The sequence below is a fragment of the Hyphomonas sp. genome (genome assembly GCF_046313735.1).
Taxonomy (GTDB): domain Bacteria; phylum Pseudomonadota; class Alphaproteobacteria; order Caulobacterales; family Hyphomonadaceae; genus Hyphomonas.
Genome location: NZ_JBKBXW010000013.1, coordinates 1 through 56596, shown reverse-complemented (window position 1 = coordinate 56596; position 56596 = coordinate 1). Strand labels below are relative to the sequence as shown.

Sequence of the window (56596 nt, the reverse complement as noted above, 5' to 3'; positions counted from 1 at the left end):
ATGGTGCGCAAAGCAGGGGATGCCGGCCCTGGCGGTGACCGACCGGAACTGCCTTTTCGGCGCGCTCGAACTCTCCCTCACCCTGTCTGATGCCGGCGTCCAGCCGATCATGGCGTGCTGTTTCGATGTGACGGACGGTGCGCCGCGCGCCCAGCCAACCCGCCTGGCGGTCTACGCACAGAACGAGGTCGGCTACCGGCGGCTGATGTACCTGTCCTCAAGGGCCTATCTCGACGCCGCGGACGGCGTGCCGAAGCTGCTGAAATCCCATCTGCTCGAGGAAACCGACGGGCTGATCCTGCTGACCGGCGGCGCCGAAGGTGAAGTCGCCCGGCATATCCTGAAAGGCCGGATCGCGGACGCGCGCACCGAACTCGCCACGCTCGCCGCCGCCTATCCGGGGCGCTGCTATGTCGAGATGACGCGCCATGGCACGCAGGACGAGATCAAGTCCGAGCCGGACCTCCTGAACCTTGCCTATGAGCTCGGCCTGCCGGTCGTCGCCACGCATGATGCGCGCTTCATGAAGCCGGAAGATGCAACTGCCCATGATGCGCTGATGTGCATCGCCAATGGCGAGTATCTGGGCCAGGAGGATCGCAAGCGCGTCCAGCCGGACCAGTACCTGAAGACCGCTGCCGAGATGGAAGCATTGTTCCACGACTTGCCGGAGGCCATCGAGACCACCGCCGAGATCGCCCGTCGCTGCGCCGTGAAATCGGAAACGCGAAAGCCGATCCTTCCGAACTTCAGCAAGGAAGGCCGTTCCGAGGCCGAAGAGCTTGCCCACCAGGCCCGGGAGGGGCTTGAGCTGCGCCTTCAGCAGGCGGACCGCCTCTATGCCGAACGTAGCACCTATTTCGAGCGCCTCGATTATGAACTCGGCATCATCGCCCGCATGGGCTTTCCGGGTTACTTCCTGATCGTTTCGGACTTCATCAAATGGGCCAAGGCGAACGGCATTCCGGTCGGGCCGGGCAGGGGCTCCGGTGCCGGCTCGCTGGTCGCCTGGGCGTTGCTGATTACCGATCTTGATCCCTTGCGGTTCGACCTGCTGTTCGAGCGGTTCCTGAACCCCGAGCGGGTCTCGATGCCGGACTTCGACGTCGACTTCTGCCAGGAACGGCGCGGCGAGGTCATCCGCTATGTGCGTGAGAAGTACGGCGCGGACAGCGTCGCGATGATCATCACCTTCGGCACGCTGCAGGCCAAGGCCGTCGTCCGCGATGTCGGGCGCGTGATGCAGATGCCCTATGGCCAGGTTGACCGGCTGGCCAAGCTCATCCCTTTCAACCCGGCCAAGCCACCGACGCTCGATGAGGCCATCGCCAGCGAGCCGAAATTTGATGAGGAAATCGCCGCAGACGCCCGTGTTGGCGAACTCATCGACATCGCGCGATCCCTCGAAGGCATGTACCGGAATGCCGGAACCCACGCCGCCGGCGTCGTGATCGCAGACCGCCCGCTCGTCGAGCTTGTGCCCCTCTATAATGATCCGAGGGCGGACCTTCCCGCGACACAGTTCAACATGAAGTATGCCGAGATGGCCGGGCTTGTGAAGTTCGACTTCCTCGGCCTCAAAACGCTCACCGTGATCGAGCGGGCTCTCGGCTTCATCCGCCGCAGCGGGCGCGATGTCGGCCCGGCATGGCAGAGCCTCGATGATCCGGACACGTTCGATCTGATGGCGAGCGGCGAGACGCTCGGCGTATTCCAGCTTGAAGGCGCGGGGATGCGTGACACGCTCCGGCGCGTCCGCCCGAACAATATCGAAGACCTGATCGCGATTATCTCGCTGTATCGTCCGGGCCCGATGGAAAACATCCCGGTCTATGTTCAGGGTAAGGAAGACCCGGCCTCCGTCCGCTACCAACATCCGGACCTGAAACCCGTCCTTGAGGCGACCTATGGCGTGCCTGTGTATCAGGAACAGGTGATGCGGATGGCGCAGGAAATTGCCGGCTATTCGCTCGGCGAAGCCGACCTGCTTCGCCGCGCCATGGGCAAGAAGAAGCTCGAGGAGATGATCGCGCAGCGCCGGCGGTTCGTCGAAGGCGCCGCCGCAACCAAGGGCATGGCAGAGCCGCTGGCGAACGAAATCTTCGACACGATGGAAAAGTTCGCCGGCTATGGCTTCAACAAATCCCACGCCGCTGCCTATGCGCTGATCGGCTATCAGACGGCTTTCCTGAAATGTCACTTCCCGCGCGAATTCCTCGCCGCCTCGATGAGCCTTGATGTTGGCAACACGGACAAGCTCGCCGCCTTCTTCCAGGAAGCCCGCCGGCTGCGCATCCCGGTCCGCGCGCCCGACATCAACCGCAGCGAAGCGGACTTCGATGTGGATGATGAAGCGATCCTCTACGCCCTCGGCGCCATCAAGGGCGTCGGGCTGGAGGCGATGCGCCATGTGGTGGCCGTGCGCGCAGCGCAGGGGCCGTTCAGGGATATCTATGACTTCGCCGAACGGGTTGATCCTCGCCAGGTCAACAAGAAGGCGCTGGAATCCCTCTCGCGCGCCGGAGCGTTTGATGGGCTGGAGCCGAACCGCGCAAGGCTCTTCGCCGCTGTGAACCTGCTCGCCCAATACTGTGCCAGCACCGCCGAGGACCGGATGGGCGGGCAGGGGGGGCTGTTCGGCGAAAGCGAACCGGCGCTCCGGCCAGACCTGCTGCAGCTGCGCCCGTGGACGAGCCAGCAGAAGCTGGACGAGGAGTTCCGCTCCATCGGGTTCTATTTCTCCGGCCACCCGCTGGATGATGTCCTGACGGCGATTGACCGGAGCCGGGTAACGCTCGTCATGGAGCTGCATGACCGGGCAACCGATGGCAAGCCGCTCGAAATGATCGGCATCGTGCGCGCGCGCACCGACAAGCAGGGCCGCAACGGCAGCAAATTCGCCTTCCTGACCATATCGGATCCGACCGGCGAAGCTGAGATGATGGTCTTCAGCGAAGGCCTCCAGCAGCATGGCGACCTCCTGCAGGCTGGCAAGGCGGTCGCGCTGACCGTGACCGCCCGTTTCAATGGCGAGGAACTCCGCCTGAACCTTGACCGGGCTGTCGAGCTGGAAGCGGCCCGCCTCGCCAAGCCCTCCGGCTCGCTGAAAGTGCGCCTTGCCGAGGGGGCCAGTCCAAGGGAGCTTGCGGCGGTGGTAGACCGGCTGGAAAAGCTCGCCTCGCCGGACCGGGGCAGCATCTTCCTTGAAGTTCCCCTTGAGAATGGCCGGCTGGTAACCCTGCAGCTGCCGAAAGTGTATACCATCGGCCTCCGGGCCCAGCGGGCGCTGAAGGAGCTTCCGGGCGTGGAACGGGTGGATCCGGGCCAGGCTGCGTGAGCCAACCGGCCTGAACCAGCCGCCTTTTGCCACTTGCCGTTCCGGCAGGATTGAGTATACGCCGCGCATCGAAACCCAAGTCGTGGGTGCATCCGGTGCGGCGGGATAGTCCCGCAGTTCCACCTGCGACGGCCAACCGGATGGAGAAATCGATGGCCCTACCCGAGTTTACCATGCGTCAGCTGCTGGAAGCTGGCGTCCACTTCGGTCACCAGACCCACCGCTGGAACCCGCGCATGAAGCCGTATATTTACGGCGAGCGTTCCGGCATCCACATCATGGACCTGTCGCACACCGTGCCCTCGCTGCACCAGGCGCTGGTTTTCGTGCGTGACACCGTCGCCAAGGGCGGCCGGATCCTGTTTGTCGGCACCAAGCGCCAGGCTCAGGAGCCGGTTGCAGAAGCCGCGCAGCGCTGCGCCCAGTATTACATGAACCACCGCTGGCTCGGCGGCACGCTGACGAACTGGACCACCGTGTCCAACTCGATCCGTCAGCTGCGTGAGCTGAACGCGATGTTCGAAAGCGGCGGCGGCAGCGGCCTCACCAAGAAAGAACTGCTCGACCTGGAGCGCCGCCGCGACAAGCTGCAGCGCGCCCTCGGCGGTATCGCGGACATGGGCGGCCTTCCGGCTGCGATCATCGTGATCGACACGAACAAGGAAGCCATCGCCGTCCAGGAGGCCCGCAAGCTGGGTATCCCGGTCGTTGCCGTGCTCGACACGAACTGCGACCCGGCCGACGCTGATTACGGCTTCCCGGGCAATGACGACGCGGCCCGCGCCATCTCGCTCTACTGCAACCTGTTTGCAGATGCCGTGCTGGATGGTCTGGCTGAGTCCACGGCGGGTCTCGGCATTGACCTGGGCGCGTCCTCGGATGTGGCCACGCTCGCAGACGCGGACGTGAAACTCGCAGATGAAGAAGCGGCTGGCGGCGTCTGAAACGCTGCCTCCGGCAACGCAAACTGAAGGATCGATCTCATGGCTGAGATTACGGCGGCGCTCGTCAAGGAACTTCGTGAGAAGACCGGCGCGGGCATGATGGATGCAAAGAAGGCCCTCGTCGAGAATAACGGCGATCAGGCCGCGGCCGTTGAATGGCTGCGCGCCAAGGGCCTGTCGAAGGCCGCGAAAAAATCGGGCCGGGCGGCGGCTGAGGGCCTTGTGGCCGTCAAGCTGTCGGCTGATGGCAAGACCGGCGCCATTGTCGAGCTGAACGCTGAGACAGACTTCGTTGCCCGCAACGAGATCTTCCAGAAATCGCTCGACGGTATCGCAACTGTCGCCCTCGGCGTTGACGGGGATGTTGAGGCGCTTGCCGCTGCTCCGTCGCCGGACGGCGATGGCACGGTCGATGACCTCATCAAGCGCATGATCGCCACCATCGGCGAGAACATGACGCTACGCCGTTTCAAGCGCCTGACCTCGACGGGCCGGGTTGCCGCTTACATTCACAACGCCGTCGTGCCCGGCATGGGCAATGTCGGCGTGCTTGTCTCGGTCGAAGGTTCGGGTGACCTGGAAGACGCTGGCCGCAAGGTTGCGATGCATGTCGCGGCCACTTCGCCGGCTGCTGCCACCACGGACGAGCTGGACCCCGTCCTCGTCGAGACCGAGAAGCGCGTGCTGACCGAACAGGCCCGCGAGAGCGGCAAGCCGGAAGCGGTGATCGAGAAGATGATCGTCGGCCGGATGCAGAAGTTCTACAAGGAAGTCGTGCTCGTCGAGCAGCCTTTCATCATGGATCCCGACAAGACCGTCGGCGAATTCCTGAAAGGCCAGGGCGCCGCGCTGAAGGGCTTTGTCCACTTCAAGCTGGGTGAGGGCGTCGAAAAGGCGGCCGACAACTTTGCTGATGAAGTGGCCGCACTCACAAAAGGTTCCTGATCGGGCTTGCCTTTGAGCCCGGCAGAGGCTTTGAACAGTCCCGGCCACTCGAAGCGGGTGGCCGGGATTTTTGTATCTTGCTTACCCGCCCGGGAAGCGTGAGGGTGTTAGACATGCCGTCCGGCGAAGCCGATCTCCCGAAGTTGAAATACCGCCGTGTCCTGCTGAAACTGTCAGGTGAGGCCCTTATGGGTCCCGGCCAGTTCGGCATTGACATCCCGACCTGCGAGAAATTCGCCAAGGCAATCGCGGATGCGCGGGCGGCCGGCGCTGAAATGTGCCTCGTCATTGGCGGGGGCAATATCTTCCGCGGTGTTGCTGGCGCAGCGAAAGGCATGGACCGCGCGCAGGCTGATTCGATGGGGATGCTCGCCACCGTCATGAACGCCCTGGCGATGCAGAGCGTGCTGGAAAGCAAGGGCGTGCCGACCCGCGTCCAGTCCGCCATCAGCATGGATGCGATCTGTGAGCCCTATATCCGCCGCCGCGCCCAGCGGCACATGGAGAAGGGCCGCGTCGTGATCTTCGCCGCCGGCATCGGCAATCCGTTCTTTACCACCGATACAGGCGCCGCCCTGCGGGCCATCGAAATGAACTGCGATGCCCTCCTCAAGGGCACCCAGGTCGACGGCGTCTACACGGCCGACCCGAAACTGGACGCCAGCGCGACCCGCTATGATGCCGTCGCCTATCAGGAACTGCTCGCCAAGGACCTGCGCGTGATGGATTCCTCCGCTGTCAGCCTGATGCGCGACAACAATATTCCGATCGTCGTATTCTCCCTGAAAGAAGAGGGATCCCTGCTGAACGTCCTCTACGGCCGCGGCACGTCCACGACGATCAGCAACAAAGGGAGCTGACCAGATATGAGCTACAGCAAACAGGATCTCGAACGCAGGATGGACGGCGCGCTGGCCTCGCTCGCCTCTGAATTCGCGGGCCTCAGGACAGGCCGTGCTTCCGTAAACCTGCTGGATTCCATTCAGGTTCCGGCCTATGGCGGCGTCGTGCCGCTCAGCCAGGTCGCCTCAGTCACGGTGACTGATACGCGGATGCTGTCTGTGAATGTCTGGGACAAGTCCGTTGTGGGCGCGACAGACCGGGCCATCCGGGATTCCGGCCTCGGCCTGAACCCGGTCATGGACGGCCAGACGCTGCGCATCCCGATCCCGGCGCTGAATGAGGAACGCCGCGTCGAGTTGACCCGCATTGCCGGAAAGTATGCCGAAGCCGCCCGGGTGGCTGTGCGCAATGTCCGCAGGGACGGGATGGATACGCTCAAGAAAATGGAAAAAGATGGCGAAATCAGCGAAGATCGCCATCGCGCGTTGACTGAAGAAGTGCAGAAGCTGACGGATGCCTTTGTTCAACGGGTCGATGAGGCCCTGAAAGCGAAGGAAGCGGAGATCATGCAGGTTTAATGTCCAGGGTGATTGCCCCGACAGATCTTGCGGCGGCTGGGCCCGGTCCTGCTGTCCCGCAGCACGTGGCGATCATCATGGATGGCAATGGCCGCTGGGCAACGGCCCGGCACCTGCCGCGCACCGCTGGCCATGAGCGCGGCGTTGAAGCCCTGCGCCGGACCGTTGAGGCGGCCGGAGACCTCGGCATCCGCTACCTGACCGTCTTCTCCTTCTCGACTGAAAACTGGCGCCGGCCCGCTGCCGAAGTCAGCACGCTGTTCAGCCTGCTCAAGACCTATGTGCAGCTCGACCTTGCCCGCCTCAAGCGGGAAGGGGTCCGCATCCGGGTCATCGGTGAGCGGGGCGGGCTTCCGCCGGACATCGCAAGCCTCGTCTCGATGGCAGAGGCCGAAACGCGTGATAATGCGCGGTTCAATCTGACCATTGCCTTCAATTATGGCTCGCGCGATGAAATCGCCCGCGCCGCCTCGGCGTTCGCCCGGGATGTGGCAGACGGAAAGTGCAGCGCAGACATCCGCGAGGCCGACTTTGCCCGCTACCTCGACACGAGCGGTCTTCCTGACCCTGACCTGATGGTCCGGACCAGCGGTGAGTACCGGATCAGCAATTTCCTGCTCTGGCAGGCTGCCTATGCGGAGCTGGTGTTTCTGGATGTGCTCTGGCCCGATTTTGGCCGCGCGCAGCTTGAAGAAGCCCTCCGGCGCTACGCCGAACGGGAGCGCAGGTACGGCGCGGTCTCGCCGGGAGCCGGCTGATGGGCGATTGGACACCGGCCGACCGGCGGTTTTCCGAATTACCTTTGCGCCTCGCTTCTGCCCTTGTCCTTATTCCGCTGGCTCTTGGCGCCGTCTGGATGGGCGGTATCTGGCTCGCTGCCGCGTGTGCGGCATTCGCCTATGTGATGATGCTGGAATGGTGCGGGATGAGCGCGGCGGCACAGCCGCGCATCCAGGCGGTGCTTGGCGCGGTTTTTGGGTTGTCGCTCGCGGCAAATGAACTGTGGCTGCCGGTGGCCGCCCTGATGGCGGGAGGCGTCTTTGCGGTGCTCACGGCCCATGGGGGCGCGAAGGCCCGTCTGACCGCAGGGTTTGGCGTCATCTACGTCTATGCGATGGTCGGGGCGCTCTATGGCCTGCGCGAGGGGCCATGGGACGGGCGCGCCGCCGCGCTGTATTTCATGTCCTTCGTCTGGGCTTCGGATGCAGCCGCTTACTTTGTTGGCCGGGCCCTGCGGGGGCCCCGGCTGCTGCCGAGCGAGAGCCCGAACAAGACCTGGAGCGGCGCGTTGGGCGCGATCATCGCCTGCAGCGTTTGCGGCTATTCGGCCGCCAGCCTACAACAGGCCGATCACGGGATCTGGATCATGACCGGCATTGCCATTTCAATCTTTGCACAGGCCGGCGACCTGTTCGAAAGCGGCCTGAAACGGCGCTTCAAGGTCAAGGATTCCGGCACGATCCTGCCCGGCCATGGCGGGCTGCTCGACCGTGTGGACGGCCTTGGTGCGGTCAGCATTGCGGGCTGCCTTGCATTGGCCGCAATCCCGGGCTTTTCAGGCGCTTTGGGGCTGTAGGACATGGCGGCGCGGCGCATTTCCATCGCGGGTTCGACAGGGTCGATCGGCTGTTCAGCCGTCGATGTGATCCAGCATGCCCGCGATACCGGCGCCGGTGACTTCGAAATCGTTGCCCTGGCCAGCGGCAGCAATGTGGAGAGGCTCGCTGAGCAGGCTTTGCTGCTCCGACCGGAACTCGCTGTCATCGCAGACGAAACTCGCCGGGAAGAACTCGACGCCCGGCTTTCGGGAAGCGGAATCAAGGTCGCTGCAGGCACCTCCGCCCTCAACGAGGCTGCCGCCATGCCGTGCGACCGGTTCCTGGCGGCCATCGTTGGGGCTGCCGGTCTCGAATCGACGCTTTCTGCCGTGCGCGCCGGCAATGATGTCGCTATCGCGAACAAGGAAAGCATCGTCTGTGGGGGGCAGGTGATCCTCAGCGAGGCACAGAAATACGGCGCAAAAGTCCTGCCGGTGGACTCAGAGCACAGCGCGATCTTCCAATGCCTCGGAGATGGCCGCTCCATCGAGCTGTTAACGATCACTGCCTCCGGCGGGCCGTTTCGCACGGCCAGCCTCGAAGAAATGGCCCGGGCGACGCCGGCTCAGGCCGCAGCCCACCCCAACTGGTCGATGGGGGTCAAGAATTCCATCGACAGCGCCACCCTGATGAACAAGGCGCTGGAGTTCATCGAGGCCTCTGTCCTGTTCGACATGCCGCCTGAGCGGATCGATGTCGTCGTGCACCCGCAATCCATCGTGCACGGCATGGCGCATTTCACCGACGGGTCGGTGATTGCGCAGCTCAGCACGCCCGACATGAAGGCCCCGATTTCCTATGCTCTCGGCTGGCCGGACCGGATCCCGACCACGGTGAACCGGCTGCACCTGTCCCAGCTCGCAAGGCTTGATTTCGAGGAAGTGGACGAGGCGCGATTCCCCGCAATCCGGCTCGCGCGCGAGGCGATCGCGCTCGGCCCCGGGGGACGGGTTGTATTAAATAGCGCTAATGAGGCAGCCTTCGAGGCGTTTACCAACGGATCCTGCGGATTTCTGGACATTACAAGGTCAGTGGAAGACGCACTCGAGCGCTTTTCTTCCGGCAGTTTTGCCTCTAGCAAATGCGAAACGCTTGAGGAAATTGCGGAAGTTGGCCGGTATGGGGCATTTCTTGCATCTGACTGGCTGGAACGCGCCCGAAAGCGGGCAGGAGGGTGATCACAGTGGATCAAGTTCTCAGCCAGGGCCCGCTTTTTATTGTGTGCCTTATCTTCATGATGGGCATCGTGGTCGTGGTTCACGAATTCGGGCACTATCTCGCAGCCCGTTACTATGGCGCGGCGGTTGAGTCGTTCTCGGTCGGTTTCGGCAAGACATTGTTCGAACGCCGTGATTCGAGGGGCACGCGCTGGCGGCTGAACATGGTCCCGCTGGGCGGCTTCGTCGCCTTTATCCCTGAACCCAAACAGGACGCACCCGCGCCGGCGCCTGACGAGCCTGTCATTCGGGGCGTGCCTTTTGATTCGCTGAAGCCTTTCCCCAAGATCGTTGTCAGCCTCGCCGGCCCGGTTGCCAATTTCATCCTCGCCATCCTGATGTTTGCGCTGATCATCTGGGCCAACGGGATCGGGCGCTACACGGTTGTCTTCGCGGATGTTCTGCCCGGGCAGCCGGCTGCCGAGGCCGGGGTCGAGCAGGGGGACCGCCTCCTTCAGATCAACGGGCGTGAGATCCGCAGCCGCGGGGACGCGCTCTCGATCATCCTCGTCAACCCGAATCAGGGCCTGACCTTCTCGCTGCAGCGCGGTGAGGAGATGCTGGACCTGATCGTCACACCGCAGGAAGTCGTCAGGCCCAACGAGTTCGGGCAGATCGTCCCGCAGAGCACGATCGGCGTGCGAATGGGCCAGGTAGAGTGGATGGAGCCGGTCCGGCACGGGCCGCTCGGATCGCTCGCCGCCGGCACGATGCAGACCGGCCGGACGATCGAGCAGACGGTGACGATGCTCAGCCGCATCATCACCGGCAACATGTCCATCCACACCATGTCCGGTCCCGTCGGGATTGGCGACATCTCCCGCAGGGTCGTGAACCGTGTCGTCGAGCATCCGACGCTGACGCCGTGGCAAAAGACCCAGCAGCTTTTCTGGATGCTGATGAGCCTGTGCGCGGCTGTCTCGGTCGGGGTCGGATTCTTCAACCTGCTGCCACTGCCAGTGCTGGATGGCGGTCGGGTTGTGTTTCATGCATACGAAGCTGTGACCGGGGCGAGGTTGCCCGGCCAGGTGGAGGCGATGGCATTGCGGACAGGCTTATTCCTGCTGCTTTTGCTGGTGGTTGTTATCACCTGGGGCGATATCCTCGAGACCGGACTGTTCGGGCGGGGGGGCGGCTGACCGACCGTTGGCCCTAGACAGAAAGTGTTTTCCAAGATGCGCAAGTTTCTCGCAGCCACTGTTCTTGCTTCGAGCACGCTCGGCCTAGGTATCAATAATTTCGGGATGCTGGCCGAGGCTCAGGAAGATGTGCGCTATGGCGGCACCATCCGGAGCATTCTGGTCGAAGGCAACCAGCGGATCGAGGCGCGCACGGTCCAGTCCTACCTGCTGCTGGAGCCGGGCGACCCGTTTGATCCGGAGCGGATTGACCTGTCGCTGAAGACGCTGTTCGCGACCAACCTGTTCGCCGACGTCTCGATTGACCGGCGCGGGGATGACCTTCTGATCCAGGTGGTCGAAAACCCGATCATCAACCGCGTCATCTTCGAGGGCAACCGGGCCCTGCGCGATGACAAGCTGCGCGAGGAAGTCCAGGCCGCGCCGCGCGGCGTGTTCACCGCTGCCCGCGTTCAGGCAGACGTGCAGCGCATTCTCGAACTTTACCGCCGGTCTGGCCGCTTCGCAGCCAAGGTGGAGCCGCAATACAAGCCACTTGCCCAGAACCGCGTCGACCTGATTTTCGAAATCACCGAAGGCCCGACGACCGGCGTGCGCGCCATCAACTTTATCGGCAACAAGGCCTATTCGGACTCCCGGCTGCGCAGCGAGATCGTCACGCGCCAGTCGCGGCTGTGGCGCTTCTTCAGCTCCAACGACAATTACGATGCCAACCGGCTGGAGTTCGACCGGGAAAAGCTCCGTGAGTTCTATCAGAACAACGGCTATTACGACTTCCGCGTCGTCTCGGCCGTGGCGGAAATGACGCCGGACCAGAGAGACTTCTACATCACCTATACGGTCGATGAGGGGCGCCAGTATGATTTCGGCACCATTCGTGTCGAGACGGCCCTGGAAAAGCTCGATGCGGATGTGCTGCGGTCGGTCGTCCCGATCCAGGAAGGGCAACTTTTCCGCGGGTCATTGATTGAAGCGACGATCGACTCCCTCACCTACGCCGCCGGTATCGCGGGCTACGCCTTTGTGGATGTCCGGCCCCAAGTCAGCGTGAATGAGCAGACCGGCCGCATCGACATCACCTTCGCAATCGATGAAGGCCCGCGCGTCTACATCGAGCGGATCAACATTGTGGGCAACACCCAGACGCTTGATCGCGTGATCCGCCGTGAGCTGAGAATTTCGGAGGGCGATGCCTTCAACCGAATCCTGCTCGACCGTTCGCGCAACCGGGTTCGCGCCCTCGGCTTCTTCAAGAATGTCGAGATCACCGAGACACCAAGCGAGCAGCCGGACCGGACAATCGTCGAACTGAAAGTCGAGGAGCAGTCGACCGGCGAACTTTCGTTTGCTGCCGGCTTCTCCTCGGTCGATGCCTATCTGTTCGATCTCAGCGCTTCGCAGCGCAACCTGCGGGGCCGTGGCCAATCGGTCGTTGCCCGCACCTCGCTTTCCAGCCGGCAGCAGGTTGTAGACCTTCGCTTCACAGAACCGCGCTTCCTCGACAGGAACCTCTCGGCCGGTGTTGAGATGTTTGCGACCCGGCAGGATTTTGAAGAGTTCACTGGCTTCAAGAGCGAGACAATCGGCGGCGGTCTGCGCATGGCCTTCCCGCTGTCGGACCGGATGCAGATGGGCCTCAGCTATCGTCTGCAGTCGGATGATGTGAACATCACCGACCGGAACATCATCATTGACGAAAACGGCAATCTCCTCCGCACGATCGTTCAGATTGCGGGCCAGGATACGCCCGATGATCCGTTCGATGACTTGTTCCGGGAGCCGCGCCCGGAAGATGTGGGTCCAGGTGAGTTTCTGGTCGATATCTGTGATCCGGCTTACCTGTTCCGCGACACGATCTGCCGATCGGAGCGCAACGATATCTCGAGCATCATCGGCTACAGTTTGTTCCTTGACCGGACGAATGACCCGATCTCGCCAACGCGCGGCTTTGACCTTCGCTTCAGCCAGGACATTGCCGGCATCGGCGGGGATGTGCGCTATATCCGCACCGAGGCAGGGCTGTCCTTCTATCGCGGCATCTGGCGCGATGTGGTGGCAAGCGCGCGCTTCGCCGGCGGTTACGTGCATACACTCGACGAGCAGCAAGGCGTGCGGATCAACAACCGGTTCTTCCGGGGTGGCAGCACGTTCCGCGGATTTGATGTCGCGGGCCTTGGGCCGCGTGAAATCCTGCGAATTTTTGATCCGAACACGGGCGAAATCGTTGATACGCGCCGCCTCAACTCGCTTGGCGGCAACGCCTACTATCAGGGTACGTTCGAATTGACCGTGCCCAACTTCATCCCGGAGGAATACGGGATCCGGAGTGCAGTCTTTGTGGATGTCGGCTCACTGGGGCTGTTGTCCGATGTCGACAAGGGCGATCCCATTTTCATCACGGATCCGGCGATTCTCGGTCTTGGCGATCTTAATGCCGTCAGACTGACAAAGGACTCGCTATCGCTTCGGGCGTCGGCTGGTCTCAGTGTTTTCTGGGACTCGCCATTCGGACCCATCCGGTTCGACTTCTCTCAGATCATTCGCAGGGAAGAGTATGACCGGACCGAAACCTTCCGCTTCTCGACCTCAACACGGTTCTGAGCCTCTCAGCCCCCATCAGGATAACCTGCCATGACCCTTTTCCGCTTTCTCCTCGCCGCACTGGCGATTTCGCTGGCGTCTATCATCCACGCAGTCCCGGCCGCACATGCTCAGGGTACGACCATTATCGTGATCGATGAACTTCGCATCTTCCAGGAAAGCCGCGCGGGCCGTGATATCGTGACCAAGCTGCAGAACATCCGTACCCAGCTTGATGGCGAAGTCGCTCCGCTTGCCCGGACGGTGGATACACTGGCCGAAGCGCTGCAGCCGAAACTTCAGGGCAAGACACCAGAGCAGATTTCGGCGGACGCAGCGATTGTCGCTGAGTTCAACACCTTCCAGCAACGCCGCCAGGAGCTTGCGCAGCGCCAGCAGGTCGTCTCCCAGGAGTTCACGCTCACCCGGCAAAAGGCGCTGGCTGATTTCAACACCGCGCTGGAACCGGTCGTCCTGGAAGTGATGCGTGAGCGCGGTGCCCAGATCGTGATCGAAAAGGACATGGCTTTGGTCGTTGCGGACAGTGTTGATGTCTCCGCCGATGTCATCTCCAAGCTCGATCAGCGTACACCGGCGATTGCTGTGACCCGCCAGCGCCTGCCGGCCCAGCAACAGTAACCGGTTGCCCGTATGGCCGTCGATCCCCGCTTTTTTGCTCCGGAAGCACCCTTGTCACTTGGACAGGCTGCGGAGCTGACAGGCGCGGATCTGGCCGGCGATGCGGATTTCCAGATCGCGGGTATCGCTTCATCAGCCCATGCCCGCCCCGGCGAACTCGCATTCCTTGACGGAGATGGGCGGGCGGCGCCGGATCTGAGCCCGGCTCTCCAAGCTGTTGTGACGACGCCTGCAATGCGCGGGCATGTGCCAGAAGGCGTGAGCGTCCTGGAAACCCGCTTCGCGCGGCACGCCCACAGCGTCATCGCAAAGGCGCTGTTCCGGCCTCGCCACCTGATGCCAACCGGCAGCGAGCGGCTGAATGAGAACGCCTCGATCCATCCCAAAGCGCTCATTGCTCCGGGCGCGGTGGTTGGGGCAGGGGCTGCAATAGGAGAGGGCACGGTCGTTCTTCCCAATGCAGTCATCGGCCCGGGGGTCCAGATCGGGCGCAACTGTGTCATTGGCGCCGGTGTGTCGATCATCTGCGCGCTGATCGGCGACCATGTCTCCATTCTCTCCGGTGCGCGGATCGGAGAGGCCGGGTTCGGCGTGTTGAGCGGTCCAGCCGGCGCAGAGGACGCGCCTCATTTCGGCCGTGTGATTATCCAGGACCATGTCACGATTGGTGCAAATACCTGTATCGACCGCGGCGTGTTCGAGGACACGATCATCGGTGAGCGCACCAAGATCGACAATCTCTGCCAGATTGCCCACAATGTTCAGCTCGGGCGCAGCGTGATCGTGGCCGCCTTCGGCGGCATCTCCGGCTCCGTCCGCGTCGGCGACGGGTCCATGCTCGGCGGCCGGGTCGGCATTGCGGATCATGTCACGGTGGGTGAGCGCGTCAGCCTCGCCGCTTCGGCAGGCCTTTTCCGGGATGTGGATGCCGGCGAAACCTGGGGCGGCACACCGGCGAAACCGATCCGGCAGTGGATGCGCGAGATTGCCTGGTTGCAGAAGCAGACAAACCCCAAGAAAACCAGCTGATATCCCGGTCAGCAGCCAAGCAGCAGGGCAGGCGCCGCATGAGCGTTCAAATCCATCCCACCGCCTTCGTCGAAGAAGGTGCGATCCTTCATCCCGGCGTGCGCATCGGGCCATTCTGCCATGTCGGTCCAAACGTTGAATTGGGCGCCGGCACAGAGCTCATGTCCCACGCGGTGGTGACAGGCCACACCACGCTGGGCGAGAACTGCACGCTCTATCCGCACGCTGTGCTGGGATCTGACCCGCAGGTGATCGGCGTGCGCGCGCCGCCAGACTCCCGGCTCGAAATCGGCGCGGGCAGCGTGTTCCGCGAATTTGCCACCGCCCATAGCGGCTCGCCGAAGTCCGGAGGCGTTACCCGCGTCGGTACGGGTTGCTACGTCATGGTCGGCGCACACATCGCGCATGATTGCCGCATCGGCAACAATGTGGTGATGGCGAACAATGTCTCCCTCGCTGGCCATATCGAGGTAGGCGACCATGTCTGGTTTGGGGGCTCTGCTGCGGTCCACCAGTTCACGCGGATTGGCCGCAACGCCTTTATTGGAGGTGGCGCCATTTTGGTAGAGGATGTGATTCCGTTCGGGTCGGTTGTCGGCAATCATGCGAAACTCGCGGGCCTGAATGTGGTCGGCCTCAGACGCCGGGGCTTCAGCAAATCTGACATGCATACCATTCGCGCCGCCTACCGCGCGATCTTTGAGGGAGAAGGTCTCTTCCAAGACAGACTGGCTGCCGCAGCCGAAACCTATGCTGCTCAGCCTCTGGCCATGGAGCTGATCGACTTCATTCGCGAGGGCGGCGACCGGCCCATCTGCAAGCCGGCCTGAGCCATGAGCGCGCCGCTGGGTCTCATCGCAGGGCTCGGCGACCTACCGGTCGCCATCGCCGAGAATGCTGAGGCCAGCGGGCAGGGCGTCTATGTCATCCGTCTGAAAGGCTTTGAAGAGCCCCGCCTCGCTTCCTTTCCGGGTAGCGTTGCCGGTCTCGGCGAAGTGGGCGCGGTGCTGGAACGGCTCAAATCTGCCGGGTGCCGGGATGTGGTGTTCGCCGGCAATGTCAGCCGTCCGGATTTCAGGAACCTGAAGCTCGATCTCAAGGGTCTCTCGATGCTGCCGAAAGTCCTGGCTGAGGCCCGGCGCGGCGATGATGCGCTGCTGCGGGTCCTCGTTTCGGAATTCGAGCGCAGCGGCTTCAACGTCATAGGCAGCGATGCAGCCCATCAAGCCCTCCTGGCGCCAGCCGGCTTGATCTGCGGTCCGATGCCGGCCCCTGAAATCATGGCGGACATCGAAACTGCCGCCCGCGTCGCCGCTGCAACCGGCGCCCTCGATATTGGGCAGGGCTGCGTCGTGTGTGACGGGCTGGTCCTGGCTGTCGAGGCGCAGGAGGGCACGGACGCCATGCTGCGCCGGTGCGCCAGCTTGCCCGAGGCGATCCGGGGCACACCGTCTGAGCCGCGAGGCGTCCTTGTGAAGCGTCCGAAGCCGCTTCAGGAACGCCGGATCGACCTGCCGACAACGGGCGTGTCCACTGTTGAACTGGCTGCGGCAGCCGGGCTGGCAGGCATCGCCATCGAGGCAGGGGGCGCCCTGATGCTCAATCGCGCCGGCATGATCGAGGCGGCAGAGGCGCATGGCCTGTTCCTGTTCGGCTTCGCGCCTGAGACCGGCCTGCCGTGAGCGGGCAGCACATCTACTTCGTTGCAGCGGAAGCCTCCGGCAGCCTGCTCGCGCTCGAAGTGATCTCGGAGATACGTGATCGGCGCCCCGATGTACAGATCAGTGCCATTGGCGGCCGCGAGCTTTCGGCAGCGGGCCTCGTATCACCGGTCGATGTGTCGCCGCTCTCGGTTCTCGGATTTCTGGAAGGTATCAAGGCTTATGGCGATGTCGTGCGGCTCGCCGATGCGGCCTGCGCCGAGATCATTCGGGCCGCACCCGATGTGGTTGTCCTCGTCGACTCCTGGGGCTTCATGCTGCGGGTTGCGCAGCGCCTGAGGCTTGCGGCGCCGCACATCCGTCTCGTCAAGCTGATCGGCCCGCAGGTCTGGGCGACACGGCCCGGCCGGGCGCGCACCTTGGCGTCTACCGTCGATCATTTGCTGTGCATGTACGATCTGGAGGGGCCGTTTTATGAGCCTTTTGGCCTCAAAACGACGGTCATCGGCAACCCCGCCCTGCATCGCGGTGGGCGCGGTGACCGGGAGGGCTTCCGCGCAGCGTACAAGCTCGCCCCGGAGGACAGGGCCATCCTGATCCTGCCCGGCAGCCGCACGAGCGAGGTCCGGCGTGTCGCGCCTGCGATGATGGACGCAGCTCGCCTGATCCGAAAAGCTGATCCTCAGGTGCGGTTGTTCGTTCAGCCGGCAGGTTCGATCAGCGAACAGTTCAAGGCGCGCTTCTCTGCAGACCTTGGCGTCTTTACGCTGCTTGAGGATGAAAAGGCCCGCTTTGACGCGATGGCCGGCGCGGATGTCGTGATCGCCTGTTCTGGCACGGTGACCAGTGAAGTCGCGATGCAGGGAACCCCGATGGCGGTCTGCTACAAGACCGGCTGGATGACCTGGGCGCTTGCGCGAGGCCTCCTCTACAAGCGCACGCACATCACCCTGCTCAATATTCTGAATGAAGACAGCCCGGTGGTCCCTGAATTCGTACAGACCCAGCTGAAGCCAGATCTGATCGCACGCACCGTCTCAGGCTGGCTGCAGGATCCGGAAGCCCTCAATGCGCAAAAACGGCGTCAGGCTGAAGCCTTGCCGCGCCTCATTCAAACAGAAACCCCGGCGGCACGGGTGGCCGCCGGGGCAATCCTGTCAGAGCTGGCTCAGGCCGGCCGGTTGGCGATCGAGACGTAGTCCCGCATCGGCGCGCCAGTGTAGATCTGGCGCGGACGGCCGATCTTCTGGGTCGGATCGTCCAGCATTTCGTTCAGCTGCGAGACCCAGCCAACGGTCCGGGCCACTGCGAACAGCACCGTGAACATCTTGGTCGGGAAGCCGATCGCCTCGAGGATGATACCCGAATAGAAATCGACGTTCGGGTAGAGCTTCTTCGCAACGAAATAGTCGTCCTGCAGCGCGATCCGCTCGAGCTCCATTGCCACCTGCAGCAGCGGGTGGTCACGCAGGTCCAGCGCATCGAGCACTTCATGCGCTGTCTTCGCCATCACCTTGGCGCGCGGGTCGTAGTTCTTGTAGACGCGGTGACCGAAGCCCATCAGGCGCACGCCGCTCGACTTGTCCTTCACCTTCTTCACGAAGTCCGGAACGTTATCGACCGTGCCGATCTCCCGCAGCTGGCGGAGGGCCGCTTCGTTCGCGCCGCCATGGCTTGGGCCCCAGAGGCTGGCAACACCTGCCGCGATGGCCGCAAACGGGTGAGCGCCCGACGAGGCAACAAGGCGCACGGTCGAGGTCGATGCGTTCTGCTCGTGATCGGCGTGCAGCATGAAGAACCGGTCCATCGCGCGCGCGACAACCGGGTTCACTTCATAGTCCTCGGCCGTCACCGAGAAGCACATGTTGAGGAAGTTTTCGGAATAGGACAGCCGGTTCAGAGGGTCGATGAACTTCTGGCCGATGTTGTATTTCATGCAGCGGGCGGCAATCGTCGGCATCTTGGCGATCAGTCTGATCGAGCTGATACGGCGTTCTTCCGGATCCTCATTGCCCATCGCGCCCGGATAGAAAGCCGCCATGCCGCCGACGGCGCCGGTCAGCATCGCCATCGGGTGGCTGTCACGCCGGAAGCCGTCGAAGAAGCGGTCCTGCTGAGTGTGAAGCAGGGTGTGCTGGCGGATTTCCTTCCAGAAATCATTGTATTGTTCGCGGCTGGGCAGCTCGCCATTCAGCAGCAGGTAGCAGAGCTCGATATAGTTCGAATGCTCCGCCAGCTGCTCGATCGGATAGCCGCGGTGCAGCAGGATGCCTTCATCCCCGTCGATGAACGTGATCTGGCTCTCGCAGCTGCCCGTGGAGGTGAAGCCCGGGTCCAGCGTGAAATGATCCGTCTCGGCATAGAGCTTCCGGATATCGATCACGTTCGGGCCATGCGATCCCGAATAGACCGGCAGGTCAACGGCCTTGCCGTTCACTTCGAGCTTTGCCGTTCCAGCGTTCTTGACCTTGTTTTCCATCAGCCTCTTACCCTGTCTGCTATAGTTGGGCCGGTCTGAGCCGATGCTCAGCCGGCAAGTTGATCCCCGATACGCGCGAGCGTTTCCTCCCGGCCGAGCCATTCCATCACCGGCGCGAGGTCCGGTGCAGGAAGGCCGCCGGTCAGAGCGGCTCTGAGTGCTGGTCCAATCTGCCCCATGGATTGGCCTGTTGCAGCGCAATATGCCGCGATTGCTGCGGAAATGCCAGCCGCCGACCAGTCCTGCAATGTGTCGAATTCCCGCCTGATTGCAGCCAATCTGGCTTTGCCTTCATCGGACAGGGCCTTGACCGCTCCTTTACCTAACGGCAAGGGGCGGCGGACCCTCAGGAATTCAAATGCTGCGGCCAGTTCGATCAGCGTGCTGCCGCGCTCTTTCAAAGTGGGCAGGGCATTGCGGATGCGCGTCGTGTCCTCAGGCGTCAGTGCGCCGCTGGCCTCAAGAAACGGGACCAGCAGGCCGAACAACCGGTCTTCATCTGCCGCCCGGATAAAGTGGGCGTTGACCGCGGCGAGCTTGTCGAGGTCCAGCCGGGCAGGGGCCTTGTTGATGCCGGAGATGTCAAACGCTGCAATCGCTTCGGCTTCAGTGAATATTTCCTGGTCTCCCTGGCTCCAACCGAGGCGCAGGAGATAAGCCTTCATGGCCTCGGGCAGGTAGCCCATGTCCCGGTAAGCCGTCGTCGAGAGCGCGCCATGGCGTTTCGACAGTTTGGCGCCGTCCTGCCCATGGATCATCGGGACGTGCGCAAACTGAGGCACATCCCAACCCATGGCCTCATAGATGGGCACCTGGCGGAAGGTGTTGCGCAAGTGATCGTCGCCGCGGATGACATGCGTCACGCCCATGTCATGGTCATCGACGACCACGGCGAGCATGTAGGTCGGCGTTCCATCGGCGCGCAGCATCACGAGGTCATCGATTTCCGAGGCATCAATCGTGATCGTTCCCTGCACGCCGTCTTCGAGGGTCCGGGATCCGGCCTCCGGTGCGCGCAAGCGGACTGTAAATGGGGCGTCCGGTGCTGGCGGTTCGCCGCCGCTCCGCCAGGGGGAACGGAAAGGGGCAAGCAGCGCATCAGCTTCGGCCCGCAGCGCCTCGCGCTCTGCGTCGCTGAGGCCTTCCTGCCGCGCGGCAGCGCGCTTCTGCTCGCCCAGATCCCGCCGCGCCTGCAGCTCCTCCGCCGTCACGTAACATCGGAACGCTGTGCCTCGCCGGATCATTTCGTGCGCGACGGCAGCATGGCGCTCAGCCTGCGCCGACTGCATCACTGGCGGCTCGTCCGCCGTCAGCCCTAGCCACTCCATCGCGTCAAGGATGGCAGCTGTTGCCTCGGGGGTTGAACGTTCCCGATCAGTGTCCTCGATCCGCAGCAGGAACTTTCCGCCATGGCGGCGCGCAAACAAATAGTTGAAAAGTGCAGTCCGGGCGCCTCCAATATGCAACATTCCCGTTGGGGAAGGGGCAAACCGGGTAACCACGCGCATTCGATCCAGACTCCGAGACACCGGCGCTGGGGCCGTCCTGCGGTGGACAAACACGAGGATGGGGGCAAGTGCAAGAGGGCGGCAGACTCTTGTCACGGGTGAAAACAGAAGCGCCGGCACTGACAGGTGCGCGGCTGCGCCCGCTGCTGCTCGCCTTTGCCGCCTGCGCAGGCGCGGCGATCTATCTGACCTTGCCGTTTGAGCCGCAGCCGGAGGCAACCCTTCTCCTGGCCGGCGCGGTAGCCGTATCACTCCTGATCGTCCGGCAGGTGCGCAGGTCCGACGGGATCTACACTTTGCTAGTTGTCCTTGCGGGCATGAGTGCCGGGTTCGTTGCAGGAATGCTGAAGGCCGCCGATGCCGCTGCCCCCGCCATCCTGTCGGAGACCCGCCCCCTTATGATCGAGGGCTGGGTCACCGCCATCGAGCCTGGTCAGAACGGCGCCCGGCTCAAGATACAGGTACACGCCATCGCCGGGCTCGCCGCCGAGCAAACCCCACGCCAGGTCCGCGTCACCCATATGAGCTCTCTGGAAGTCTTCCCTGGCCGGTTTGTCCGCTGCTGGTCTGTGCTCCGGCCAGCACCGGCACCCTCCCTTCCGGGCGACTATGATTTCCGGCGCCAGGCTTATTTCGATCAGCTGGGTGCGGTGGGATACGTTCAGGGGCGCTGCCGGGGCGGGGCGCTCGGCCGCCCGGTCGGGAGGCTGGATCAGGCGGCTTTATGGATCGCTTCCAAGCGCCGGCTGATTGCCGAGCACGTCAATCGCGCCGGCGGGGAGCGGGCCGGCGGGCTCGCCGCAGCTCTGATCACCGGAGACCGGAGCTTCCTTCGGTTTGAGGATCAGGAAGCCTTGCGAAACACCGGGCTCGCTCACCTGCTCGCCATTTCCGGCCTTCACCTGTCGATTGTTGGCGGCCTCGTCTATCTGATAGCCCGCCGCGCGCTCGCCTTCATCGAGCCTCTGGCGCTTCGCTTTCCGGTTCAGAAAGTCGCGGCGTTTCTCGCCCTCGCAGCCTGTGCGGGATACCTCGTACTGTCCGGCGCCGGCGTATCGACCCAGCGGGCCTTCATCATGGCTTCGATCGTGTTTGCGGCGATCGTGTTCGACCGGTCCGCCGTCAGCCTGCGGACGTTTTCGATTGCGTTGCTCGCGATGGTGCTGATCTGGCCGGAGAGCGTCGTTACGCCGGGTTTCCAGATGTCCTTTGCCGCGACCGGCGCCCTGATCGCGTTCTACGCCAGCTGGCGGTCCCATCGCTCTGCACATCCGGGACGTATCCTCGGGCCGGTAGCCTTCGCCTGGGCGTCGATCATCATGACCTCCATCGTCTCTGACGCGGCAACGGCGCCCTATGCCCTCTATCATTTCGACAGGGTTTCACCCGTCGGGCTTTTCACGAACTTCACGGTGATGCCCATCATCACTTTTGTAACCGCCCCGCTCGCGGCAGTGACTTTGATCCTGCTCCCGTTCGGGTTCGCGGATGACGGGCTCGCCTGGTTTGGCAAGTCTCTCGAACTGGTCCTGTGGTTGTCGCATTCCTTTGAATCGCTCTCACCGGGACCTGTCCGTCCCACCGCCGCCATGCCGGCGATGACTCTGGTCCTTTTCTCCCTCGCGATGGCTTGTCTGATCCTGTTCAGGGGATGGCTGCGCATCGTGATGGTCGCCGGCTGGATCATCGCCGGCGCATTCAGCTGGCAGGCCGCCCCGCGCCTCGTCCTGCACTGGTCGCCTTCCGGAGCGGCTTTCATCGCGGGCGAAGACGGCATTGTCCGCCGCCACACTCTGACCAAGGGCGCGGGTCTGTCCCCGCTCAGATACTCATGGGTCGAGGATGCGCCCCCTTGCCCGCAGGAGGCGTGCACCATCACCGCCCTTGGAAAGGTTCAGGTTCGACAGGCACTGCAAGCGGGAGGGCTTGCTGCCGATAAGCCTCAGCCTGTCCTTGAGGTCAGGATAGATGAAGATCCGCCGATAATACTCACCTGGCAGGAGGTGGCAGCCACTGGCGGAACGACCTTGTTCCTGCAGGGCAGTCACCTACGCCTGCGAACGCCTGCGGCCTGCGGCGCGCGCCGATGGGCGCCCTGCGCGGGCAGTCCGGCACCGCCTAATCGTAGCGGCGAATGAGCGCGACGAGCCGTCCTTGCACTTCGACCCGGTCAGGTCCGAAAATCCGCGTCTCGAATGCCGGATTGGCGGCCTCCAGCGCGACGGACGCGCCCTTCCGGCGCAGCCGTTTCAGCGTCGCCTCTTCGCCATCAATCAGGGCCACCACAATATCGCCTGTCTGTGCCGTGCTCGTCCGCTTCAGGATAACCGTGTCGCCATTCAGGATGCCGACCTGGATCATCGAGTCGCCCTGCACCTCAAGCGCAAAGTAATCATCGCCCTCCGGCAGCCCGCCCGGGCTCGCGACCTGGCCATTGTCCTGCTGGATCGCAGAGAGCGGAGAGCCAGCAGCAATCCGGCCCACCAGGGGAATCATCGGCGCGCGGGGCGTCTCGATGCCTTGTGACGTGACCAATGCCGGCCGGAAGTCCCGCCGCTGACGGGAAGCGCCTGTCGGAATGGCCGAATCAGGCAGCTTCAACACTTCCAGGGCCCGGGCCCGGTTTGCGAGGCGCCGGATGAACCCGCGCTCTTCCAGCGCTGTGATCAGGCGGTGAATACCCGACTTGGATGCCAGATCGAGCGCCTCTTTCATTTCGTCGAAAGAGGGGGAAACCCCTGTCTCCTTGATCCTCTGATTGATGAAGAGCAGGAGCTCTTTCTGTTTGCTTGTCAGCATGGTGGCCTCCGCAGGGCGAATCTCTGTTCGCTTTTGTTCTATATGCGTTCCCGCTTCGGGTCAATCGGAACCGGCGGCAACCAGCTCGCGAACCGCCGCTGTTCTGCGGTTTCCCTGCTTCATAAGCCATTCGCCGATCAGGAAACGGCGCGCGCCGGTCATCCGCAGGCGGCAGATAGCGTCTACGGAGGAAATGCCGCTCTCAGATACGAGGTGCCGGCCCGGAGGCAGAAGCGCGGCCAGTCGCTCCGTCACGGTCAGGTCGGTGACCATCCGTTTAAGGTCCCGGTTATTGACCCCGATCAGGGGCGCGGGCAGGCGCAGCGCCCGCTCGAGCTCGGCCTCATCATGCGTCTCGACCAGCACATCCATGCCGAGTTCAACGCTGCTGGCATAAAGCTCCGCCGCCAGAGCATCGTCCGCAGACGACATGATGATCAGGATACAGTCGGCCCCGTGAGCGCGGGCTTCGGCGACCTGGATGGGATCAACCATGAAGTCCTTGCGCAGCATCGGCAGGGTGCACACAGACCGGATCGCTTCAAAATCCGCCAGTGATCCGCCGAAGCTGGGGCCATCTGTCAGCACAGACAGGCAGGCAGCGCCGCCCGTCTCATATTCCTTTGCGATTTCGCAAGGGTTCGCACCCGGAAGAATATCTCCGGCGGAGGGGCTGCGGCGCTTGATTTCACAGATCAGGGCATTCCTGGAGACGGCCGCTGCCTCCAACGCTGCGCCGAACCCGCGCGGCGGGGGAACGGAGCGGGCCATCCGTTCAAAATCGGCAAATGTCCGCCGGGCCTTCAGCGCCCGCACTTCCTCATGCTTATAGGCAATGATGCGATCGAGCGCCGTCGTCATGCCGGCTCCGTCCAGCGAGAAGCAGTCCTCAGCCTGCTGAGCGTTTCAGTCCCCCGGCCACTGTCGATTGCCTCGGCCGCAAGCCCGGCGCCTGTCTTCAGATCCGGCACAAATCCAGCCACCAGGAGGCCCGCAGCGGCGTTCAGCAGCACGATATCGCGGAAGGGGCCTTCGCGGCCATCCAGCAGGTCCCGGATAGCCGCTGCGTTCTCCTCAGGCGCGCCGCCTTCCAGCGACGAGATGGGGCTCACGGGCAAACCGGCATCGCCGGGATGCACCTCGAATTCGTGGAGGCCAGCATCGGACACTTCGCACACCAGCGATCTGCCCGAAATCGAAAGCTCATCGATTCCGTCCAGCCCATGCACCACCCATGCGCGCTTCGCACCGAGCGCAGCAAGCGCTTCCGCCATCGGCCGCACCCACATGCGGTCATAAACGCCGAGCACGGAGTATTCTGCGCCCGCAGGATTCGAGAGTGGGCCGAGCAGGTTGAAGATCGTCCGGATACCGAGCTTGTGGCGGACAGGGGCCACATGCCGCATCGCGGAATGAAAGCTGCGTGCAAACAGGAAGCCTACACCTGCCGTCTCTATACACTCCCGGAACGCGCCGTCCGAGAGTTCCAGTTCAACGCCGAGCGCTTCCAGCACATCGGCAGAGCCTGTCTTCGGCGGGACCGAACGGTTGCCATGCTTGGCCACGCGTCCGCCTGCCGCTGCGATGACGATGGCGCTGGCAGTGGAGGTGTTCAGCGATGTCCAGGGCAGTCCGCCTGTGCCGCATGTATCCAGCAGCGGGCCGTCGACGTTTACGCGGCGCGCATGTTGCCGCATGATCGTTGCGCCGGCGATCAGTTCCTGCGAGGTTTCTCCGCGGACGGCGAGCCCCATCAGGAAAGCGCCAATTTCCTCGGGAGCCGCTTCGCCGGCCAGCAGCAGGCTGAACGCGCCTTCCAGCATCTGCGGGTTCAGCGCCTCGCCGCGCGCAATGGCCCGGATCGCAAGGTTGAGGGCCTCCGGAGTCATGCCGTAACCTTCCTGAGAAAATTGGCGAGCAAGGCATGTCCATGCTCGGTCAGGATGCTCTCCGGATGGAACTGAACCCCATAAACCGGGCGATCTGCATGATGGAATGCCATGATCTCCCCATCATCCGTATGCGCATCAGCGATCAGGCAGCCGGGCAAACTTTCTGGGCTCACAGCGAGCGAATGGTACCGTACCACCTGGAACCGCTCCGGCAGGCCGGTCATGAGGCCACCGCCGCCATGGCTGATCTCCGAGATCTTTCCGTGCCGGATTTCCCGTGCACTGATGACATCTCCGCCATACGCCTGCCCGATGGCCTGATGACCGAGGCAGACACCCAGGATTGGCAGGTCCGCCGGCGCCGTCCGGATCAGGTCGAGGCAGATGCCAGCTTCGTTCGGGGTGCAGGGGCCGGGGGACAACAGGACCGCAGACGGCTTCAATGCCAGTGCTTCTGCAGCCGTCAGTTCGTCATTCCGGACGACATGCGTGCGCCCGCCCAGCTCCTCAAGATAATGGACGAGGTTCCAGGTGAAGCTGTCATAATTGTCGATGACGAGGATCACTGGTCGTACTCATAAGCAGCGGCGAGTTCGGCGGCACGCTTCAGCGCGCCGGACTTGTGCACGGTTTCATCGAATTCATACTCGGCTTCAGAATCGAGCACGACCCCGCCGCCCGCCTGGATATGGATCTGCCCGTCCTTCAGCACCGCTGTACGCAGCGCAATGCAGGTGTCGAGATCGCCGTTCCAGCCGAAATAGCCGACCGCGCCGCCATAGATGCCGCGCCGGTGCGTCTCCATCTCGTCGATGATCTGCATTGCGCGGATCTTCGGCGCGCCGGAGACGGTGCCAGCCGGAAATCCGGCGAACAGGGCATCCACCGCATCAAGCCCGGGGCGCAGATTGCCTTCCACATGGCTGACGATGTGCATGACATGGCTGTAGCGTTCGACGATGAATTGCTCTGTCACTTCGACCGAGCCATAAGCTGCCACCCGGCCCACATCATTGCGGCCCAGGTCCAGCAGCATCAGGTGCTCTGCGCGCTCTTTCGGATCAGACAGAAGGTCTTCGGCGCGTCTTGCATCTTCTGCCGCATCGCCGCTGCGCGGTCGTGTGCCGGCAATCGGGCGGATGGCGACGCGGCCATCGCGCACCCGGACGAGGATCTCCGGGCTCGACCCGACCAGCCTCACATCGCCCAGATTGATATGGAACATGAAGGCCGACGGGTTCAGCCGCCGCAGCGCGCGGTACAGGCTGATCGACTGGCGCGCGTAGGGCGCAGAAAAGCGCTGGCTGGGCACGACCTGGAAGATGTCACCGGCCCGGATATATTCCCTGCACCGGTCGACAATTTCGAAATAGCGCTCCCGGGACGTGTTCGAAACAAGCGCCACCGGCTCGGCATGCCCAGTCTTGGGTGGCACCGAGGGCAGCTGTTCCAGCTTCGCCTCGACCGCGTCCATCAGGGCCTCGATGCCGGCAGTGTCCTCGCCCGAGACGCGCCCCACAAGGATCAGTTCCTGGTAGATATGGTCGAAGATCAGGATGATCCTCGGGATGACCAGCAGCGCTTCCGGAACGCCCAGCCCGTCAGGCCGGGTAATGTTCACCGGCTCGACATGCTGGATCATGTCATAGCCCACATAACCGAACGCACCGGACCCCATCGGGGGCAGGGGCTCATCCGTGGAGGCCTCCGCCATCTTCGCAAAGGCGCGCAGCGCATCTACCGGTGAGCCAGGCATCGGGACGGCATCCGCAAAGCTGGCCGACTGGCTCAGTTCCGCCCGCCCGTCTTGGATGCGCAGCCACACCTCAGGCTCAAGCCCGATGAACGAGTAGCGCCCTAGCCGTTCGCCGCCGGCAATGGACTCAAACAGGAAACTTCCCGGAGCATCCGCTCCCAGCTTCAGCATCGCACCAACCGGTGTCTCGATATCCCCGATGCGCCGCCTGACGATCAGCCGCGCAGTCATCGGTTCCCCGAGATACTCTGCCGGTAGGCGTTGATTGCGGCATTGTTCTCCCGCAGCTTGACCGCCCGGCGGATTTCTTCGCCGAGTGCGATCTCAAGGTCTGCCTGCAGCGAAGCAATGATGTCGCTATTCGCATTCGCGCTGAGCCCCGCAATCACCGACGGGCTGGGCGGGATCACTTCTCGCACTTTCAGAACCGCGAAAAGTTCTGCTGCTCCAGTCGGCAAGGCGACCACATCGCCCTCCCGGGTCATGAAGGCGGCCTGCAGAACGGCGCCCGGCACACCCATGGCCTGGGCATTCAGGCGGGACACCGGTTGCGGCAGGGTCTCAAGCGGGCTGCCCGCTTCCTCCGCAGCCGCTTCAAAGCTGACGTCACCGGACCGGATACGGCCCGTCAGGCGTTCAATGGCGGTGGCGGTGGCTGTCGACAGGCGCTCGGCCATAAGCTGGCGGCGCACCGTCTCGCGAACGGTATCGAACTCGGGCAGCGCTGTCGGGAAGATTTCCCGGGGTGACAGCAGGAGCACAGTGCCGGAAGCGTCGAACCGGCTGCTCAGTTCATTGAGCGGCAACTGGAAGGCCTGTGTCAGCGCCTGCGGAAACGCCGCGAACGTGTCAAACCGGGCGCCTGAAGGCGTTACCCCGTTCCGGTCCAGCGGCATCAGGCTCAGGACCGGGACACCGAGTTCCGCTGCAATCCCTGACAATCCTTCGCCGGCAGCCATCCGCTCATCGAGCGTATCGAGGGCAACGGTCATCTGGAACCGCGCGCGCTCCCGCGCGAGGTTGAGCCGGATGCCCTCGGCCACTTCTTCAAGCGGCCTGACGGCTCCCGGCTGGACCGAGATCAGACGGGTCACCAGCCAGCCATTCGGGGTCTCGCGCGGCCCGAACATTGCGCCGCTCTGGCGTCCCCGGCCAAACATCGCTTCGCGCAGGGCCTCATCCGTAACGTCTGCCGCGCGCCCCGTGCGCAGGCGCAAGGAGGACGAGCCGGGCACTGTGTTGGGATCAGCGCCGCCAGCGAGCAATCCGAACCCGTTACGCGCCAGGTCGCGTGTCGGGAAATACATTTCCACGAAAGTGCGCTGGTCGGGCTCGGAAAACTGTTCCGACTTGGTTGCTTCGTAGATGGTCGCGATTTCCTGCTCGGTCACTTCAACCTGGCCGGTGAAATCATCCGCCGAAATCAGCAGCACATCGAGGGCACGCCGCTCCGGGATACGCAGGGCTTCGATATTGGCATCATAAAAGGCGCGGATTTCTTCGTCCGTAGGGGCGGCCGGTGGTTCTGCCGTGGAGGCGTCATAGAAGAACCACGCCACATCCCGCGTCTCTGCAAGGAACCGTGCCTGAAGCGAGACCAGCGATTGCGGCGCGACGACGGCTGAAGAGGTGCCGGTACGCATCAGGTCGATCAGGATGTCGTCCTTGACCTGGCGTTCGAACTGAGCCGGCGTCATGCCCAGTTGGCCCAGCCGGTCGCGCAGCACTGTGGGGTCGAGTTCGCCGGTCAGCGGGTTCTGGAAGGCGGTGATCGAGCTGATCTGCTGAATGGCGGCCTCTGCCGAAGGCAAAAGTCCGATACTGTCGGCATAGCCGAGCAGGATCAGGCGTTCCTTTTCAACGGTCAGGACCTGGTCAATCAGGCCGGATTCCAGGGCGTCAGACTTGGTGACGGCTTTGTCTGACCTTGTGTTGATGTCCCGCAGGATCGCTTCGACGCGCCGGTCGAAATCTGCGGGTTCGAGCGTCCGGGTCCCTGCGCGCGCAAGGCCTCCGCCAACGCCGCCGCGCAGCTGGTTGAAGAACTCGTCGACACCCCAGGCCGCCATCCCGACGATCATGATCATCAGGATCAGCTTGCCGACGGGCGTGCGCAGAAGATTCTTCATTGAGGCGAGCATGGAACAACGTCTCTGTCTGGGGATTTGCCGGATGGCTCAGTGCTTGCTAGGCGACCGGTTTGTGAGTTGCAAGAGAGGGAAAGCCGGGTGCCTCGTACACTGATTGCCGGAAACTGGAAAATGAATGGCCTGCGGGCCGACCTTTCGACCCTGAAGGAGGTTGCCGCTGCGTTACCGCCGGATCAGGACAACCCAGAAGTCCTGCTGTGTGTGCCGGCCACCCTGATCGCATCTGCTGCCGATGCAGCAGCCGGAAGCCCGCTGCGAGTCGGCGGGCAGGCCTGCCATGCAAAGGAGAAGGGCGCTCACACCGGCGATCTGTCCGCCGCGATGCTGAAAGATGCCGGCGCTAGCCATGTAATCGTCGGCCATTCCGAGCGCCGGGCCGATCATGGAGAAACCAGTGCTTTTGTCGCAGAACAGGCGGCAGCGGCCATCAAGGCGGGCCTTACCCCCATCATCTGCGTCGGCGAAACACTTGCTGAGCGGGAGCAGGGGCAGGTCTCGGACGTGATCTCGCGCCAGATCGCCGAGTCTGTGCCAGCCGAGGCCCAGCCCGGCAGTTTTGTTGTCGCCTATGAGCCTGTCTGGGCGATCGGGACGGGTAGGGTGGCTGGTCCGGAGCAGATTGCAGAGGCCCATGGCCTGATCCGCAAGCTCCTGACCGACCGTTTCGGCGCCGCAGCCAGCGAGGTCCGCATCCTCTATGGTGGCAGCATGAACCCGGCAAATGCATCCGAAATCCTGCAGGTTGAGAACGTCAATGGCGGCCTGATCGGCGGTGCGAGCTTGAAGGCGGCCGACTTCCTGTCCATCTACACTGCAGCATCCGCCCGATAGACTGGCATTAGACTGGCCCCGGAGGCTTGGCGAACCGCGTCAATGGCGATAAGCGGGCGCCTTGGATTCACGAAAGCGCCGCGACCCATGCAGAACGTCATCCTTGTCATTCACATCCTCGCCTGCCTGGCGATGATCGGCCTTGTGCTGGTTCAGAAGTCGGAAGGCGGCGGTCTGGGGATCGGCGGGGGCGGCGGTAACTCGCTGATGTCAGGGCGCGGCGCGGCCGGTGCGCTCGTGCGCGCCACCATGCTGTTCGGCGCGGTGTTCTTCATTACCAGCCTGACTCTGACTTCAATTGCCAACCGGAGTTCCGACAATCGCACCGGGATCGAGCGCGCGCTGGAACGCGAGGCTCCGGCCGCACCGGCAGGCCCGATCGACCTGTTCGATCCGACGGCGCCGCTGCTTACGGATTCCTTGCCTGCACCGGCCCAGCCGGCAGCGCCTCCGGCGCCTGATGCTGCGCTCACGCCGGGCGAAGCAGATGGATCCGATGACGCCGAGCCGGAAAATCCCCAGTAATTCCCGCAACCGGTTTTGCGGGCGCTGACGCATCCGGCGCGAATCATTCCATGAGTGTGGCCCCATGATCCGCTATATTTTCATCACTGGCGGCGTGGTGTCTTCTCTCGGCAAGGGAATCGCCTCAGCCGCGCTCGGAGCCTTGCTGCAATCTCGCGGCTATGGCGTGCGCCTGCGCAAGCTCGACCCCTATCTCAACGTCGATCCCGGGACGATGAGCCCGCGCCAGCATGGCGAAGTGTTCGTCACCGATGACGGCGCCGAGACCGATCTCGACCTGGGCCATTATGAGCGCTTCACCGGCGTCTCCGCCCGCCAGTCAGACAACATCACCACTGGCCGGATTTACCAGAACATCATCGAGCGGGAGCGCCGCGGCGACTATCTCGGCGCCACCATCCAGGTGATCCCGCACGTCACCAATGAAATCAAGGCCTTCGTACTGAACGATCCCGGCGCTGGCGTGGACTTCGTGCTGTGCGAGATCGGCGGCACGGTGGGCGACATCGAAGGCCTGCCTTTCTTCGAGGCAATCCGCCAGCTCGGCCAGGAACTCGGCCCCGACCGTGCCCTGTTCATCCATCTGACGCTTTTGCCCTACATCCCAGCCGCCGGCGAGATGAAGACCAAGCCGACGCAGCACTCGGTCAAGGAACTGCGCTCCATCGGCATCCAGCCGCAGATTCTCCTCTGCCGCTGCGACCGGCCGATCCCGGAGAATGAAAAAGGCAAGATCGCCAGCTTCTGTAACGTCCGCCCCTCCAGCGTGATCGAAGCCCGCGATGTCGGCCACATCTATGATGTCCCGATCGCTTACCACACCGAAGGCCTCGACACCGAAGTGCTCGCCCATTTCCGGATCCAGGATGCGCCGCCGCCGGACCTGTCGGCCTGGCAGCGCATCGCCCACACGATCCGCAATCCGGACGGGGAAGTCAGCATCGCGCTCGTCGGCAAGTATACCGACGTGCCGGACGCCTACAAATCCGTCAGCGAGGCCCTCGGCCATGGCGGCGTCGCCAATCAGGTGAAGGTCGATATCCGGCTGATCGATTCCGAACAGTTCGATGATCCCGACGCCCGCCTCGAAATCCTCGACGGCGTCCATGGCATCCTTCTGCCCGGCGGCTTCGGTGAGCGCGGCGCGCACGGCAAGATGCGGGCAGCGCGCTATGCCCGCGAGAAAAAGATCCCGTGCCTAGGCATCTGCTACGGTATGCAGCTCTCCGTCGTCGAGGCGGCCCGCAACCTCGCCGGCATCGCAGATGCCTCCACCAGCGAGTTCGGCCCGACGCCGGAACCTGTCGTCGGCCTGATGAGTGAATGGACGCGCGGGAATGAGAAGATCACCCGCGATGCCAGCACGGACCTCGGCGGTACCATGCGCCTCGGCGCCTATCCGGCGCGGCTGCGTGAGGGCAGCCTTGTCTCGCAGGTCTACGGCGCCTCAGACATTTCAGAGCGCCACCGCCACCGGTATGAAGTCAATGCCGATTACATCCCGCGCCTCGAGGCCTCCGGCATGATCTTCTCCGGCATGTCGCCCGATGGCCGCCTGCCGGAGATCGTCGAGCTGCAGGACCATCCCTGGTTCATTGGTGTGCAGTTCCATCCCGAGCTCAAGTCCCGGCCGTTCGAACCGCACCCGCTTTTCGCCGGTTTTATCGCGGCCGCCGTCCGCCAGTCCCGCCTCGTCTAAGCCTCAGCCCCGGGTCAGCTGGAACTGGCCGACATTGATCCGGCCATCGCTGAAGCCGGCCTCGCAATAGCTGAGATAGAAGTTCCAGAGGCGCCGGAACGGCTCGTCAAAGCCGAGCGCGCAAATTTCGTCCCAGCGTCCATTGAATGCCCGCGCCCACTCCCTGCAGGTGCGCGCATAATCCTGTCCGAAATAGGCAACTCCGTCATGCCTGAGACCGGCTTCCGCAGCCTGTTCCTTTAGGACTTCCTCGCTGATCAGCATTCCGCCCGGAAAGATGTATTGCTGGATAAAGTCGACCCGGCTGCGATATTTCGGGAACAAGCGGTCTTCGATGGTGATGATCTGCAGCGCCGCGCGCCCGCCCGGCTTCAGCGATGAGTGTACCTTCGAGAAGTAACTCGGCCAGTAGGCCTCGCCGACAGCCTCGAACATCTCGATGGAGGCGACCCCGTCATAGCTTCCCTTGTGGTCGCGGTAGTCTTCCAGCCGGATGTCCACCAGCCCGGAGAGGCCCTGCCGCGCCATCCGCGCCTCGGCATAATCGCGCTGTGCCGGAGAAATCGTCAGGCAGGTCACCCGGCTTCCCCGTTGTTTGGCGGCATACTCCGCAAACCCGCCCCAGCCGCAGCCAATCTCCAGGATATGGCTCGACGGCCCGGCATTCAGCCGGTCGCAGATATTGCGGTATTTGTTCATCTGCCCCTGTTCCAGCGACTGGTTGGGGCTTTCGAACAGGGCAGACGAATAGGTCATGCTCGGATCCAGCCATTTCTCGTAAAAGGCATTGCCGAGGTCATAGTGGGCCATAATGTTGCGCCGCGCGCCCGAGCGCGAATTGCGCCGCGCGAACACGTGCTGCAACATGTTCATGGAGCGCACGAGCCATCCGCCCCGTGCGAGGCGCGAGGCTGCATCGAAATTGGCGGAGAAGAACCGCAACACAGCCGTCAGGTCGGGCGTCGACCAGAGCCCTTCCATATAGGTCTCACCGAAGCCCACGTCCCCGGCCGCAATCGCAGGCTTCACGAAGTCATAATCATGCACTTCGACCGTGGCCTCAGGCCCGTCTGCGGCATTTACGAAGCTCAGCCGCCGCCCATCCGGCAACACGAACGTCAGCTTCCCGTATTCGGTCTTGAGCAGCCACAGGCACACAATCCGGAAACTCGCCGGTACACCCTTCAGTCCACGGATGGAGGTGGGTGTCGCAACTATCAATTCAGCCATGCGAGGCTCCGGTGTTCTTCGTATCAGGCGCGGGCAGGGGGCTCGCATAGGTCGCCACGGATTTTGGCGGGGACGGCTTGCGGCGATAGCCTGCGCCCTTGAGCCAGATCCGCAGCGCCTGCCAGTGGATCGCGGCCACTACACCGAGAGATGACAGAGGCTGGGTTACCGCCAGTGACACCAGCGGCCAGGCGCGCGCGTCTTCCCGGCGCGCGGTGATGCTCGCCATATGGACGCGCTCGCCATTCTCAAGGGACTCAACCATCAATGACATTTTTTCTTCCGGCGCTCTCAGCGTGAACCGGTACATTCCAGTCACGTCGAAAAATGGCGAGACGTGAAACTGCTTGTCCGCCGCGTGCCGGGCCCGGGGACTGTCCGTACGCGCAACATAGCAATGACGCTCGCCGAAGGTATTGTTCACTTCATAGATCACGCCGCCAAGGCTGCCACTCCGGTCATATCCGTACCAGGTCGATATCGGGGCAAATTTGAAGAACAGGTGGCGCGGAAAGCTAACCAGCCGGATCGGTCCGCCGCCGAGATCAATACCGGCCCCCGCAAATAATTCCTCCGCCCACTGCCGAAGGGACGCGCCCTTTCGCTTCGGGCCATGATCTTCCGCACGGAAGGAGAACAGGCCCGGACGCCCGACGCGGAACAGCGGCGTCACGCGCCCGGCTTCTTCAAGCCGGTCAATGTCGAGGTCAACGAGCGCAATACGGTAGCGGAACCGCCGCCGGAACGGCGTGTATCGCTCGTGCACCGTCTGGCCGAGCCATAATTGCAGGGAAGGGGCGTTCAAGCCGAAACCTCCGCAGCTGCCGGGACAAGCTGAAAATGGGGTTTGGACCCGTAGGTGTCCACATGTTTCGCTTCCCACGGGACACGTCCACCAAGCGCGAAGGCTGCGGCCAGGCCCGATTTCAGGCCGTCTTCATGGAAGCCCCGGCCCATCCACGCGCCGGCGAACCACAAACCATCCTTACCCTGAATACGTTTCAGGCTGCGCACGGCAGCTTCCGCCGGTGCATCGAATTGCGGGTGATCGAAACTGTATTCATGGAATGTCAGCGCCGGATCGGGCGGCTCTGCAGGGTTGAGGGTGATGAACACAGGGCGTTCGGGCGGCAAGCCCTGCAGCCGGTTCATCCAGTAGCTGAGGCATATGTCCCCATTATCCTGTTTCAGTACGTTCCAGCTGGCCCAGGCCGCCTTGCGCTTCGGCATCAGGCGCGGATCACGGTGCAGGAAAATCCGATTGGGCCGGTAATGTACAGACCGGAGCAGGAAGGACTGATCCTCATACCGGTCGGACACGAGTCGCAAGGCATCGTCGGAATGCCCGGCGAGGATCACATCATCGAACACTTCCGTCCCGCCGCCGCGCAGCGCAACACCGGTTTTGTCTCCGAAGGGGAACACATGGTCTATATCAGCGCCCAGTCTCAGCCGCCCCCCCAGCGCTGATTGCACTTTCGCCACATATGACTGGCTGCCACCGGTCACCGTCCGCCATTTCGGGCGTTCCTTGTGCATCAGGCGGTGATTGTCGAAGAATTGAAAAAAGCTCAGTGCCGGGAAAGTCAGCATACGGTCTTCGGGCGTCGACCAGATGGCCGCGCCCATCGGCAGGATGTAATTGTCCCGGAACGCCTCATCGAAGCCATGCCGGTCGAGCCATGCACCCAGCGTCGTGTCGGTGATCGCGCCTTTTTCAAGTTCCGTACGTGCAAGGTCGTTGAAACGCAGGATCGTGCGCCAGAAGGTGTGAAATTTCGGGCTGAAAAGATTGCCCGGTTGCGCAAACAATCCCGAACCGGTCGACGCCCATTCCCACCCCTGAGGATCAGAGACCGCAAAGCTCATGTCCGAAGCCTGCGTCCCGACGCCGAGGGCATCGAAAAAGCCGATCAGGTTCGGATAGTTCAGCGCATTGTAGACGATGAAGCCGAGATCGACCGCCGTCTGATGTCCGTCATAGTCAAACACATGCGTGCAGGCATGTCCGCCGGGGCGGGTCTCGCGTTCGAACAATACGACGTCCGCATGGTCTTTCAGCGCCCAGGCTGCGCCCATGCCGGAGATGCCGGCGCCGATAACTGCAATACGTTTCATGAAGAGGCCTGTTTTTCCTTGAGCGACTGGTACGCGCCAAGCGCGCGCTCCCGGCCGGTTGAATGGTCGATGATCGGTTTTGGATAGGTCACGCCGAGGTCCACGCCCGCGCGGGCCAGTGTCGCGCCATCGGCCTCGAAAGGCGCATGGAGGAATTTGAGCGGAACCTTCGCCAGTTCTGGACACCAGCGGCGCACATACTCTCCGGTTTCGTCAAACTTCTGACCCTGCGTGATCGGATTGAACACCCGGAAATAGGGCGCCGCATCTGCGCCGCTGCCAGCGGTCCATTGCCAGCTCGCCGGATTTGACGCCGGGTCTGCATCCACCAGCGTATCCCAGAACCAGGCTTCGCCGGCCTGCCATGGCAGCAGCAGGTGCTTGGTCAGGAAGGAAGCCACGATCATTCGGACGCGGTTGTGCATCCAGCCAGTATGCCACAGCTGGCGCATACCTGCATCGACGATGGGGTAGCCCGTCATCCCCCGCTGCCAGGCGCGCAGCGCGTCGGCATTCTTCTGCCACGGCATGGCATCGAAAGAGGGGTTGTAGTTTTCCGTCGCAAGGTCCGGATTGAAGTAGAGCAGGGTGTAGGAGAATTCCCGCCAGGCGATTTCTGACAGGAATACCCGGGCCGACGCCTCATTGATCCGGCCCGCTTCGGCCAGCGCGGTGGTCCGCCGCCAGATCGTCACCGGGCTGATCTCGCCAAACCGCAGGTGCGGCGACAGGGCCGAGGTCGAATCGGCCAGGTCCGGCCGGTTCCGGTTGCTGCTGTAGCCATCGACCGGCCCGTCGAGGAATGCATCCAGCCGCGCCGCCGCGCCCGCTTCGCCCGGTGTCCAGCTTTCCGCGAGCCCGGATGACCAGTCGGGCCGGGTGGGGTGCAGGCCCCAGCCGCCAAGCTCCTCTGATTGCACCTTCACTGTCTCAAGCCGCTTTGGCGGCGGCAGGTAGGCCGGGCATGAATAGTTGGCCTGAAGGGCCTTCCAGAACGGCGTGAACACCCGGTACCAGCCCCCGGCGCCGGTTTTCAGCTCCCAGGGTTCCACCAGCAAGCGGCCATTGAAGCTCCGGCAATCAAGGCCCAGCGCCTTCAACCGGTCCTTCAGCGCAGCGTCCGCGTCCCGCTCCGGCTGGCCGTAGCGCCGGTTCCACACAACAGCGTCCGCGCCGCTTTCGCGGGCAATGCCGCGGATCACCTCGCCTGCCTCGCCGGTGCGCAGCACAAGCCGCCCCCCAAGCGCTTCCAGACTGTCGCCGAGGGCCTTCAGGCTCTTGTCCAGCCACCAGTTCGAGGCCCCGCCATGGGCGCGCGGGGCGCCGCTGCCGGTCTCGCGAATGTAGAGGCAGATCACTAGGCGCCCCGTGCCCGCTGCCCAGCTGAGGGCAGGGTTGTCTGCTAGCCGCAGGTCTTCGCGAAACCAGAGGATGATCGGGGCGGCGGAAGCCATGGTCAGGCGGAAAATCCTGCTTGTGTTTCAACACTCTTGGTACGCGGGTGCGTTCTCTGCGGATCACCCGGCGCAGTGCTTCGGCCTTTCACCGGCGCTCCCGCAAGGCTATAGCCGAAATCTTTCCACAGCTTCTTGTGAATGGCAGTCCCCTTTGAGCTCCAGTCTGGCTGAAATCCTCGCCCGCGCGTCCGGCAAGCGGGTCATTGTCGTCGGCGATGTCATGCTCGACCGGTTCGTCTACGGTGATGTGGCCCGCGTCTCGCCCGAAGCGCCGGTGCCGGTGCTGCGATACAACCGCCAGGCCGCCATGCCTGGCGGCGCCGCGAACGTTGCCCGCAATGTCGCCTCGCTCGGCCTTGCCCCGGTCCTCATCGGGGTCTGCGGCGACGATGAGCCGGGCACGGAGCTCGCTCATGTCCTGTCCGCCGAAGCGGGCGTCATCGCCTTTCTCGAAGTTGCACCGGGCCGCCCGACGACGGTCAAGACGCGGTTTGTCGCCGGCGGACACCAGCTCCTGCGCCTCGATGCAGAGGATGCCCGGCCGCTTGATGCCGAAACCGCAGACAGGATCATCGCGCGCGCCAGAGAGGCGCTTGGCGCCGGCGCCGCCGTGCTGCTCCTCTCGGATTACTCAAAAGGCCTGCTGACGGATCGCGTGCTTGCAGACGTAACGGATCTCGCCCGCAGCGCGGGCGTGCCTGTCATCGCCGACCCTAAAGGCCGCGATTTTTCGCGTTATGGAGCGGTCGATCTGATCAAGCCGAACGCCTCCGAACTCGCGGCGGCAATCGGCCTGCCTGTTGGCGACAATGTAGAAGCCGAGCGTGCCCTGTCCGCAGCTCTGGAGGCGTTTCCGGCGCGCGCAATTGTCGTCACGCGCGCCGCGCGCGGCATGTCGCTCCTCGAACGGGGAGGCGCTGTCCGCCATCAGGCCGGACGGGCCCGCGAGGTCTACGATGTCTCCGGCGCCGGTGATACGAGTCTCGCAGCGCTCGCAGCAGGCCTTGCGGGCGGCGGTTCGCTCGATGACGCTGCCGCGCTGGCCATTGCGGCCTCCGGCATCGCGGTCGGAAAATCCGGCACGGCCACCGTCACCGCTGCCGAAATTGCGGCGTCCCTGTCCGAAGGCGCTGGTGCGGCAAAGCCCGGCCTTCAGACGCTCGACGCCCTCGTCGGCCAGGTCGAGCGCTGGCGCGCCGCCGGGCTGCGGATCGGCTTTACCAATGGGTGTTTCGACATCCTTCATCCGGGACACATCCGCGTCTTCCAGGAAGCCCGCGCCCGCTGTGACCGGCTGATCGTCGGCCTCAATTCGGATGCCTCGGTCCGCCGGCTGAAAGGGCAGGGCAGGCCGGTCAATACCGCAGACTCCCGCGCGGCTGTTCTGTCAGCGCTCGGCGCAGTCGATGCTGTCGCAGTATTCGAGGAAGACACGCCGATCCGTCTCATCGAGGCCCTCACGCCCGACCTTCTGGTCAAGGGCGGCGATTATACCCGCGACACCATTGTCGGCGCGGACCTCGTCGAGGCGCGGGGAGGGGATGTTCTGATCGTGCCGACCCTGCAGGGCCATTCCACCACTGCCACCATCGCCCGCAGCGGAAAGTCCGGCGCATGAGCCCCGAGGCCGGATCCGCCGCCGCCCAGCTCTGGCGCCAGTATGGAGAGGATGCCGTGGTGATCGCAGTCCTGCGCGCAGCGGAAGTCGCCGCCATGGGCGACCTTGAAGCGCTGAACCACTGGGATGAAGTCCGCGAAATCCTGACAGCGATGGCAGCGCCGGAAGGGCCCTCAAACTGACAGGCCAAGCCAATTTCAGTTGGTCGCGTGCTTCTTCAGCTCATAGGTACCGATCCCGGTCATATCGAACCATTCTGGTATATCCGGATGGCTGAGCGGGATGTCGGAATCATCCGCATCCAGGTTCTGTTCGGACACATAGGCGATGTAATGCGTCCGCTCATTTTCCGCGAACAGGTGGTAAAAGGGCTGGTCCTTGCGAGGGCGCACCTCTTCCGGGATGGAGTCGTACCATTCCTCGGTGTTCGAGAATTGCGGATCCACGTCGAAGATCACGCCCCGGAACGGGAAAACCTTGTGGCGGACAACCTGTCCGATCTGGAATTTGGCGATATGGGTGGAGACCGCGCCATAGGTAAAGCGCTCATCGACCTGGTCTGTAAGCAGCAAAGGCTCGGCTTCCGCCGGTTGCGGCCGCCCCCGAAAGATTGAGGCAAACCAGGCGCCTAGGCTCCGTCTACTGGTCATTTTCAGCTCCTGTGGTAATCAATGCCTCAAGATTTCAATTCGGGCCACACTATGGCTGACAAAAAAAACGGGTCCGGAGCGCCTGCGAGGGCGCGCACCGGCCCTTCCGGTGGCCGCCCGCTCTATGCAGCGGTCGACCTTGGCACGAACAATTGCCGGCTCCTGGTTGCGGAACCATGGGGCAAGACCTTCCGCGTGGTCGATTCCCATTCCCAGATCGCCCGGCTGGGTGAGGGACTGCACGAGACAGGCCGCCTGTCTGACGCCGCGATTGACCGCGCGATGGACGCCCTCCACGCCATCCGCCGGAAGCTGCGCCATCACGGCGTCGGGCGCGTGCGCTGCATCGCCACCGAGGCTTGCCGGAAGGCAGCGAACGGCATGGATTTCATCCGCAGGGTGCATGAGGAAACCGGCCTGACCTTCAAGGTCATCGGAGCCAAGGAAGAGGCCCGCCTCGCTGCCATCGGCTGCCACGACCTGCTCGCCCCGCCGGCTGCATCCGTCATGGTCATCGATATCGGCGGCGGCTCGACGGAGCTGTCCCATCTGGATGCCAGCACAGCCCGGCAGCTCGGCCTGAAAGGCTTGCTCGACCGGGCGCCAATCCTCGACTGGACCAGCCTGAAACTCGGCGTGGTGACCCTGACCGACGCCTTCGCCGCGCTCGGCGAGGAGAACGCCTGGCCGGACATGGTCAGCCACGCCCGCCAGACCGTCGCTGCCTGGCCGGGCCTGGAGGCAGCCAAGGCGCGGCTTGTTGCCGATGAAGGCTACCTGATCGGCACGTCCGGCACCGTCACCTGCCTTGCCGGCGTCCACCTCAATCTGGATCGCTACCGCCGCGACCGGGTCGATGGCAGCTGGATGTCCGAAGCCGAAGGCCTCGCCACAATCGAACGCCTGCGCAGTCTTGGCACCCAGGGGCGCGCAAAGCTGCCGACCATCGGTGAGGAACGCGCCCCGCTGATGCCTGCGGGGTGCGCCATCCTGTTCGCCGTCTGGGAAGCCTTCAGCGGATCACGTCTGCGCATAGCAGACCGCGGCCTGCGCGAGGGCCTGCTCCTCTCTATGATGTATGGCAAGCCGGGCCGCCGCCGCCGGGGCGGTCGCGGCGGACGGCGCGGCAGGGCGCCTCAGTCCCAGCAGGAGGGGCAGGCATGACCGACGATGAGAAACGCCGCTGGAAAGGCCCGGGCCCCGGCGAGAAGAAGGATTCCGGCCGCCGCACGGGCGAGCGCAAGGTCATCGCCCGCAATGCCCGCACCGAAAGCTCCAAGAAATGGATCGAGCGGCAGCTGCAGGACCCCTATGTCCGTAAGGCGAAGGAGGAGGGCTACCGCTCCCGCGCCGCCTACAAGCTGCTGGAAATCAACGAAGCGGCCAAGATCCTCCGGCGCGGCCAGCGCGTGGTTGACCTCGGCTGCGCGCCGGGCGGCTGGGTTCAGGTCGCGCTGCAGCATGGCGCGGCGGAAGTCGCCGGCATCGACCTCCTGCCGCTCGACCCTATCGAAGGCGCACACATCGTCGAGGGCGATATCGGCAACCCTGATGATGTCGCGCGCATGATGGCCGGGCTCTCTGCGCAGCCGGACCTTGTGCTCTCCGACATGGCCGCCAACACGACCGGCCACCGCCAGACCGACCATCTGCGCACCGTCGGCCTTGTCGAAATGGCCGTCGCCTTCGCTATCGAACATCTCGCCGAGGGCGGGACTTTCTGCGCCAAGGTCTTCCAGGGCGGGACTACGAAAGAAGTCCTCGACCAGCTGAAACGGCACTTCCGGACCGTGAAGCATATCAAGCCCGCCGCGAGCCGCGCCGCGAGCCCCGAGATTTATGTTGTGGCTAAAGGATTTCGGCGTCATCCTTCCTGAAAAACAGGAGGAGGAGACACATGACCCTGACCGGTGGATGCTATTGCGGCGCGGTCCGCTACGAGGCCGAGGGCGACCCGCTGATGAAAGCGCGCTGCCATTGCCGGGAGTGCCAGTATTTCACAGGCGGGGAGGGCAATGATTTCCTCGCCGTGCCGGCCAGCGGCTTCCGCTTCACGAAGGGCGCCGCCAAGGGCTATACACGGCCAGACTATCCGGGCGCCGCAACGCGCGAATTCTGCGCCGAGTGTGGCACGCCGCTGCTGACTCGTTCTCCCGCCTTGCCGCAGACCGTTATCCTGAAGGTCGGCGGCCTCGATGATCCGTCTGCCTTTGGCGGCCCGCAGGTCATTCTGCAGACGGCCGACGCCTATCCCTTCCACCTGATGCCGGAAGGCGTGCCTGCTTTCCCGAGATTCCCCGGACGTTGATCACACTGGCAAGAGATGCGCCTCCGCCTCGTCGCGGTGCTTCTTGAGGTATCGCATGAACGGCGTGCCGCCTGTGCCAACATCCGGATCATTCCCGGCGCCGCCCTTGGACTGGCGGTTGATGTAGCTTGCCGCATATTCAAGGTGCCGCGTCCGGAACCGGGCGAGGGAGACGAGGTTCTGGTTGTAGGCTTCCGTCAGCGCCCCGTCGGCGGCCTGCGCAACAAACTCCCTCAGCCGGCTGGACGCGCGGATATCGTCGATGAACCGCCGGTGCTGCGGCGGACGGTAGGCGTGAAGCTCATCCAGAAAAGTCCGCAGCGGATCAGCTGCATGGCCGACGCTCAAGAGCGCGTCCATGGCCGGCACGATGGAGGACTGCGATCCGGTCTGCCCGCGAAACGCCTGCGGCGTCCCGCCGGTCTCCGCAACGCCCTCATAGACGAGCCCGCCCGGCAGCGCCGGATTGTCCTTCCAGCCATGGATCCAGGGCCGCACCCGGTGGAAATAGATGTAAGGATCACAGCGCTCCGGCATCCGGTCGAAAATCGCGTTCACATCGTCCCACACCGCCGCGCAGGCCGTCAGCCCCGCCAGCGCCGCAGAAGCATCCTCCCGCGCAGCAGCATCCACCAGCCCGGGAATCTCCGCCAGCATTGTCCCGGCGCGCGCCTCGATGGCCACATGCACGAGGATGAACCACGCCTCATCCATCCCGCCTTCGAAAGGCTGCAGGATGTGAATGTTCGAGAGATCAATCGGCCCGGCCTTGTCGAACCGTGCCCAGTTCTCGAGCGTGTAGCTGGAATAGGGCAGCAGCGGCGGCTGGCCGATGGCCTTGCCGATCTGCCAGATCGGCGCCGCAAGACAGGCTGGCAGCGCCGCCGGCGCCTCGGGTTCGCCCCAGACATAGGCCTGCACCATGAAGCTGTAGTGCAGCATGGCAATCCGCTGCTCGGCCTCGCTTGCTTCGGCGCAGAACTCTGCAAGGTCCAGCACGGGCAGCGACCCCAGATGCGCCCGGATCCGGCCGGTCGGGATCAGCCGGGGCAGGCTCAGCGCCATCTCGCGCGCCGGCGCCAGGAAACCGGGCAGCTGCACATCCGCAGGATCAAAGCCCGACAGGAAACCCCGGCTGGCGCTCAGCCCGTAATCCGCCAGTGCTTGCATCTGCATCCTCCCCGATGAATTTGGTTACACTTGAAACCAGTTGCCTGCCGGTATGCGCCGCGCCGCCCGGCCTGTCAAAGCCAGTTGCAGAACAGCGCGGGCAGGGGACTTCACAAGCGGCCTCGACTCCCTTAGGAGGCCAAAAAGGGAGCTCCCAAAATGAAAATCCGGCAAGCGATCACCTTCGACGACGTGCTGCTCCAGCCCGGCGCGAGCGAGGTTTTACCCGCAGATGTCGATGTCTCGACCTTCCTTACCAAGGCGATCCCGCTGAACATCCCGCTGCTCTCGGCGGCGATGGATACGGTCACCGAAGCCCGCCTGGCCATCGCCATGGCCCAGGCTGGCGGCATCGGCGTCATCCACCGCAACCTGTCGATCGAGCAGCAGGCCGGCGAAGTCGCCATGGTCAAGAAGTATGAGAGCGGCGTGGTCATGAACCCCGTCACCATCGCCCCGACCGCAACCCTCGGCGAGCTTCGCGAGCTGAAACAGCGCACCGGTTTCTCCGGCATTCCCGTCGTGGAGACCTCCGGCAAGGTGGTCGGCATCATCACCAATCGCGACACGCGCTTCGCCGACGACCTGAATGAAAAGGTCGCGAGCCTCATGACCCGCGAAGTCGTCACCGCCCGGATGGACATGGACCCCGGCGAAGCCCGCCGCCTGCTGCACAAGCACCGGATCGAGCGGCTCGTCATCGTCGACGGCGATGGCAAATGCCTTGGCCTCCTGACCGTCAAGGACATGGACAAGGCCGCTGTGAACCCCAACGCCGCCAAGGACGCTGCCGGGCGCCTGCGCGTCGCCGCTGCTTCCACGGTCGGTGACGCTGGCTTCGAGCGCACGATGGCGCTGATCGAGGCCGGCGCCGACGCCGTCGTAATCGACACCGCACACGGCCACTCCATCGCGGTCGCCGAAGCCGTCAGCCGTGCCAAGAAAATCTCCAATTCCGTCCAGATCATCGCCGGCAATGTCGCGACCGCCGAGGCCACCAGGGCCCTGATCGATGCAGGCGCTGACGCCGTGAAGGTCGGCATCGGGCCGGGCTCCATCTGCACCACACGCATCGTCGCCGGTGTCGGTGTGCCGCAATTGACCGCGATCGAGCAGTGCGCCAACGCCGCGCAGGCTTCGGGCATCCCGGTGATCGCCGATGGCGGCATCAAGTTCTCAGGCGACTTCGCCAAGGCGCTCGCCGCCGGCGCGTCCACCGCCATGATGGGCTCGATGTTCGCCGGCACCGAAGAAGCGCCCGGCGAGGTGTTCCTGTATCAGGGCCGCAGCTACAAGGCCTATCGCGGCATGGGCAGCCTCGGCGCCATGGCCCGCGGCTCGGCCGACCGCTACTTCCAGAAAGATGCCGCCGCCGAGAAACTCGTGCCCGAAGGCATCGAAGGGCAGGTGCCCTTCAAGGGGCCCATCGGCGCCATTATCCACCAGATGGTCGGCGGCCTGCGCGCCGCGATGGGCTATGTCGGCGCCAGGGACATCGCCGAACTCCACGCCAAGGCCGAATTCGTCCAGATCACCGGCGCCGGCCTCCAGGAAAGCCACGTCCACGACGTCATGATGACCCGCGAAGCGCCGAACTACTCGCTGTCGAGGGGATGAGGTTCTCGCCACATTGCTTCCAGGGGCGGGGCGCCGGGGCCGGGTTCGAACAGTTTCATCCGTTCAAAGCCGTGGCTCATATAGAAGCCCGTATTCGCCGGATTTGAGTTTTCCAGATAGCAGGGCAGGCGGGCCCGGTCGGCCGCGTCGAGCATCGGCGCAATCATGCGCTTGCCCAGTCCCGTGCCGCGCGCCGCTTTCCGCGTGCCGATGGAGAACAAATAGAGGTGCGGGTCCTTCGGATGCTCCCGCGCCATCGCCTCGCTGGCCGCTATCGCGCGTTTCGCCGCGCCTTGCGAGCCCTTGCGCATCATCGTCCACACCAGCCCCAGCATTACCAGCGAGCCCAGTTCGCGCCGGTCCGCCGAGTGCATCCACATCGCCGCCGCGTCATTCCCGGCGATATGGCAGACCCCGCCCGGCAAATAGAGATGCTTCGCCAACCGGCCGAACACAGGCGCCAGCGCCGGCTGCTTCCCGAACACCCAGAGGTTCACCGGGTCCTGTGAAAACGCCTCGCCGGTAATGTCGCCCAGCAGCCGCCAGTCCGCCGGCGCCGCATTCCGAATGCCGTCCGGCAGGTGAATTTCCAGCATCGTCAGCCCTTTGCGGTTTCCTGCGTCCCTAATGGACGCTAACACCCCGCAGACGCAACCGGAGCACCCCCTCATGCGCAATGGCGGCCGCATCAGCGCAGCAATCACAGTCCTTCGCGACGTGCTGGAACGTCACCAGCCAGTCAAGATCGCCGTGCGCGACTGGGGCAAGCGTGCCCGCTATGCCGGCTCGAAGGACCGCGCCTGGGTTTCCGGCCTCGTGCTCGATGCCCTGCGCCGCCGGAATTCCACAGCCCACCATATGGGCAATGACGATCCGCGCGCGCTCGTCTTCGGGACGCTCCGCTTCGGCTGGGACTGGCCGGCCCGCGACATCGAACAGGCATGTTATGACGATCACGGGCCAACGCCCCTGACCAATGCCGAGCGCGACGCCCTGATCATGGCGCCGGACCCGTCCGCGCCGCCGCATGTGCAGGGCGACTTTCCCGAATGGCTGACGCCCCACCTGCAGCGCGTCTTCGGGCCAGATACGGTGATCGAGGCGCAGGCCATGGCCGTGCGCGCAGATGTGGACCTGCGCGTCAACACGCTGAAGGCAGACATGGAAAAGGCCGCGCTGCCGCTGAAAACCGTCCGCGCAGAGCCCTCGAAACTTCTGCGCAATGCCTGGCATATTCCCGCCCGCGACCCCACCGAGCGCGAAGACAGCCTCGAAGCGATCCCGGCTTTTTCGAAGGGCTGGGTCGAGGTGCAGGACGCTGGCAGCCAGATCGCGGCGGCCGCCGCCAATGCGAAAGCCGGTGAGCAGGTCCTGGACTATTGCGCTGGCGGCGGCGGCAAAACACTCGCCCTCGCCGCGCAGATGGCCGGCACCGGGCAGGTCTTCGCCTACGATATCGACGGCAAACGCCTGTCCGCGCTGGTGCCGCGCCTCAAACGCTCCGGCGCCCACAACGTGCAGCTGGTGCACCCGAGCGAAGGCACAAGCCTCGAGCCGCTTCTCGGAGACATGGACCTCGTCTTCGTCGATGCCCCCTGTACCGGCACCGGCACCTGGCGCCGGAAGCCGGACGCCAAATGGCGCCTGCGTCCCAACCAGCTCCAGAAACGCATTGAAGATCAGCGCCTTATCTTCTCCGAGGCCGCGCAGTATGTAAAACCCGGCGGCCGGCTGCTCTACGCCACATGTTCCTTCCTGATCGAGGAAGATGAAGACCGCGTCGCCGAATTCCTCGCCGGCGCGCCGGACTTCCGCGAAGAAGACGCCGCCGAAGCCGCCATCGCCTCGGGCGCGCTGACAGAGCAGGGCGCAGCCCTCGTCCGCAGGTATCGCGGCCCCACCGGCAGCGTGCGCCTCACGCCGCGCCGCGCGGGCACCGATGGTTTCTTCTTCGCCGTCTTGCGCCGGGCGGCTTCCTAGGTCCCCAAACGCCCGCTAATAGGGGCCATGACACAGCCAGCCGATTCCGCCGCCGCCAATTCCCATGAACGCGTCCTGATTGTCGATTTCGGCAGCCAGGTGACCCAGCTGATCGCGCGCCGCCTGCGCGAGAGCGGCGTCTATTGCGAGATCCACCCCTTCAACAAGGTCGATGGCGCCTTCCTGGGGGCATACCGCCCGCAGGCAATCATTCTCTCTGGTGGGCCCGCCAGCGTCACCTGGAAAGACGCACCGCTCGCCGACAAGGCGATCTTCGACAGCGGCCTGCCCATCCTGGGTATCTGCTATGGCCAGCAGGTGATGATGCACCAGCTCGGCGGCCGCGTTGAAAGCGGTACCAGCCGCGAATTCGGCCGCGCCTTCATCGAGCGCGTTGAAGCCGATCCCATCCTCGACGGTCTCTTCGAGGGCGGCAATTCCGAACAAGTCTGGATGAGCCATGGCGACCATGTCGCCGACATGGCCCCCGGCTTTGGCGTCATCGCCAAATCACCCGGCGCGCCCTATGCCGTGATTGCAGACCCGGAGCGCAAATTCTACGGGACCCAGTTCCATCCCGAAGTCGTCCACACGACCCATGGCGCGCGTCTCTTGCGCAATTTCACGCATGGCGTTGCGGGCCTCAAGGGTGACTGGACGATGGCGGCCTACCGCGCCGAAGCGATCCATAAAATCCGCGCTCAGGTCGGCAAGGGCCGGGTCATCTGTGGCCTCTCCGGCGGCGTCGATTCCTCGGTGGCTGCCGTGCTCATCCACGAAGCCATCGGCGACCAGCTGACCTGCGTCTATGTCGATCACGGCCTGATGCGCGCGGGTGAAAGCGAACAGGTCGTCAGCCTCTTCCGCGAGCATTACAACATCCCGCTCGTGCATGTGGATGCGTCCGAGCTTTTCCTCGGCCAACTTGAAGGCATCACGGACCCGGAAAAAAAGCGCAAGACAATCGGCGCGCTCTTCATCGATGTCTTCGACGAAGAAGCAAAGAAGATCGGCGGCGCTGACTTCCTGGCGCAAGGCACTCTGTACCCGGACGTCATCGAAAGCGTCTCCGCCATCGGCGGGCCATCCGTCACGATCAAGAGCCATCACAATGTCGGCGGTCTCCCGGCGCGCATGAAGATGCAACTCGTCGAGCCGCTGCGCGAACTCTTCAAGGACGAAGTCCGCGCCCTTGGCCGCGAGCTTGGTCTGCCGGAAAGTTTCATCGGCCGTCACCCGTTCCCGGGCCCGGGCCTCGCCATCCGCATTCCCGGCGCCATTACGCGCGAGAAGGCCGACACGCTGCGCAAGGCCGACGCCATCTACATTGATGAAATCCGCAAGGCTGGCCTCTATGACGAAATCTGGCAGGCCTTTAGCGTCCTCCTGCCGGTCAACACGGTCGGCGTGATGGGAGACGAGCGCACCTATGAAGCCGTCCTCGCCCTGCGCGCGGTGACCTCCACGGATGGCATGACGGCAGACTACTACCCCTTCGACCACGCCTTCCTCGGCCGCGTCGCGACCCGCATCATCAACGAGGTCAAAGGCGTCAACCGCGTCGTCTATGACGTAACCTCAAAGCCCCCCGGCACCATCGAGTGGGAATAGCGCTTCGAGGGACGCACCTCGCCGCCATGATCGCGGGTTGATTTTTCCCGGTATTTCACACGCGCGTCACAAAGCTGGGGTTACCTTCCGTCAAACAGACAGGGAGGGAGCGCAAACATGACGTTGGCGTTGTCACTTGCTGGAGCCAGCCTGTGCTGGCCGGTGCAGCGGGCCCTTGCAGGGCTGGTCCTCGCGGGCATCCTGAGCGCTTGCGGCGTGCCGGAGGGCGAGCCGGAAACACCAGACCTCTCAACCTTAATTCCCGGAACGCTCCTCGACGAAATCGACTCGGTGGCCGGCGAACCGGCTGCTGCTGCGCCAGTGCGCCGTCCGGTCGCCTGCGAACTTCTCAGCGCCGAAGTCGCCTCTGAACTGATCGGAGAAGCGGCCGAAGAGCGGCCCGCCTTCCAGACCTTCAACACAATCGGCCACACGCACACTACCCAGTGCGACCGGCATTCCGCCCTGTTCCGCACCACGAACATCTCCTTGTTCGTCTCCCACAACAGCCTCCCGCGCCAAACGCCGGAGATGACCCAGACCAGCGCCCTGCAGGTTGTCCGCGACAGGAACGGCGCCGAACCCATCGACGGCATCGGCAACTGGGCCGTGCTCGACATGGACCGGCGCCTCGTCGTGGCGGGCGACCGGCTGTTCTTTTTCGTCCATTTCAATGACGGTACCGGCCTGATGGACACCCGCGCCATTCTCGAGAATGCGGCCCGCACCCTGTGGGCCAGCCTGGAAGAGTACGATTCCTGATCTTCCCGGAGCCACACCTTGCAAGGGAGACCTGACATGAACCTTCTCCGCATCTTCCTGCCGCTGGCTGTGCTCGCCCTGGCTGCCGCGTGCGGCGAAGGCTCAGGCGGCAACACCGGCGGCAGCGCCCCGCGATCTGCCGGCGGCACCTTCCAGATCGAAATCACCGGGGATGATACCCGGACGCTGACAGATTCAAACGCGAGTTCGAATGTCTCTCGAATCGACCCCGAAGATCCGCCGATCATCACGTTCCAAGTGTTCGAACCCGAGGGAGACGGCTATATGGCCTACCAGTTGTTCATCCAGCTCAGCGATGTTCAACCGGGCGAATACGTCTTCGATTATCCAACAGATCAGTTTGGCTACGCGCTCGACGAAAGCGATATGCAGCTGAGCGCAACCTACTCCATAGTTGAAACGGATGCTGGCCGCGGAATGGTCATGGGAGGCAGGGGAGACCAGTTTGGCTGGGGCCAGTCCGGCACGCTGACCCTTCACAGTGTCGCCAATGACCGCCTCGCCGGGGAATTCGATGTGACGATCTACAACAGCCGTATGCCGAGTCCGGACCGCAAATCGATCCGCGCAGTCGGCGAGTTCTCGGGAATATCGATCGCCCGCCGGTAAGGCAGCGAAACTGGTGGTGCCCAGAAGAGGACTCGAACCTCCACGCCTTGCAGCGCTAGTACCTGAAACTAGTGCGTCTACCAATTCCGCCATCTGGGCACGGGACCGGAAGGCGCGGATGTAAAGTTACCGCGCGGCCCCGTCAACGGCAAATGTGCGTGCTGCGCAGGTGTCGGCCCCGCGACCTGTGGACACCGGTCCGCGCGGAGGGGAAGGGGGGAGGCTCAGCAGCCTCGTGCAAGGCGCGCACCCATCGCTGCTGGCGGCGACCGAGCGCAGTCCGGTTCGCGGATCTGGCCCGGGTGCATGTGTTAACGAATATTGAAAAACCCGTCTTGGACGAGCCTGCATGAAGGGGAAGGGCTGCGCGCTCAGGGTCCGATGCCCGGACAAGGGCGGCGCCAGCCATCGGTTCAGAGCGCCAGACATACCGGCATCCTCATATCCATGAGTCGCATAATATATATTATGGGAAATCATTTCAGTAAGGCGCTGGGCTGGTCTTGCGGCTTGTTATGTTTGGATCTTCCGGCGCGCAGCAACCGCTTGCGATGCGCCCGCTCCTGCCGTCCTTCGCTTCAGCCCCCGATCTCAATGACCATCCCGTCAAAGCCCGGCTCGACGCCCGCCGGCAGCTCGCGTTTCAGCGTCTGGTAATCCATGTCAATGTGCAGGTTCGTCAGGATCGCCCGGCGCGGGCGCAGTTCGGCGATCCAGGCGAGCGTCTGTTCAAGGTGCGCATGGGTCGGATGCGGCGCGTAGCGCAGGGCATCAATCACCAGCGTGTCGATGCCCCGCAGCGCGTCCAGCGTTTCTGGCGGCAGCCCGTTCACATCATTGCAGTAAGCCGCCCCGCCGATCCGAAAGCCCAGGCAATCAATCGGTCCGTGCTCCATCTGCACCGGCAGGAATTCCACAGCCCCTGCCGGGCCGTTAACGGAAAACGGCTCCAGCGGCCGGATCACCGTCTGCGGCGACAGGATTGCCGGATACCCTTTCGCGCCTTCAAGGCAATAGGCAAACCGGCGCGTCAGGCTCTCCCGCGTCGCTTCATCGAAGATCACCGGAATGGGCAGCCGCTGGCGGATCGCGAGCGCGCGCACATCATCAATGCCGTGGCTCTGGTCGGCATGGTCATGGGTGTAGACGACCGCGTCGAGATGCGTGATGCCGGTGTCCAGCAGCTGCTCGCGCAGGTCCGGCGGCGTATCGATCAGGATGTTGGTCAAGTCTCCCGCGCCGTCCGATTTCTGCACCAGCGCGCCGCAGCGCCGCCGCCGGTTCTTCGGCTCGGCCGGGTCGCACGCGCCCCAGTCGCCGCCGACCCTCGGCACCCCGCCGGATGAACCTGTCCCGAGCAGCATCATGCGGAGCCCTGCCCTCATACGCCGATCCGCGAAAACAGGCGCAGCGCATTTGCCTCGGTCATCGCCGATACATCGCCTACGGACATTTCCTTAAGCGATGCCAGCGCTTCAGCCACATGCACCAGATAGGCCGGCTCATTCCGCCGTCCCCGCATCGGCACAGGCGCGAGATAGGGACAATCCGTCTCCAGAATAATTTGCTCGATGGGCACGTCGCTCATCACCGCGCGCACATCCTTTGCGCTCTTGAAGGAAAGAATTCCGGACACGGAGAAAAACGCGCCGAGCTTCAGCGCGCGCTGCGCAAGGTCCGCGCCGCCTGTATAGCAATGCAGCAGGATCGCGAACGGGCCCTTCGCATGCTCCGCCTCCAGAATATCCGCCATGAAAGCATCGGCTTCCCGCGTATGCAGGATGATCGGCAGGCCGGTGCGCCGCGCGGCGTCGATATGCGCGAGGAGGCTTGCCACCTGCTCCGCCTCCGGACTGTATCCATAGTGGAAATCAAGCCCGGTCTCGCCAATCGCAACCACTTTCGGATCGGCGGCGGCCTCGACCAGCATATCCGCCGTCACATGCTGGAAATCCTTGGCGTGATGCGGGTGCGTTCCGACGCTGCACCACATGTCCGGATTGGCGCCCGCAATCGCGCGCACAGCATCGAAATTGTCAAACCGGTCGCAGATCGCAAGGAAACGCCGCACGCCGGCCTCCCGCGCCCGCGTGAGCACGGGCCCGAGGTCATCGGCAAAGGCTTCGCCATGAAGGTTCACATGTGTATCGAACATGCCGCGCCCTTTAGCCGGACTTTGCCGCTTCCTGAACCCCCGCGATCAGTTTCGCAGAGACCTGGGCCGCGTCCATGTTGAGCGTTTCCGCTTCGCCGCACAGGCGCGCGAGCCGAAGCCAGACACCGGCGGCGCGCATATCCTGCGCCGCGCGCACTGCCACCCAGTCGAGCACAACCGTGCGGAACGCTTCCTGCGCGTCCGGCCCGGCGCTTGCCGCCGAGAGCGCCGCCGTCACCGTCCGGTCATCGGCGCGGGGCAAGGCCTTCACGAATGCCCGCGCGGCTGAAGCCGCAGACAATGCCGCCGGCGCCGACAGCCGGAGCGCCAGCCCCGGCCGCCCGCGCGCCAGCATGGCGGCATCCGCCGGGATCCCCGCGGCCTCCATCGCCCGCGCGCTGTCGGCTTCATTCAGGGGTGACAGGCGCAGGGTCCGGCACCGCGACCGGATCGTGGGCAGCAGCGGCTGAGTTCCGTGGTTCAACAGGATCAGCAGGCATTGCGGCGGCGGCTCTTCCAGGGTCTTGAGCAGCGCATTGGCCGCGTTGCGATTGGCTTCATCCATCGCATCGACAATCCCGATCCGCCATCCGCCCATGGCCGGTTTCAGAGTGAAGAACTGCGTCAGCTCGCGCGCCTGTTCCACCGTGATGTCCTGCGCCAGCTTGCCCTTGTCGTTCGGCTCGCGTTTTTTCAGGCTGAGATCCGGATGGCTCCCGGCCAGCACCCGGCGCATCACCGTGTCATCCGCCGGCGCATCGAGCGGCGCCGAAGCCGGCCCGCGTGCGCCCAGCAGGTAGGCGGCAAGCCTCAGCGCAAAGCGCGCCTTGCCGATGCCGGACGGGCCCTCGACCAGCCAGGCATGATGCATCCGCCCGCTCGACAGCGCGGCGAGAAAGGCCGCCTCCGCCCGGTCATGACCATAAAGCGGCAAGACGGGCGTCATGGCGGCACCCTCCCGGCATCCACCGCCGGCAGAAGCGCGCTGATCCGGGGCCAGGCCGCCTCCAGCACCTGTTCCGGCGCAAGGGCAGCATCAATTACCGCGCAACGCTCCGGCTCTGCCGCTGCGACCTGCAGGAAGGCTTCGCGCACCGCGGTGTGGAAAGCCTCTCCGCGCGCCTCGAACGTATCCTGCGCGCCGCCGCGATCCACCCGGCGGGCCAGCGTCACATCCAGCGGTGCATCGAGCACCAGTGTCAGGTCCGGCACGGTCCCGCCCAGAACTTCTGTCTCGATCGCCCTGAGCAGCGCCATCGGCACACTTCCGGCAAGCCCCTGATACACGCGCGTGGAGTCGGCAAACCGGTCGCAGATCACCCAATGCCCGGCCTCCAGCGCCGGGCGGATCCGCCGCGCGACATGATCCTGCCGCGCGGCATTCACAAGCAATGCTTCTGAGAGAGGCGCCCAGGTATCCTCGCCCGGCGGATGCAGCAGCAGGCCCCGGGCCGCCTCCGCCAGCGGTGTCCCGCCCGGCTCGCGCGTTACCAGCACCGTCAGACCAAGCGCCTCCAGCCGCGCCGCCAGCGCGCGGGCAAGCGTGGATTTGCCGGTGCCTTCGCCGCCTTCGAGCGTGATGAAGCGGCCGCGCGCGCCGTCAGTCATTGCTGCTGGAAATGAAGGTCCGGATACCCTCGACAGCCATGCCCAGAAAGCCCAGCTTCTTCACATCCGCCTCGGCGATCACGGGCACGCGCACGGATTCGGAGCCCTCAAGCGTCACCTCGAAATAGCCGAGCGTATCGCCGCGCGTCACAGGTGCGCGCACCGGGCCGGACAGGACGATCTCGCCCTTGGCTCTCGGAAACGCCGCCACATGGCCGGCCACCCGCAAAGGCTCGGCAATCGAGACCGGCACTGTGCGCCGCTCGCCCAGCCAGACTTCCACTTCCGGCAGGTCCACGCTCTCAGGCCCCAGCGTGCGCAAATTGAAGCTCTGGAAAGCGATCCGCATCAGCCGTTCGCTTTCCTGCGCGCGGGCGGCGCGCGTCGGCAGGCCATTGACGACAATCGTACGGCGCACACCGTCGCGCACTGCAGAAGCCGTCAGGCTGTAGCCCGAAACTGTCAGGAAGCCGGTCTTCAGCCCGTCCGCACCGGCGACCTCCAGCAGTGGATTGCGGTTCGCCTGCGTGAAGTTGCGCCAGGAATAGGAGGGCAGCGCGTACCAGTCATAGTATTGGGGATAATCCTCAATGGTCATCCGGGCGAGCTTGGCGAGATCGACGGCGGAGATAACATGGTTCTCGCTCGCCAGGCCGGTGGCGTCGACGAAATTGGCGCTCGCCAGCCCGAACTCATGCGCAATCTGCGTCATCTTGCGGGCAAAGGCTTCTTCGGAGCCGGAAATGCCTTCGGCCAGCACGATACACGCATCATTGCCGGACATGGTGATCACGCCGTGCAGCAGCTCTTCCACGGTCGGGGTGTCATTCGGCATCAGCCCCATCGTGGACGTGCCGGAAGGGAAGCCGCCGCGGCGCCAGGCATCGGTGCTCACGGTAAACCGGTCGGTCAGGGACAGCTCGCCGCGCTCCACAAGTTTGAAGACGGTGTAGGCCGTCATCATCTTGGTCATGGAAGCAGGGATCATCGGCTCGGACCCGTTCTTGGAGAACAGGATCTGGCCGGTCTCATGATCCATGATCACGGCATGAGAGGCCGGTGTCTCGATGACTTGCGCCGCCGCAAGCCCCGCTGTCGCCAGGGCAGCAGCGGCCGCGAAGGAAGCGAGGGATTTGCGAAAGGGTGCCACGGGTCAATTCTCCTGCGCCGTTCTGGCGGCCGCAGGCGGGAAAGCTGCGGCCCGGTCTGATGACTAGACAGGAAAAAGGGCTGGTTTGTGGTCAGCGTCAATGGGGCGGCCTGTGCCGCCCCAACTCTTCATCAGTGGCCGGAGACGACCCGGCCATCTGCCGTACCATCGGCGTAAAGCCGGGCGCGGACCTGTTCGGCGGATTCGCGGTCCGGGAAGGGACCGACGCGGACGCGGAAGAAGTCAGCGCCATTCACCCGGGCCGGCACGATCTCGGCCTGCATCCGGCCTTCGACCGAGCGATACATCGCCTCGGCATTGCCCAGCTCGTTGAACGAGGCCAGCTGCACGAAATGGCTGCCAGCTTCCGCCATCCGGGGCGCCGGGGCGGAGACGGGGGCGGGCTGCAGCGACATCAGGCGCGGCGCCGGAGCCGGCTGGACCTGGCCAACCGATCCGCCGAGCAGTTCATCCTGCGGTGCAGGCTGCGGCGCTGCCGCGAGGCGCACCGGCACAGCAGGTTGCGGCTGCACAGGTGCAGGACGCTGGGGCTCTGGCTGAACCCGGCTGACCGCCTGCGGGCCGGCCATAGGCGCGGGGCCGAGATAGCGCAATGACACTTGCGCACGCCCTGCCCCGCCCATGCCGAGCGCGGTGGCCGCCTGGCGCGAGAGCTGGAGATTGGCGCCGTCCTCGAACGGTCCGCGATCATTGACGCGCACCACCACTTCGCGGCCTGTCTCAAGATTGGTGACATGCACCAGGCTCGGCAGCGGCAGCGCCGGATGGGCGGCGGTCATTTCAGACTGCGCAAAGATCTCACCATTGGCCGTCGGCAGCCCGGCAAACTCATCGCCATACAGAATGGCAATACCGGTCTCCACATAATCGCCGGTCGCGGCGGGCGGGGCGCTGGCGGCCGGCATCGGGGCCGGGGCTTGCTGCACGGCGGGCGCTCGCACAGGGGCCATCCCCTGCCCGGCTGGCACCGGCAACGGCGGCAGGCTGGAGACTTCAACAGGTGCAGGCGTTGGCGACGGAACCGGAGCGGCCCGGGGGGCGGGCGCAGGCGCAGCCGGAGCAGGCGCCGCAGCAGAGTCGGGATAGCGGAAGCTGATACGGGCGGTCGCGCGGTCTGCAGGCTCGGTGCTCGCCATCCGCCGCACAGGCGCCGCCGGCGCGCTGGACTGGACCGGCGAGGCGCCGCGATACTCGATCGCCACGCCGGAACGCCCCTGCGCCTCAGCGGCAAGGCTGAGCGAGCTGGACACGAGCAGGATGGCAAGAAGGGATTTCGCCGGGCGGGCGCGGGAAAGGCACTGGAACGGCATGGGCCGCTGATCTCCTCATTCTGAGTGTCGGCGCGCTTCGGCGCCTCGGGCAGCATTCAGCTACCTTCGCCGACCCGTTTACCATGGTGAGGTATCGGTCCGGTCAACTCCCCCGCTGAAATCCTGCGCGCCGCGTTAAGGCTCTGGCAAGGCGCATCCGCCCCCTTGCCTTCCGCGCGTCCATCAGGGAAACAGCACCGTCGCGGAGGAGTGGCAGAGTGGTTTAATGCGGCGGTCTTGAAAACCGTTGAAGGTTCGCGCCTTCCGGGGGTTCGAATCCCTCCTCCTCCGCCAGAAGTGCTGCAACAAATCGACCGCAACACATTGAAATAAATATTATTATTGCACAAGTTTGCACCGCATTGCACATACTCGAACTTGAACTGCTGCACAATTTGCTACACATTTCGCTGCACAAAGTCCGCTAAAACTGACGGAGGAGCGCATGTCGATCGTGAAGCGCGGGAGCACGTTCCAGCTGCGCCGGCGGGTGCCGCAGAGGTACCGGGCGGTGGAGCCACGCGAGGTGATCTGGATCAGCCTGCATACCGATTCCGAGACGGTGGCGCGCAGCAAGGCGGATCGTGCCTGGGGGCAGCTGGTCGAGGCCTGGGAGGCGCGGCTGGCCGGCGATAGCGAGGACGCGGAGGCCCGCCATGCGGCCGCCCATGAACTCGCCCGCATCCGGGGCTTTCGCTACCTCGATGTCGGCCTCGTCGCCCGCCTGCCGGCGGAGGAACTCTTGGCCCGCGTCGAGGCGATTGGCGCGCGTAAGGCGGCACCGGACCCGGTGGAGGCCTCTGCCCTGCTCGGCACGGTGCCGGCGCCGTCCCTGACGCTGGAGAAGGCATTGGAGCTCTACTGGGGCCTTGCCCGGGAGAAGACACTCGGCAAGAGCGAGGATCAGCTGAGGCGCTGGAAGAACCCGCGCGTCAAAGCCGTGCGCAACTTCGTGGAGGTCGTCGGCAACAAACCGATCGAGGCGATCACGCGCGACGACATGCTGGATTTCCGCCAGCACTGGCTGGAGCGGATCGAGGCGGGCGAGGTGA

At 64.1% G+C, this 56596-nt stretch carries 51 protein-coding genes and 2 tRNA genes (1 of these 53 cut by a window edge); 31 read left to right on the top strand and 22 right to left on the bottom strand.

Going from position 1 to position 56596, the window contains the following annotated elements; genetic code table 11:
* From dnaE to ACK4SV_RS08115, 15 genes are all read left to right on the top strand, one after another.
* A protein-coding gene (gene dnaE / locus ACK4SV_RS08185) for a DNA polymerase III subunit alpha (RefSeq protein WP_409917327.1) crosses the window boundary here: on the top strand, positions 1-3337 show its 3' portion. The gene continues 86 nt to the left of window position 1, outside the view; 3337 of the gene's 3423 nt are visible here — the last part of the coding sequence; the start codon falls outside the window, past its left edge; its stop codon occupies positions 3335-3337.
* 152 nt (positions 3338-3489) lie between these two features.
* Positions 3490-4281 carry a 30S ribosomal protein S2 gene (rpsB, locus tag ACK4SV_RS08180; RefSeq protein WP_409917326.1) on the top strand — a complete coding sequence of 264 codons (792 nt, stop codon included), beginning with the start codon at positions 3490-3492 and terminating at the stop codon, positions 4279-4281.
* A gap of 39 nt (positions 4282-4320) precedes the next feature.
* A complete protein-coding gene (tsf, locus tag ACK4SV_RS08175; protein ID WP_409917325.1) occupies positions 4321-5226 on the top strand; it encodes a translation elongation factor Ts in 906 nt (301 codons plus the stop codon).
* 113 nt (positions 5227-5339) lie between these two features.
* Positions 5340-6086, top strand: a complete 747-nt coding sequence (pyrH, locus tag ACK4SV_RS08170) for a UMP kinase (RefSeq protein WP_409917324.1) — start codon at positions 5340-5342, stop codon at positions 6084-6086.
* A 6-nt stretch (positions 6087-6092) separates the two neighbouring features.
* Complete coding sequence (frr, locus tag ACK4SV_RS08165; protein ID WP_409917323.1) at positions 6093-6647, top strand: ribosome recycling factor; 555 nt, start codon at positions 6093-6095, stop codon at positions 6645-6647.
* Complete coding sequence (locus ACK4SV_RS08160) at positions 6647-7405, top strand: isoprenyl transferase (RefSeq protein WP_409917322.1); 759 nt, start codon at positions 6647-6649, stop codon at positions 7403-7405. The genes frr and ACK4SV_RS08160 overlap by 1 nt, the downstream gene beginning before the upstream one ends.
* Positions 7405-8223, top strand: coding sequence for a phosphatidate cytidylyltransferase (locus tag ACK4SV_RS08155; RefSeq protein WP_409917321.1), 819 nt, complete (start codon positions 7405-7407; stop codon positions 8221-8223). Before ACK4SV_RS08160 ends, ACK4SV_RS08155 begins: the two co-directional genes overlap by 1 nt.
* Before the next feature lie 3 nt (positions 8224-8226).
* A complete protein-coding gene (gene dxr, locus ACK4SV_RS08150; protein WP_409917320.1) occupies positions 8227-9423 on the top strand; it encodes a 1-deoxy-D-xylulose-5-phosphate reductoisomerase in 1197 nt (398 codons plus the stop codon).
* A gap of 5 nt (positions 9424-9428) precedes the next feature.
* The gene (locus tag ACK4SV_RS08145) at positions 9429-10601 is read left to right on the top strand and encodes a M50 family metallopeptidase (protein WP_409917319.1); all 1173 of its coding nucleotides are present in this window, start codon (positions 9429-9431) and stop codon (positions 10599-10601) included.
* Between the two features lie 36 nt (positions 10602-10637).
* On the top strand, positions 10638-13202 hold the full coding sequence (gene bamA / locus ACK4SV_RS08140) for an outer membrane protein assembly factor BamA (protein ID WP_409917318.1): 2565 nt from the start codon (positions 10638-10640) through the stop codon (positions 13200-13202).
* A gap of 30 nt (positions 13203-13232) precedes the next feature.
* Positions 13233-13820, top strand: coding sequence for an OmpH family outer membrane protein (locus ACK4SV_RS08135; RefSeq protein ID WP_409917317.1), 588 nt, complete (start codon positions 13233-13235; stop codon positions 13818-13820).
* Between the two features lie 12 nt (positions 13821-13832).
* A complete protein-coding gene (lpxD, locus tag ACK4SV_RS08130; RefSeq protein ID WP_409917316.1) occupies positions 13833-14849 on the top strand; it encodes a UDP-3-O-(3-hydroxymyristoyl)glucosamine N-acyltransferase in 1017 nt (338 codons plus the stop codon).
* Positions 14850-14887: 38 nt separating this feature from the next.
* The gene (gene lpxA, locus ACK4SV_RS08125) at positions 14888-15679 is read left to right on the top strand and encodes an acyl-ACP--UDP-N-acetylglucosamine O-acyltransferase (protein WP_409917315.1); all 792 of its coding nucleotides are present in this window, start codon (positions 14888-14890) and stop codon (positions 15677-15679) included.
* Positions 15680-15682: 3 nt separating this feature from the next.
* The gene (locus tag ACK4SV_RS08120) at positions 15683-16531 is read left to right on the top strand and encodes an LpxI family protein (protein ID WP_409917314.1); all 849 of its coding nucleotides are present in this window, start codon (positions 15683-15685) and stop codon (positions 16529-16531) included.
* On the top strand, positions 16528-17709 hold the full coding sequence (locus tag ACK4SV_RS08115; protein ID WP_409917313.1) for a lipid-A-disaccharide synthase: 1182 nt from the start codon (positions 16528-16530) through the stop codon (positions 17707-17709). Before ACK4SV_RS08120 ends, ACK4SV_RS08115 begins: the two co-directional genes overlap by 4 nt.
* Here the strand turns inward: ACK4SV_RS08115 and ACK4SV_RS08110 are convergent.
* Both ACK4SV_RS08110 and gltX read right to left on the bottom strand, forming a co-directional pair.
* On the bottom strand, positions 17679-18989 hold the full coding sequence (locus ACK4SV_RS08110) for a citrate synthase (RefSeq protein ID WP_409917312.1): 1311 nt from the start codon (positions 18987-18989) through the stop codon (positions 17679-17681). The two genes, ACK4SV_RS08115 and ACK4SV_RS08110, sit on opposite strands and share 31 nt — an antisense overlap.
* Positions 18990-19036: 47 nt before the next feature.
* Complete coding sequence (gene gltX, locus ACK4SV_RS08105) at positions 19037-20497, bottom strand: glutamate--tRNA ligase (RefSeq protein WP_409917362.1); 1461 nt, start codon at positions 20495-20497, stop codon at positions 19037-19039.
* A gap of 98 nt (positions 20498-20595) precedes the next feature.
* Between gltX and ACK4SV_RS08100 the strand changes: the two genes are divergently transcribed.
* Positions 20596-22635, top strand: coding sequence for a ComEC/Rec2 family competence protein (locus tag ACK4SV_RS08100; protein ID WP_409917361.1), 2040 nt, complete (start codon positions 20596-20598; stop codon positions 22633-22635).
* Here the strand turns inward: ACK4SV_RS08100 and lexA are convergent.
* The 6 genes from lexA to ACK4SV_RS08070 are packed head-to-tail and all read right to left on the bottom strand — an operon-like array spanning position 22616 to position 29085.
* On the bottom strand, positions 22616-23296 hold the full coding sequence (gene lexA / locus ACK4SV_RS08095; RefSeq protein WP_409917311.1) for a transcriptional repressor LexA: 681 nt from the start codon (positions 23294-23296) through the stop codon (positions 22616-22618). The genes ACK4SV_RS08100 and lexA overlap by 20 nt on opposite strands.
* Before the next feature lie 60 nt (positions 23297-23356).
* Positions 23357-24157 carry an indole-3-glycerol phosphate synthase TrpC gene (locus ACK4SV_RS08090; RefSeq protein WP_409917310.1) on the bottom strand — a complete coding sequence of 267 codons (801 nt, stop codon included), beginning with the start codon at positions 24155-24157 and terminating at the stop codon, positions 23357-23359.
* Complete coding sequence (gene trpD, locus ACK4SV_RS08085; protein ID WP_409917309.1) at positions 24154-25185, bottom strand: anthranilate phosphoribosyltransferase; 1032 nt, start codon at positions 25183-25185, stop codon at positions 24154-24156. Before trpD ends, ACK4SV_RS08090 begins: the two co-directional genes overlap by 4 nt.
* Positions 25182-25754 carry an anthranilate synthase component II gene (locus ACK4SV_RS08080; RefSeq protein WP_409917308.1) on the bottom strand — a complete coding sequence of 191 codons (573 nt, stop codon included), beginning with the start codon at positions 25752-25754 and terminating at the stop codon, positions 25182-25184. The genes trpD and ACK4SV_RS08080 overlap by 4 nt, the downstream gene beginning before the upstream one ends.
* Positions 25751-27175, bottom strand: coding sequence for an anthranilate synthase component I (gene trpE, locus ACK4SV_RS08075; protein WP_409917307.1), 1425 nt, complete (start codon positions 27173-27175; stop codon positions 25751-25753). The genes ACK4SV_RS08080 and trpE overlap by 4 nt, the downstream gene beginning before the upstream one ends.
* Complete coding sequence (locus ACK4SV_RS08070) at positions 27172-29085, bottom strand: SurA N-terminal domain-containing protein (protein ID WP_409917306.1); 1914 nt, start codon at positions 29083-29085, stop codon at positions 27172-27174. The genes trpE and ACK4SV_RS08070 overlap by 4 nt, the downstream gene beginning before the upstream one ends.
* 87 nt (positions 29086-29172) lie before the next feature.
* Between ACK4SV_RS08070 and tpiA the strand changes: the two genes are divergently transcribed.
* From tpiA to ACK4SV_RS08055, 3 genes are all read left to right on the top strand, one after another.
* The gene (gene tpiA / locus ACK4SV_RS08065; protein WP_409917305.1) at positions 29173-29925 is read left to right on the top strand and encodes a triose-phosphate isomerase; all 753 of its coding nucleotides are present in this window, start codon (positions 29173-29175) and stop codon (positions 29923-29925) included.
* An 87-nt stretch (positions 29926-30012) separates the two neighbouring features.
* On the top strand, positions 30013-30450 hold the full coding sequence (gene secG / locus ACK4SV_RS08060; protein WP_409917304.1) for a preprotein translocase subunit SecG: 438 nt from the start codon (positions 30013-30015) through the stop codon (positions 30448-30450).
* A gap of 64 nt (positions 30451-30514) precedes the next feature.
* The gene (locus ACK4SV_RS08055; RefSeq protein ID WP_409917303.1) at positions 30515-32149 is read left to right on the top strand and encodes a CTP synthase; all 1635 of its coding nucleotides are present in this window, start codon (positions 30515-30517) and stop codon (positions 32147-32149) included.
* 3 nt (positions 32150-32152) lie between these two features.
* Here the strand turns inward: ACK4SV_RS08055 and ACK4SV_RS08050 are convergent, their stop codons facing one another.
* Genes ACK4SV_RS08050 through ACK4SV_RS08035 form a run of 4 tightly spaced genes read right to left on the bottom strand, consistent with a single transcriptional unit; the run spans position 32153 to position 36951 of the window.
* Positions 32153-33379: a class I SAM-dependent methyltransferase gene (locus ACK4SV_RS08050; protein ID WP_409917302.1), complete on the bottom strand. Its 1227-nt coding sequence runs from the start codon at positions 33377-33379 to the stop codon at positions 32153-32155.
* Entirely contained in the window at positions 33372-34184 is an 813-nt protein-coding gene (locus ACK4SV_RS08045) for a DUF1365 domain-containing protein (RefSeq protein ID WP_409917301.1), read from the bottom strand. The genes ACK4SV_RS08050 and ACK4SV_RS08045 overlap by 8 nt, the downstream gene beginning before the upstream one ends.
* Entirely contained in the window at positions 34181-35497 is a 1317-nt protein-coding gene (locus ACK4SV_RS08040; RefSeq protein ID WP_409917300.1) for an NAD(P)/FAD-dependent oxidoreductase, read from the bottom strand. The genes ACK4SV_RS08045 and ACK4SV_RS08040 overlap by 4 nt, the downstream gene beginning before the upstream one ends.
* The gene (locus ACK4SV_RS08035) at positions 35494-36951 is read right to left on the bottom strand and encodes a cryptochrome/photolyase family protein (RefSeq protein WP_409917299.1); all 1458 of its coding nucleotides are present in this window, start codon (positions 36949-36951) and stop codon (positions 35494-35496) included. Before ACK4SV_RS08035 ends, ACK4SV_RS08040 begins: the two co-directional genes overlap by 4 nt.
* A gap of 154 nt (positions 36952-37105) precedes the next feature.
* Here ACK4SV_RS08035 and rfaE2 point away from each other — a divergent pair, with 154 nt between their 5' ends.
* Both rfaE2 and ACK4SV_RS08025 read left to right on the top strand, forming a co-directional pair.
* Complete coding sequence (rfaE2, locus tag ACK4SV_RS08030; protein WP_409917298.1) at positions 37106-38572, top strand: D-glycero-beta-D-manno-heptose 1-phosphate adenylyltransferase; 1467 nt, start codon at positions 37106-37108, stop codon at positions 38570-38572.
* Positions 38569-38754, top strand: a complete 186-nt coding sequence (locus ACK4SV_RS08025) for a hypothetical protein (RefSeq protein ID WP_409917297.1) — start codon at positions 38569-38571, stop codon at positions 38752-38754. Before rfaE2 ends, ACK4SV_RS08025 begins: the two co-directional genes overlap by 4 nt.
* Before the next feature lie 15 nt (positions 38755-38769).
* Here ACK4SV_RS08025 and hspQ read toward each other — a convergent pair whose 3' ends face one another.
* Complete coding sequence (gene hspQ, locus ACK4SV_RS08020; RefSeq protein WP_409917360.1) at positions 38770-39087, bottom strand: heat shock protein HspQ; 318 nt, start codon at positions 39085-39087, stop codon at positions 38770-38772.
* Positions 39088-39273: 186 nt separating this feature from the next.
* Between hspQ and ACK4SV_RS08015 the strand changes: the two genes are divergently transcribed.
* Genes ACK4SV_RS08015 through ACK4SV_RS08005 form a run of 3 tightly spaced genes read left to right on the top strand, consistent with a single transcriptional unit; the run spans position 39274 to position 41530 of the window.
* The gene (locus tag ACK4SV_RS08015; protein ID WP_409917296.1) at positions 39274-40386 is read left to right on the top strand and encodes a Ppx/GppA phosphatase family protein; all 1113 of its coding nucleotides are present in this window, start codon (positions 39274-39276) and stop codon (positions 40384-40386) included.
* Positions 40383-41099, top strand: coding sequence for an RlmE family RNA methyltransferase (locus ACK4SV_RS08010; RefSeq protein ID WP_409917295.1), 717 nt, complete (start codon positions 40383-40385; stop codon positions 41097-41099). Before ACK4SV_RS08015 ends, ACK4SV_RS08010 begins: the two co-directional genes overlap by 4 nt.
* 20 nt (positions 41100-41119) lie before the next feature.
* Positions 41120-41530, top strand: a complete 411-nt coding sequence (locus ACK4SV_RS08005; protein ID WP_409917294.1) for a GFA family protein — start codon at positions 41120-41122, stop codon at positions 41528-41530.
* On the opposite strand, the gene ACK4SV_RS08000 is transcribed toward ACK4SV_RS08005, so the two are convergent.
* Positions 41531-42700, bottom strand: a complete 1170-nt coding sequence (locus ACK4SV_RS08000; RefSeq protein WP_409917293.1) for an indoleamine 2,3-dioxygenase — start codon at positions 42698-42700, stop codon at positions 41531-41533.
* A gap of 159 nt (positions 42701-42859) precedes the next feature.
* On the opposite strand from ACK4SV_RS08000, the gene guaB reads away from it, so the two are divergent.
* Entirely contained in the window at positions 42860-44317 is a 1458-nt protein-coding gene (guaB, locus tag ACK4SV_RS07995; RefSeq protein ID WP_409917292.1) for an IMP dehydrogenase, read from the top strand.
* Here the strand turns inward: guaB and ACK4SV_RS07990 are convergent.
* The gene (locus tag ACK4SV_RS07990) at positions 44296-44913 is read right to left on the bottom strand and encodes a GNAT family N-acetyltransferase (protein ID WP_409917291.1); all 618 of its coding nucleotides are present in this window, start codon (positions 44911-44913) and stop codon (positions 44296-44298) included. The two genes, guaB and ACK4SV_RS07990, sit on opposite strands and share 22 nt — an antisense overlap.
* Before the next feature lie 73 nt (positions 44914-44986).
* On the opposite strand from ACK4SV_RS07990, the gene ACK4SV_RS07985 reads away from it, so the two are divergent.
* From ACK4SV_RS07985 to ACK4SV_RS07970, 4 genes are all read left to right on the top strand, one after another.
* The gene (locus ACK4SV_RS07985; protein ID WP_409917290.1) at positions 44987-46297 is read left to right on the top strand and encodes an RsmB/NOP family class I SAM-dependent RNA methyltransferase; all 1311 of its coding nucleotides are present in this window, start codon (positions 44987-44989) and stop codon (positions 46295-46297) included.
* A 27-nt stretch (positions 46298-46324) separates the two neighbouring features.
* Positions 46325-47908 (top strand): glutamine-hydrolyzing GMP synthase, encoded by a 1584-nt coding sequence (gene guaA / locus ACK4SV_RS07980; protein ID WP_409917289.1) that lies wholly within the window; start codon positions 46325-46327, stop codon positions 47906-47908.
* A gap of 117 nt (positions 47909-48025) precedes the next feature.
* Complete coding sequence (locus ACK4SV_RS07975; protein WP_409917288.1) at positions 48026-48670, top strand: hypothetical protein; 645 nt, start codon at positions 48026-48028, stop codon at positions 48668-48670.
* Positions 48671-48706: 36 nt separating this feature from the next.
* A complete protein-coding gene (locus ACK4SV_RS07970; RefSeq protein ID WP_409917287.1) occupies positions 48707-49300 on the top strand; it encodes a hypothetical protein in 594 nt (197 codons plus the stop codon).
* A 14-nt stretch (positions 49301-49314) separates the two neighbouring features.
* Here ACK4SV_RS07970 and ACK4SV_RS07965 read toward each other — a convergent pair.
* The 7 genes from ACK4SV_RS07965 to ACK4SV_RS07935 form a co-directional block, all read right to left on the bottom strand.
* Positions 49315-49399 (bottom strand) — tRNA-Leu (locus ACK4SV_RS07965).
* Positions 49400-49878: 479 nt separating this feature from the next.
* Positions 49879-50685: an MBL fold metallo-hydrolase gene (locus ACK4SV_RS07960; protein WP_409917286.1), complete on the bottom strand. Its 807-nt coding sequence runs from the start codon at positions 50683-50685 to the stop codon at positions 49879-49881.
* A complete protein-coding gene (locus ACK4SV_RS07955; RefSeq protein ID WP_409917285.1) occupies positions 50682-51455 on the bottom strand; it encodes a TatD family hydrolase in 774 nt (257 codons plus the stop codon). The genes ACK4SV_RS07960 and ACK4SV_RS07955 overlap by 4 nt, the downstream gene beginning before the upstream one ends.
* Before the next feature lie 10 nt (positions 51456-51465).
* A complete protein-coding gene (locus ACK4SV_RS07950) occupies positions 51466-52401 on the bottom strand; it encodes a DNA polymerase III subunit delta' (protein ID WP_409917284.1) in 936 nt (311 codons plus the stop codon).
* On the bottom strand, positions 52398-53063 hold the full coding sequence (gene tmk, locus ACK4SV_RS07945) for a dTMP kinase (protein ID WP_409917283.1): 666 nt from the start codon (positions 53061-53063) through the stop codon (positions 52398-52400). The genes ACK4SV_RS07950 and tmk overlap by 4 nt, the downstream gene beginning before the upstream one ends.
* Positions 53056-54213 (bottom strand): D-alanyl-D-alanine carboxypeptidase family protein, encoded by a 1158-nt coding sequence (locus tag ACK4SV_RS07940; RefSeq protein ID WP_409917282.1) that lies wholly within the window; start codon positions 54211-54213, stop codon positions 53056-53058. Before ACK4SV_RS07940 ends, tmk begins: the two co-directional genes overlap by 8 nt.
* Positions 54214-54344: 131 nt before the next feature.
* The gene (locus tag ACK4SV_RS07935; protein ID WP_409917281.1) at positions 54345-55544 is read right to left on the bottom strand and encodes a septal ring lytic transglycosylase RlpA family protein; all 1200 of its coding nucleotides are present in this window, start codon (positions 55542-55544) and stop codon (positions 54345-54347) included.
* A gap of 204 nt (positions 55545-55748) precedes the next feature.
* Here ACK4SV_RS07935 and ACK4SV_RS07930 point away from each other — a divergent pair.
* Together ACK4SV_RS07930 and ACK4SV_RS07925 are read left to right on the top strand one after the other, a co-directional pair.
* Positions 55749-55838 (top strand) — tRNA-Ser (locus tag ACK4SV_RS07930).
* A 151-nt stretch (positions 55839-55989) separates the two neighbouring features.
* Positions 55990-56596: DUF6538 domain-containing protein (locus tag ACK4SV_RS07925; RefSeq protein ID WP_409917280.1), on the top strand; the 607-nt coding region annotated here is incomplete at its 3' end.

Bases quoted from the DNA above. Each gene is read 5' to 3' on its own strand.
- ACK4SV_RS07990 (WP_409917291.1), bottom strand. From the start codon at position 44,913: ATGCTGGAAATTCACCTGCCGGACGGCATTCGGAATGCGGCGCCGGCG.
- ACK4SV_RS08120 (WP_409917314.1), top strand. From the start codon at position 15,683: ATGAGCGCGCCGCTGGGTCTCATCGCAGGGCTCGGCGACCTACCGGTC.
- ACK4SV_RS08015 (WP_409917296.1), top strand. From the start codon at position 39,274: ATGGCTGACAAAAAAAACGGGTCCGGAGCGCCTGCGAGGGCGCGCACC.
- ACK4SV_RS08110 (WP_409917312.1), bottom strand. From the start codon at position 18,989: ATGGAAAACAAGGTCAAGAACGCTGGAACGGCAAAGCTCGAAGTGAAC.
- ACK4SV_RS08155 (WP_409917321.1), top strand. From the start codon at position 7,405: ATGGGCGATTGGACACCGGCCGACCGGCGGTTTTCCGAATTACCTTTG.
- ACK4SV_RS08040 (WP_409917300.1), bottom strand. From the start codon at position 35,497: ATGAAACGTATTGCAGTTATCGGCGCCGGCATCTCCGGCATGGGCGCA.
- ACK4SV_RS08160 (WP_409917322.1), top strand. From the start codon at position 6,647: ATGTCCAGGGTGATTGCCCCGACAGATCTTGCGGCGGCTGGGCCCGGT.
- ACK4SV_RS07950 (WP_409917284.1), bottom strand. From the start codon at position 52,401: ATGACGCCCGTCTTGCCGCTTTATGGTCATGACCGGGCGGAGGCGGCC.
- ACK4SV_RS07955 (WP_409917285.1), bottom strand. From the start codon at position 51,455: ATGTTCGATACACATGTGAACCTTCATGGCGAAGCCTTTGCCGATGAC.
- trpD (WP_409917309.1), bottom strand. From the start codon at position 25,185: ATGACTCCGGAGGCCCTCAACCTTGCGATCCGGGCCATTGCGCGCGGC.
- ACK4SV_RS07975 (WP_409917288.1), top strand. From the start codon at position 48,026: ATGACGTTGGCGTTGTCACTTGCTGGAGCCAGCCTGTGCTGGCCGGTG.
- ACK4SV_RS07985 (WP_409917290.1), top strand. From the start codon at position 44,987: ATGCGCAATGGCGGCCGCATCAGCGCAGCAATCACAGTCCTTCGCGAC.
- ACK4SV_RS08055 (WP_409917303.1), top strand. From the start codon at position 30,515: ATGATCCGCTATATTTTCATCACTGGCGGCGTGGTGTCTTCTCTCGGC.
- ACK4SV_RS08010 (WP_409917295.1), top strand. From the start codon at position 40,383: ATGACCGACGATGAGAAACGCCGCTGGAAAGGCCCGGGCCCCGGCGAG.
- ACK4SV_RS08135 (WP_409917317.1), top strand. From the start codon at position 13,233: ATGACCCTTTTCCGCTTTCTCCTCGCCGCACTGGCGATTTCGCTGGCG.
- ACK4SV_RS08090 (WP_409917310.1), bottom strand. From the start codon at position 24,157: ATGACGACGGCGCTCGATCGCATCATTGCCTATAAGCATGAGGAAGTG.
- lexA (WP_409917311.1), bottom strand. From the start codon at position 23,296: ATGCTGACAAGCAAACAGAAAGAGCTCCTGCTCTTCATCAATCAGAGG.
- ACK4SV_RS07935 (WP_409917281.1), bottom strand. From the start codon at position 55,544: ATGCCGTTCCAGTGCCTTTCCCGCGCCCGCCCGGCGAAATCCCTTCTT.
- frr (WP_409917323.1), top strand. From the start codon at position 6,093: ATGAGCTACAGCAAACAGGATCTCGAACGCAGGATGGACGGCGCGCTG.
- ACK4SV_RS08050 (WP_409917302.1), bottom strand. From the start codon at position 33,379: ATGGCTGAATTGATAGTTGCGACACCCACCTCCATCCGTGGACTGAAG.
- dxr (WP_409917320.1), top strand. From the start codon at position 8,227: ATGGCGGCGCGGCGCATTTCCATCGCGGGTTCGACAGGGTCGATCGGC.
- guaA (WP_409917289.1), top strand. From the start codon at position 46,325: ATGACACAGCCAGCCGATTCCGCCGCCGCCAATTCCCATGAACGCGTC.
- ACK4SV_RS08000 (WP_409917293.1), bottom strand. From the start codon at position 42,700: ATGCAAGCACTGGCGGATTACGGGCTGAGCGCCAGCCGGGGTTTCCTG.
- lpxD (WP_409917316.1), top strand. From the start codon at position 13,833: ATGGCCGTCGATCCCCGCTTTTTTGCTCCGGAAGCACCCTTGTCACTT.
- lpxA (WP_409917315.1), top strand. From the start codon at position 14,888: ATGAGCGTTCAAATCCATCCCACCGCCTTCGTCGAAGAAGGTGCGATC.
- ACK4SV_RS08005 (WP_409917294.1), top strand. From the start codon at position 41,120: ATGACCCTGACCGGTGGATGCTATTGCGGCGCGGTCCGCTACGAGGCC.
- trpE (WP_409917307.1), bottom strand. From the start codon at position 27,175: ATGACTGCGCGGCTGATCGTCAGGCGGCGCATCGGGGATATCGAGACA.
- ACK4SV_RS07960 (WP_409917286.1), bottom strand. From the start codon at position 50,685: ATGAGGGCAGGGCTCCGCATGATGCTGCTCGGGACAGGTTCATCCGGC.
- ACK4SV_RS08035 (WP_409917299.1), bottom strand. From the start codon at position 36,951: ATGGCTTCCGCCGCCCCGATCATCCTCTGGTTTCGCGAAGACCTGCGG.
- ACK4SV_RS08070 (WP_409917306.1), bottom strand. From the start codon at position 29,085: ATGCTCGCCTCAATGAAGAATCTTCTGCGCACGCCCGTCGGCAAGCTG.
- gltX (WP_409917362.1), bottom strand. From the start codon at position 20,497: ATGCGCGTGGTTACCCGGTTTGCCCCTTCCCCAACGGGAATGTTGCAT.
- ACK4SV_RS07970 (WP_409917287.1), top strand. From the start codon at position 48,707: ATGAACCTTCTCCGCATCTTCCTGCCGCTGGCTGTGCTCGCCCTGGCT.
- ACK4SV_RS08025 (WP_409917297.1), top strand. From the start codon at position 38,569: ATGAGCCCCGAGGCCGGATCCGCCGCCGCCCAGCTCTGGCGCCAGTAT.
- secG (WP_409917304.1), top strand. From the start codon at position 30,013: ATGCAGAACGTCATCCTTGTCATTCACATCCTCGCCTGCCTGGCGATG.
- tmk (WP_409917283.1), bottom strand. From the start codon at position 53,063: ATGACTGACGGCGCGCGCGGCCGCTTCATCACGCTCGAAGGCGGCGAA.
- rpsB (WP_409917326.1), top strand. From the start codon at position 3,490: ATGGCCCTACCCGAGTTTACCATGCGTCAGCTGCTGGAAGCTGGCGTC.
- tsf (WP_409917325.1), top strand. From the start codon at position 4,321: ATGGCTGAGATTACGGCGGCGCTCGTCAAGGAACTTCGTGAGAAGACC.
- guaB (WP_409917292.1), top strand. From the start codon at position 42,860: ATGAAAATCCGGCAAGCGATCACCTTCGACGACGTGCTGCTCCAGCCC.
- bamA (WP_409917318.1), top strand. From the start codon at position 10,638: ATGCGCAAGTTTCTCGCAGCCACTGTTCTTGCTTCGAGCACGCTCGGC.
- pyrH (WP_409917324.1), top strand. From the start codon at position 5,340: ATGCCGTCCGGCGAAGCCGATCTCCCGAAGTTGAAATACCGCCGTGTC.